The 40,590-nt window shown below is 72.2% G+C and carries 28 protein-coding genes and 1 pseudogene (1 of these 29 running past the window's edge); 17 read left to right on the forward strand and 12 right to left on the reverse strand.

Annotated elements, in window-relative coordinates; all coding sequences use genetic code 11:
- Window positions 1-428: the beginning of an MFS transporter gene (locus tag ADK64_RS40295; protein WP_078993134.1), read on the reverse strand. It extends 1,216 nt beyond the left edge of the window; the window shows 428 of its 1,644 coding nt (coding positions 1-428); its start codon is at window positions 426-428; its stop codon lies beyond the left edge, outside the window.
- A gap of 186 nt (window positions 429-614) precedes the next feature.
- On the opposite strand from ADK64_RS40295, the gene ADK64_RS40300 reads away from it, so the two are divergent.
- The 12 genes from ADK64_RS40300 to ADK64_RS40355 are packed head-to-tail and all read left to right on the forward strand — an operon-like array spanning window position 615 to window position 26,951.
- Window positions 615-8,141, forward strand: a complete 7,527-nt coding sequence (locus ADK64_RS40300; RefSeq protein WP_053667081.1) for a non-ribosomal peptide synthetase — start codon at window positions 615-617, stop codon at window positions 8,139-8,141.
- Window positions 8,138-9,229: a saccharopine dehydrogenase NADP-binding domain-containing protein gene (locus ADK64_RS40305; RefSeq protein WP_063790030.1), complete on the forward strand. Its 1,092-nt coding sequence runs from the start codon at window positions 8,138-8,140 to the stop codon at window positions 9,227-9,229. Before ADK64_RS40300 ends, ADK64_RS40305 begins: the two co-directional genes overlap by 4 nt.
- The gene (locus ADK64_RS40310) at window positions 9,226-11,430 is read left to right on the forward strand and encodes a bifunctional Gfo/Idh/MocA family oxidoreductase/class I SAM-dependent methyltransferase (protein WP_053667083.1); all 2,205 of its coding nucleotides are present in this window, start codon (window positions 9,226-9,228) and stop codon (window positions 11,428-11,430) included. The genes ADK64_RS40305 and ADK64_RS40310 overlap by 4 nt, the downstream gene beginning before the upstream one ends.
- Window positions 11,431-11,442: 12 nt before the next feature.
- The gene (locus ADK64_RS40315) at window positions 11,443-12,165 is read left to right on the forward strand and encodes a VOC family protein (RefSeq protein WP_234384915.1); all 723 of its coding nucleotides are present in this window, start codon (window positions 11,443-11,445) and stop codon (window positions 12,163-12,165) included.
- A gap of 3 nt (window positions 12,166-12,168) precedes the next feature.
- Window positions 12,169-13,536: an FAD-binding oxidoreductase gene (locus ADK64_RS40320; RefSeq protein ID WP_053667085.1), complete on the forward strand. Its 1,368-nt coding sequence runs from the start codon at window positions 12,169-12,171 to the stop codon at window positions 13,534-13,536.
- Window positions 13,533-18,914, forward strand: a complete 5,382-nt coding sequence (locus ADK64_RS40325; RefSeq protein WP_053667087.1) for a non-ribosomal peptide synthetase — start codon at window positions 13,533-13,535, stop codon at window positions 18,912-18,914. Before ADK64_RS40320 ends, ADK64_RS40325 begins: the two co-directional genes overlap by 4 nt.
- 13 nt (window positions 18,915-18,927) lie before the next feature.
- The gene (locus ADK64_RS40330; RefSeq protein WP_053667219.1) at window positions 18,928-20,211 is read left to right on the forward strand and encodes a salicylate synthase; all 1,284 of its coding nucleotides are present in this window, start codon (window positions 18,928-18,930) and stop codon (window positions 20,209-20,211) included.
- Window positions 20,212-20,214: 3 nt separating this feature from the next.
- Window positions 20,215-21,810 (forward strand): (2,3-dihydroxybenzoyl)adenylate synthase, encoded by a 1,596-nt coding sequence (locus tag ADK64_RS40335; protein ID WP_053667089.1) that lies wholly within the window; start codon window positions 20,215-20,217, stop codon window positions 21,808-21,810.
- A complete protein-coding gene (locus tag ADK64_RS40340) occupies window positions 21,807-23,591 on the forward strand; it encodes an ABC transporter ATP-binding protein (protein WP_053667092.1) in 1,785 nt (594 codons plus the stop codon). The genes ADK64_RS40335 and ADK64_RS40340 overlap by 4 nt, the downstream gene beginning before the upstream one ends.
- A complete protein-coding gene (locus ADK64_RS40345) occupies window positions 23,588-25,372 on the forward strand; it encodes an ABC transporter ATP-binding protein (protein ID WP_053667093.1) in 1,785 nt (594 codons plus the stop codon). The genes ADK64_RS40340 and ADK64_RS40345 overlap by 4 nt, the downstream gene beginning before the upstream one ends.
- A complete protein-coding gene (locus tag ADK64_RS40350; RefSeq protein WP_053667095.1) occupies window positions 25,369-25,749 on the forward strand; it encodes a hypothetical protein in 381 nt (126 codons plus the stop codon). Before ADK64_RS40345 ends, ADK64_RS40350 begins: the two co-directional genes overlap by 4 nt.
- A gap of 11 nt (window positions 25,750-25,760) precedes the next feature.
- Window positions 25,761-26,951, forward strand: a complete 1,191-nt coding sequence (locus ADK64_RS40355) for a GTP-binding protein (protein WP_078993136.1) — start codon at window positions 25,761-25,763, stop codon at window positions 26,949-26,951.
- 244 nt (window positions 26,952-27,195) lie between these two features.
- Here ADK64_RS40355 and ADK64_RS48575 read toward each other — a convergent pair whose 3' ends face one another.
- From ADK64_RS48575 to ADK64_RS40370, 3 genes are read right to left on the reverse strand one after another with little or no spacing between them, the layout of a single operon-like run.
- On the reverse strand, window positions 27,196-27,606 hold the full coding sequence (locus ADK64_RS48575) for an integrase core domain-containing protein (RefSeq protein WP_267888604.1): 411 nt from the start codon (window positions 27,604-27,606) through the stop codon (window positions 27,196-27,198).
- Window positions 27,506-28,117, reverse strand: coding sequence for an IS3 family transposase (locus ADK64_RS46870; RefSeq protein WP_234384916.1), 612 nt, complete (start codon window positions 28,115-28,117; stop codon window positions 27,506-27,508). The genes ADK64_RS48575 and ADK64_RS46870 overlap by 101 nt, the downstream gene beginning before the upstream one ends.
- Window positions 28,105-28,392 (reverse strand): transposase, encoded by a 288-nt coding sequence (locus ADK64_RS40370; RefSeq protein WP_053667100.1) that lies wholly within the window; start codon window positions 28,390-28,392, stop codon window positions 28,105-28,107. The genes ADK64_RS46870 and ADK64_RS40370 overlap by 13 nt, the downstream gene beginning before the upstream one ends.
- A 557-nt stretch (window positions 28,393-28,949) precedes the next feature.
- On the opposite strand from ADK64_RS40370, the gene ADK64_RS40375 reads away from it, so the two are divergent.
- Window positions 28,950-29,624 carry an ankyrin repeat domain-containing protein gene (locus ADK64_RS40375; protein WP_053667102.1) on the forward strand — a complete coding sequence of 225 codons (675 nt, stop codon included), beginning with the start codon at window positions 28,950-28,952 and terminating at the stop codon, window positions 29,622-29,624.
- A gap of 12 nt (window positions 29,625-29,636) precedes the next feature.
- Here ADK64_RS40375 and ADK64_RS40380 read toward each other — a convergent pair whose 3' ends face one another.
- The gene (locus ADK64_RS40380; protein ID WP_053667104.1) at window positions 29,637-30,710 is read right to left on the reverse strand and encodes an NAD(+)/NADH kinase; all 1,074 of its coding nucleotides are present in this window, start codon (window positions 30,708-30,710) and stop codon (window positions 29,637-29,639) included.
- 113 nt (window positions 30,711-30,823) lie between these two features.
- On the reverse strand, window positions 30,824-31,576 hold the full coding sequence (locus ADK64_RS40385) for an AraC family transcriptional regulator (RefSeq protein WP_053667106.1): 753 nt from the start codon (window positions 31,574-31,576) through the stop codon (window positions 30,824-30,826).
- A gap of 54 nt (window positions 31,577-31,630) precedes the next feature.
- Between ADK64_RS40385 and ADK64_RS40390 the strand changes: the two genes are divergently transcribed.
- Window positions 31,631-32,869 (forward strand): MFS transporter, encoded by a 1,239-nt coding sequence (locus ADK64_RS40390; RefSeq protein ID WP_078993137.1) that lies wholly within the window; start codon window positions 31,631-31,633, stop codon window positions 32,867-32,869.
- Between the two features lie 66 nt (window positions 32,870-32,935).
- Window positions 32,936-34,438 carry a purine-cytosine permease family protein gene (locus tag ADK64_RS40395; RefSeq protein WP_053667108.1) on the forward strand — a complete coding sequence of 501 codons (1,503 nt, stop codon included), beginning with the start codon at window positions 32,936-32,938 and terminating at the stop codon, window positions 34,436-34,438.
- Between the two features lie 55 nt (window positions 34,439-34,493).
- Here the strand turns inward: ADK64_RS40395 and ADK64_RS40400 are convergent.
- Window positions 34,494-34,733, reverse strand: a pseudogene (locus ADK64_RS40400) (alpha-L-fucosidase); the annotation flags it as partial.
- A gap of 174 nt (window positions 34,734-34,907) precedes the next feature.
- On the opposite strand from ADK64_RS40400, the gene ADK64_RS40405 reads away from it, so the two are divergent.
- Together ADK64_RS40405 and pqqB are read left to right on the forward strand one after the other, a co-directional pair.
- Entirely contained in the window at window positions 34,908-35,306 is a 399-nt protein-coding gene (locus ADK64_RS40405) for an SseB family protein (protein WP_053667111.1), read from the forward strand.
- 203 nt (window positions 35,307-35,509) lie between these two features.
- The gene (pqqB, locus tag ADK64_RS40410) at window positions 35,510-36,406 is read left to right on the forward strand and encodes a pyrroloquinoline quinone biosynthesis protein PqqB (protein ID WP_234384917.1); all 897 of its coding nucleotides are present in this window, start codon (window positions 35,510-35,512) and stop codon (window positions 36,404-36,406) included.
- 31 nt (window positions 36,407-36,437) lie between these two features.
- Here pqqB and ADK64_RS40415 read toward each other — a convergent pair whose 3' ends face one another.
- From ADK64_RS40415 to ADK64_RS40435, 5 genes are all read right to left on the reverse strand, one after another.
- Window positions 36,438-36,836, reverse strand: coding sequence for a MarR family winged helix-turn-helix transcriptional regulator (locus tag ADK64_RS40415; protein WP_053667113.1), 399 nt, complete (start codon window positions 36,834-36,836; stop codon window positions 36,438-36,440).
- A gap of 72 nt (window positions 36,837-36,908) precedes the next feature.
- The gene (locus ADK64_RS40420) at window positions 36,909-37,259 is read right to left on the reverse strand and encodes a VOC family protein (RefSeq protein WP_053667114.1); all 351 of its coding nucleotides are present in this window, start codon (window positions 37,257-37,259) and stop codon (window positions 36,909-36,911) included.
- Window positions 37,260-37,675: 416 nt separating this feature from the next.
- Window positions 37,676-38,707, reverse strand: coding sequence for a LacI family DNA-binding transcriptional regulator (locus ADK64_RS40425; protein WP_053667116.1), 1,032 nt, complete (start codon window positions 38,705-38,707; stop codon window positions 37,676-37,678).
- Window positions 38,704-39,609, reverse strand: a complete 906-nt coding sequence (locus ADK64_RS40430) for a carbohydrate ABC transporter permease (protein ID WP_053667119.1) — start codon at window positions 39,607-39,609, stop codon at window positions 38,704-38,706. Before ADK64_RS40430 ends, ADK64_RS40425 begins: the two co-directional genes overlap by 4 nt.
- Window positions 39,606-40,580 carry a carbohydrate ABC transporter permease gene (locus ADK64_RS40435; protein WP_053667121.1) on the reverse strand — a complete coding sequence of 325 codons (975 nt, stop codon included), beginning with the start codon at window positions 40,578-40,580 and terminating at the stop codon, window positions 39,606-39,608. Before ADK64_RS40435 ends, ADK64_RS40430 begins: the two co-directional genes overlap by 4 nt.
- Window positions 40,581-40,590: the final 10 nt, after the last annotated feature.

Consider the following 40,590-nt stretch of genomic DNA (forward strand, 5'->3'; position numbering starts at 1 on the left):
GAGGTGCCGAGCACCATGGCCCCGCCCGCTCCTTGCACGGCGCGGGCCGCGATCAGGGCACCCGCGTCGGGGGACAGCGCGCAGGCGGCCGAGGCGAGGGTGAACACCGCCACGCCGGTCAGGAATATCCTGCGGCGGCCGATCAGGTCCGACACCGATCCCGCGGTCAGCAGCAGGGCGGCGAAGCTCAGCGTGTAGGCGTTGACGATCCACTGCAGGCCGTCCAGGGAGGCTCCCAGGTCGGCGCCGATCTCCGGCATCGCCACGTTGACGACGGTGATGTCGAGGGTCATCAGCGCCGCCGCGAGCGCCGTGACGACGGTTGTCCAGCGCCGTGCGCTCCGTACTTCCGGGGGCACCTCCCTTGGTGGCTCGGTCCCCAACTCCTCGGCGCTGCCGCCGTGTTGGGTGATCTCTGTTTCCGTCATGGACCTTCCTCTCCGGTCGTTCGTGCGGGCGACGCTAGCGGGAAACTCAAGACTTGTAAATGAAAATCGTTTCCATTAGTTTGGGCTCGTGGCCGGAACGGGCCGGGTCCTCGGCCGTGTCTTCACCGGTCTTGACCGGTCTCTCCACCGGTCTTCGACGGTGTCTTCCAAGGGGGATGAATCCAGGTGACGCAGGAACGCGCCGACGCGGCGCTCGATCTGCCCGGAATCGTTGGCGAACTGCTCGGGCTCCCCGTGACGGACATCGACGAGGACGCGCATCTCATCCAGCTCGGGCTGGACTCGCTGTCGATGATGAGGATCGCCGGGCGATGTCGCCGCGCGGGCCTCGACATCGCCTTCGCCGACCTCATGACCGAGCCGACGCTCGCGGCCTGGCAGCGGCTGGTCGAGGAGCGGGGTGCGGTCGGTGAGGCGGCCGTGACCCTGCACGTGGACGAGACCGAGCCCTTCGAGCTCGCCCTCATGCAACACGCCTACTGGGTGGGTCGCACCGAAGGGCAGCAACTCGGCGGCGTGGCCGCGCACTTCTACAACGAGTTCGACGGGTGGGACGTGGACCCGGCCCGCCTCGAAGCAGCCGTACGGGCCGTCATCGCGCGGCACGGCATGCTGCGCGTGAGCATCCTCGACGACGGCCGCCAGCGCATCCTCTCCGAGAGCCCCTGGCCCGGACTGCGCGTGCACGACCTGCGCGACCTGGACGCGGCTGGCGCGGAACACCGGCTGGACGAGCTGCGCCGGACCCTCTCGCACCGCCGTATGGACATCGCCACCGCCGAGGTCTTCGACGTCCAGCTGTCGCTGCTCGCGGACCGCCGCACGCGCCTGCACGTCAACCTCGACATGGTCGCCGCGGACGCGCTCAGCCTGCGCGTGCTGCTGGCCGACCTGGCCCGCGCCTACTCCGGCGTATCGCTGCCCGCCCTGGACTACAGCTACCCGCGCTACCTCGCCGAGCGCCGAGCCGCCGCCGAGACGCCTATCCACAAGGCCGTGCTGGAGGCCGATCGCGCGTACTGGCACGAGCGGCTGCCCGAGCTGCCTGCCGCGCCCCGACTTCCCGCGTCCACCGGTGAGACGGAAGCCGTCACCGTCGTACGGCGCCATCTGCACCTCGACGCCGAGCAGACCCGGCGCTTCGACGAAGCCGCCCGCCGCCACGGGCTCACGCCCGCCATGGCGCTCGCCGCCGTGTTCGCCGAGTCACTGCAAGCCTTCAGTGCCGAACCGGACTTCCTGCTGAACCTGCCACTGTTCGACCGCGAGCCGCTGCACGACGACGTGGCCTCGCTCGTGGGCGACTTCACCTCGTCGGTGCTGCTCGCCTGGCACGGAGCGGCACCCGGCACCTTCGCCGAACGTGCAGCCCGCCTGCAGAAGCGATTCCACGAGGACGCCGCGCACGCCGGCTACTCGGGTGTCGAGGTGCTGCGCGACGCCTCCCGGCTGCACGGCGACCGCGTCCTCGCCCCCGTCGTCTACACCAGCGCCCTCGGCCTGGGCGAACTGTTCGCCGACGCCGTGCGGGAGAGTTTCGGCGAGGCGTCCTGGATCATCTCCCAGGGCCCGCAGGTCTGGCTCGACGCACAGGTCACCGAGGTCGGCGGCGGGCTGCTGGTCAACTGGGACGCGCGTGAGGACGCGTTCGCGCCCGGTGTCCTCGACACGATGTTCGCCGCCTACCAGGCTCTTCTGGAGCGGCTGCCGGACGATCCGGCGGCTTGGACCGCTCCCGTGCCGTCGATGCTGCCCGAAACCCAGCGGGCGGCGCGGACCGCCGTCAACGCCACCGACTGGAACGCCGGCACGGCACGCCTGCACGACGGCTTCTTCGAGCAGGCCGCCGCCCACCCCGACGCACCCGCCCTGCTCTGGGGAGGGGACTGCTCACTGTCGTACGGCGAACTTGCGCAGCAAGCACTGAGGCTGGCCGGGAGCCTGCACGCACGTGGCGTCCGGCCGGGGGATCTGGTCGCCGTCACACTGCCCAAGGGGCCTGACCAGATCACCGCTGTGCTGGCCGTCCTGGCCGCCGGTGCCGCCTACCTGCCCTTGGGGATCGACCAGCCCGCGGTCCGCCGCGAGCGCATCAACGCATCGGCCGGGATACGTCTGGTCCTGGACGACATCGCTGTGCCGGAGGGGACCGAGCCCCTGACCGCGCCTGTGCCCGGGACCGCGGCCGACCTCGCATACGTCATCTACACCTCGGGCTCCACAGGAGAACCCAAGGGCGTCGAGGTCCCCCACGCGGCCGCCGTCAACACGATCGCAGACCTCAACCACCGCTTCGGCACGGGTGGTTCGGACCGCACCCTGGCCGTCTCCGCGCTCGACTTCGACCTGTCGGTGTACGACGTCTTCGGCACACTCGCCGTCGGCGGCGCCGTCGTGTGTGTCGAGGAGCCTGCTCGCAGGGACGCCACCGCCTGGGCCGAATTGGTGCGTGCGCACGGGGTGACCGTCGTCAACTGTGTGCCCGCCCTGCTGGACATGCTCGTCACCGCCGCCGGAGCCGACGGGCTGCCGTCCCTGCGGCTGGCGCTGCTGGGCGGCGACTGGGTTCCCCTGGACCTTCCAGGGCGGGTGCGCGCGGTGGCGCCCGACTGCCGGTTCGTGGCGCTGGGCGGTACGACCGAGACCGCGATCCACTCCACGGTGTGCGAGGTCGGCGAGGTCCCGGCCGACTGGGTGTCGGTGCCGTACGGGACGCCGCTGCGGGGCGTCAGGTGCCGGGTCGTCGACGCGCTCGGCCGGGACTGCCCGGACCGGGTGCCCGGCGAGCTGTGGATCGGCGGGACCGGGGTGGCGCGCGGCTACCGTGGGGATGCGACGCGGACCGCCGACCGGTTCCTGGAGGCCGACGGGCTGCGCTGGTACCGCACCGGCGACCGCGCCCGGTACTGGCCCGACGGCACCCTGGAGTTCCTCGGCCGCACCGACCACCAGGTCAAGATACGCGGCCACCGGATCGAACTCGGCGAGATCCAGGCCGCATTGACCGCCGTGCCCGGTGTGGAGCGGGCACTGGCCATAGTCGGCGAGGACCGGCGGCTCGCCGCCGCCGTGACCGGCGTCGCCGAACCCGCACAGCTGCGTGCCTTCGCCGCAGAGCGGCTGCCGTCCGCGATGGTGCCCGAACGCGTGATCGTCCTCGACGAGTTGCCGCTCACTCCGAACGGGAAGATCGACCGCAAGGCCGTCGCCCGCCGCGTCGCGCAGTGCGCCGAGGCCGCCGCCAGGCCCGTCACCCCACCGCGCGGCGCACGCGAACAGGACGTGGCACGGGCCTTTGCGGACCTGCTCGGCGCCGGCGAGGTCGGACGGGAGGACGACTTCTTCGCCCTCGGCGGCGACTCCCTGCTCGGCACCCGCCTGATCGCCCGACTCCGCGCCGAGGGCTACGGCGAAGTGCGACTGACCGACCTGTTCACCCACCCCGTGCTGGCCGACTTCGCGGCTCGCCTTCACCCCGACGGCACGCGACGCACCGCTCCGACGGTGACTGCCGATGCCGAACACCGCCACGAACCGTTCCCCCTCACCGACGTGCAGCGCGCCTACTGGCTCGGCCGCGGCGAGGACTTCACGCTCGGCGGCATCGGCTGTCACTTCTACCGCGAATACGACGTCGAGGACCTGGACGTGGCCCGGTTGGAGTCGGCGCTCAACCGGCTGATCCAGCGACACGAGATGCTGCGCGCGGTCGTCGACGGCAGCGGCGAACAGCGCATCCTGCCCGAGGTGCCGCGCCTCACCGTGGAGGTCACCGACGCGGGACCCCATCCGGACACCGCCCTCGCGCGGCTGCGCAAGACCGCATCGCACCAGGTGTTCGACCCGGCCCAGTGGCCGCTGTTCGCCGTACGCGGGGTTCGCGCCGGCCGCCGTACGCGGCTCGCCATCGGCATCGACAACATCGCGCTCGACGCGCTGAGCATCCTTATCTTCTACGCGGAGCTCGCCGCCCTGTACGCCGACCCGGACGCCGAACTCCCGCCCGTCGACGTGTCGTTCCGCGACTACATGTGCTCCACCGCCCCGGATCCCGAGGCGGTCTCCGTCGCCCGTGCCTACTGGACCGACCTGCTGCCGCAGCTTCCGTCGGCGCCCGCGCTGCCTCTCGCAAAGGATCCGGCCGCCGTCCAGCGTCCCCGCTTCACGCGTCGCGAGGCCCGTGTCGCCCCCGAGCGGTGGCAGGTGCTGACCGAGCGGGCCCGAGTACACGGCCTCACCCCCTCCGGCGTTCTGCTGACCGCCTTCGCCGAGGTGCTCGGCCGGTGGAGCACCCGACCCGACCTCACGCTGAACCTCACCCTGTTCGACCGCCGTGACGTCCACCCGCACATCGGCAACACCCTCGGAGACTTCACCTCACTGATGCTCGTCTCCTCGCGCCCGCAGGCCGGGGAGAGCTGGGCGGCGCGTGCCAGGCGAGTCCAGGAGGAGCTGTGGCGCTCCCTGGACCATCGGGAGGTCTCCGCCGTGTGGGTGCTGCGGGAACTCGCCCGCCGGAGCGGTGAGGCGGAGACCACCATGCCCGTGGTCTTCACCAGCGCGCTCGGTGTCGGGGGCCGGGTCCCGCAAGCCCCGTTCGACCGGCAGGTCTGGGGGGTCTCGCAGACCCCGCAGGTGTGGCTCGACCACCAGGTCACCGAGGACGGTGACGGCATCCGCCTCAACTGGGACGTCGTCGAGGAACTCTTCCCCGACGGCCTCGTCGACGCGATGTTCGAGGCGTACGTGAGGCTGGTCGACTGGCTGGCCACCGGGGACTGGAACACTCCGGCGCCCGACGTGCTGCCCGCTGCCCAGAGCGCGACGCGCGCCGCCGTCAACGCCACCGGCCCCGATGTCCCCGGACTGCTGCACGCCGGCTTCTTCCGCCGCGCCGCCGACCAGCCTCAGCGCGTCGCGTTGCTGTGGGGCGACGGCGACCGCCTGACCTACGGCGAGCTTGCCGACCGTGCCCTTCGCCTGGCCACCGTCCTTGTGGAGCATGGCGTCCGGCGGGGCGAGACCGTCGCCGTCACCCTGCCCAAGGGGCCCGACCAGATCGTGGCCGTGCTCGGCGTGCTCGCCGCCGGGGCGGCGTACGTTCCCGTCGGCGTCGACCAGCCCAGCGCCCGCCGCGAGCGCATCCACCGCCTCGCGGGCGTCCGCCTCGCCGTCACCGAGCCCGGTGCCCAGTCGGTGGGTGGGGTCACGGCCGTACCCGTCGACGCGGCGCCCTCGATGGACGTGGCCGCCGCTCCCGTCGACGTGCCGACCGACGCGCTCGCCTACGTCATCTTCACCTCCGGCTCCACCGGCGACCCCAAGGGCGTCGAGATCACCCACCAGGCGGTCGCCAACACCGTCACGGACATCAACGAGCGCTACCAGGTCACTGACTCCGACCGGGGCCTGGCGGTGTCCGCGCTGGACTTCGACCTCTCCGTGTACGACGTCTTCGGGCCGCTGTCGGCGGGCGGCGCGGTCGTCCTGATCGGCGAGGACGAACGGCGCGACGCCCGCCGCTGGCTCGACCTCGTCCGCCGCCGGCGGGTCACCGTCTGGAACACCGTGCCGGCCCTGCTGGACATGCTGCTCGTCACGGCCGAAAGCGGCGCCCAGCCGCTCGACACGCTGCGGCTCGCGCTGGTCTCCGGTGACTGGGTGGGCCTCGACCTGCCGGGGCGGCTGGCCGAGCAGAGCCCGTGGTGCCGGTTCGTCGCCCTGGGCGGGGCGACCGAGGCCGCCATCTGGTCCAACGCCCACGAGGTCGACGAGGTCGACCCGGCCTGGACGTCGATCCCGTACGGGCGGCCACTGCGCGGACAGCGCTTCCGTGTCGTGGACGCGCACGGCCGGGACTGCCCCGACTGGGTACCGGGCGAGCTGTGGATCGGCGGGGCCGGGGTCGCCCTCGGCTACCGCGGCGCACCGGAACTGACGCGACGCCAGTTCGTGACCGAGAGCGGGGAGCGCTGGTACCGGACCGGTGACCTGGGCCGGTACTGGCCCGACGGGACCCTGGAGTTCCTCGGGCGCTCCGACCACCAGGTGAAGATACGCGGCCACCGCATCGAACTCGGTGAGATCGAGGCGGCGCTACGAGAGGCACCCGGGGTGGGCCGGGCCCTGGTCACCGTGGCGGGCGAGGGCGCGGCGCGGAGCTTGGCCGCCGCCGTCGTTCCGGCGTCCGATGCGGGATCGGTCGACCTTCGTGGCTCTCAACCGACCACGACGGCACGCGAGTTCCGTGAACGGGCCCGGCACGTGGAGAGCGCGGTGGCGGATTCCTTCCTGGCCCAGTTGCTCGGCCTGCGCGACGTGACCTCCGGGCTCACCGCAGAGGGTTGGGCGGCCCGTCTGGGGGCGACCGAGGCACACCTGCCGGTCCTCCGGCTCTGGCTGCGGTGGCTCACGGAACGCAAGGTGCTCGTAGAGGACGCGGGGGCGTACGCCCCCGGACCCGAGAGCCCCGCAGCGGCACCGTTGGCGGGCGCCCACGACGCCTACACCTCCTTGATCGGCCGAGCGCACCAGCGGCTCACCGAGCGGATCGGCGACTACCAGGCCATTCTCGCCGGACAACTGGATGCCTCCGTCCTGCTCGACGACGACATCCTCGCCCCCGCACGTCTCGCAGCGGCCGACCCGGGCAGTGAGGCTGCCGTGGCGGAAGTGGCCCGGCGCATAGCGCAGTTGGCGCTATCGCTGGGGCGCCCGGTGGAAGTCGCGGAACTCGGCGGCGGGGACGGTACGTTTGCCGCTCGGCTGCTGGGCCGACTGGCTCCCGAGCAGGTGCGGTACACGCTGCTGGACGGCGACCCGATCCTCGTGGAGGCCGCACAGCAGCGGTTGGCCGGGCTTCCGCACGAGTCCGCCTGCCACCGCCTGCACGGCCTGCTCGTCCCCGACGAGCTGCGGCACCGGTTCGACATGGTCCTGGCCGACCAGGTGCTGCACCGCCACGCGGACCCCTCCCACGGCCCCGCCCTCGCTGCCCTGCTGACGCGGCGCGGCGGGGTGCTGCTGGCCGTGGAACGGGCCGAGCTCACGCCGGTCGCCCTGCTGACCGCTGCCCTGCTGGACAGCGGGTACGCAGGCTTCGACAGGGAACGGCGGATCGCGGGCACGCCGATGCTGCCCGCCGAGCGGTGGGCGGAACTGCTGGGCACCGCAGGCTTCCACGACGTCACACACGACTCGCTGGGCGACTCCTTCACCGAAATGCTGCAGGCCCACCGGCCCGACGACGCCGTCGACCTCGACCCTGCCGCGCTGCGCACCCACGCGGCACAGCGCCTGCCCGCGCACATGGTCCCCGAGCGGATCACCGTCCTGCCGTGGCTGCCGCTCGGCGCCAACGGCAAGGTCGACCGCGCCATGATCACCGCTCTCGTCACGACCGCCCAGGAGGGCGAGGACCCCGACGAGCCGCCGCAGGGGGAACTGGAACAGGCCCTGGCCTTGATGTGGACCGAACTGCTCGGCGTACCGGCGGTGGGGCGCCGGCAGAGCTTCTTCACCCTGGGCGGCGACAGCCTTCTCGCGACCCGCTTCCTCGCACACGTCGCCCAGCGCTACGGCGTACAGCTGCCGCTGCGGCGCCTGTTCGCCGGCCCGACGCTGGAACGGGTCGCGGAATCCCTCGCGGCAGGGCTGGCGCAGTCCGGCGAGTCCGAGGAGGGCGCGCTGTGATCGGCGTTCTCGGCGGATACGGCGCCGTCGGCGGCCATGCGGCCCGCCTGCTCGCCCGGTGGGGAGCGGGACCGTTGCGCATCGGCGGGCGTGACGACGTACGGGCGAAGCAGCTCGCCGCACAGCTCCCGCACGCGGAGCCGGTCGTGGTCGACACCGGTGACCCGGCCTCGCTCGCCGCCTTCGTACGGGGCTGTGACCTGGTGGTGAACTGCGCGGGCCCGTCGCACCGCACCTCGCAGCAGGTCACGTTCGCCGCGCTGATGGCGGGCGCCCATCTCGTCGACGCAGGAGGCGGTGGGCGGCTGGACCACGTCCGCACGGCCGTCGGCGAGCGCACCGCCCTGTACGACGCCGGCGCGCTGCCGGGCCTGTCGGGACTGCTGCCCCGCCATCTGGCGGCGGAGCACTTCGACTCCGTGCACGGACTGACCGCGTACGCCGGTGTGCTGGACCGCTTCACCCCGACCGGGGCCGACGACTACCTGGACGGTGTCCTCGACGGCGCCAACGAGCCGCTGGCCGCCTGGCGCGACGGCGCCCGCCGCTCGGGCACACTCCACCGCCTGACCGATCACCGGCTGCCGTACTTCGTCCGCGAGGTGACGGCCTTCCCCTACCTGGACGCGGAGGCCGAGCGGCTCGCCCACGACCTGTCGCTCACGTACGGCGACTGGTACACGGCGGTGGACGGCGGACACCTGGCCGCTGCGCTCGCCGAAGCCCGTACGGCGGACCGCGCCGAGGCAGTTGCGGCCCTGTGCCGGGCCACCGCCCTCGACACCGCGGGCCGCACCCCGTACGTGACGCTCCTCGTCCAGCTCGACGGCGTCCGCGCCGGACGGCCCACGACCCGTACGGCGGTCCTGCGCGCGCCGGGCATCGCCCGGCTCACCGGCGCCGTCACCGCCGTCGCGGCCCTGGCGGTCCTGCGTGGCGAGGTGCCGCACGGACCGCACTGGGCGGACACGGCACTCGATCCGGCCAGCGCCCTCGCGCGCCTGACGGACGAGCCGGGCCTGTGCGACCTCCATGTGCACGAGTCGGCGATCCATGAACTCACCACGGTTGAGGAAGGTGCCCTGTGAAGCGGCTTCGGACGGTCGTGTGCGGCACGACCTTCGGCCAGTTCTACCTCGCCGCCCTGGCGATGCTGCCCGACGAGTTCGAAGTCGTCGGCGTGCTCGCGGCCGGAAGCGAACGGTCCGTCGCATGTGCCGCCCGGCACGGCGTACCGCTGTACACGGACGTGGACCACCTGCCCGCCGAGGTGGACCTCGCCTGCGTCGTCGTCCGCTCCGGTGTGCTCGGCGGCACCGGCACCGACCTGGCGCTGCGGTTGCTGCGCCGCGGCATCCATGTGGTCCAGGAACAGCCCGTGCACCACGACGACCTGGCCGCCTGCCTGCGCGAGGCGCGCAAGCACCGGGTGCGCTACCGGCTCGGCGACCTGTACGTGCGGCTGCCGGAGGTGCGGCGCTTCGTCCAGGCCGCCCGCACGGCGCGCGAACGGCAGCCCGTCGCCTACGTCGACGCCGCCTGCGCCTCGCAGGTCGCCTTCCCGCTGCTGCACCTCCTGGGCGAGGTGCTCGGCACGCTACGGCCCTGGCGGGTGACCGCTGCCGACGCGGACCCCGACGCGCCGCTCACCGTCCTGACCGGCACGATCGGCGGGGCACCCCTGACCCTGCGCGTGCACAACCAGGTCGACCCCGACGACCCCGACAACCACCTGCACCTGCTGCACCGCGTCACCCTCGGCACCGCGGGCGGCAGCCTCACCCTCACCGACCCGCACGGCCCGGTGCTGTGGAGCCCGCGGCTGCACATCCCCGAAGCGGTCAAGCACCGCTTCGACTTCGACGCCCCCGGCACCGGACACCTCACCGAACCCAGCACCTCCGTACTGAGCAGCGGAGCCCCGGCCGCCTACCGACACCTGCTGAGGCAGCAGTGGCCGGCCGCCATCGGCGAGGACCTGCGAGCCGCACGGGCGGCGATCCTCGGCGAGGCGCAGGCCGAACGGCCGGACCAGTACCACTTGACCGTGTGCCGGATGTGGCAGGACCTCACCAAGGAGCTGGGCTACCCGACTCTGCGACCCGGTCAGGCCCACCAGCCACTCTCAGCAGGTGAGTTGACTGGTGAAGTCGGCGTAGCCGACCTGATCCGGCACGCCACCGCCCAGGCGGATCTCCACGTCGGCACCGTGGACCGCCGTCTGGTGGACGACTTCGTACGACAGCTCGACGACGCGGTTCTCCTGGCGATGCTGGCCGCACTCCAGGAGGCCGGAGCCCTGCTCGACCCCCAGTCGACCTACTCGGCCGAGGAGATCCTGGCCGACGCGCGAGTGGCGCCCCGCCACGACACGCTGATCCGGCGCTGGCTGCGGGTCCTCGCCGACCGCGAGGCGATCGCGCGGGACGGGGAGCGGTTCCGGGGCACGGCGCGGGTGGACTCCAAGGCGGTGGACCAGGCGTGGGGTCTGGCTGCCCTCACCTGGCAACAGGCCCTGGGTACCCGCGAGTTCGTCGCATACCTGCGGCGCAACGCCGAATGCCTGCTCCAGCTGATGAGAGACGAACAGCAGGCAGCCCTGCTGCTCTTTCCGGAAGGCCGGACCGACGTCGCGGACGCGGTGTACCGCGAGACCATCACCGCCCGCTACCTCAACACCGCCATCGCCGCCGCCGTACGCTCCCTGGCCGCCGTACGCAACGCCACGCACCCGCTGCGGATCATCGAGGTCGGGGCGGGCACCGGCGCGACGACGGAAGCGATCACCACGGCCCTGACCGCGGACGGGCGCAAGAGGCCACCTGTGGACTACCTGTTCACCGACGTCTCCCACTTCTTCGTCACCGTCGCCAAGGAACGCCACGCCGACCGTCCCTGGATCCGGCACGGCCTGTACGACGTCGACCAGGATCCGGCCGGTCAGGGACTGGAGCCCGGCACCGCAGACGTCGTCGTCGCCGCCGGCGTCCTGAACAACGCCCGCGACACCGACGCGACGATGCGCCACCTGGCCGGGTTGCTGGCCCCGGGAGGCCGGCTGCTGGTCACCGAACCGACCCGCGAACACCTGGAGATCCTCGCCTCGCAGGCGTTCATGATGACCGCCGCCGAGGACGCGCGGCGGGCCGACGACACCACGTTCCTCACCCGCGGGCAGTGGCTGGCGGCTCTGGAAGGAGCCGGGTTCCGGCAGATCGTCACCGCGCCGGACGAGGACCACCCGCTGGCGCCGCTGGGACAGCGGCTGTTCGCGGCCCGGATCAACTGAGTGCACCGTCCCATGGGGGAGTTGAAGATCGTGCTGCGTTGCAGCCATGTCCTGTGCAAGGTCGACGATGTCCGGTCGGTCGTACGGGACTACGAAGAGCTGGGTTTCACCGTCGAGTACGGCAGCGCTCCCGAGCGCGCCCACAACGCCCTGCTCTGGTTCGAGGAAGGACCGTTCATCGAGTTCTTTCAACTGCCGCCCGCCTTCCGCCTCGTGAAGTGGCCCATGGCGGCTGTGAACGGCAGGGCGGCAGGGGACCGGCTGGCCCGCTGGGCCCGTCCGGGCGAGGGCTGGCGGGACCTTGCCCTGGAGACCGACGACGTCGAACTGGTTCGTGTCCATGCGGCGCTGAGCGCCGGGGGAGTGCGGGTGTCACGCGTGATGAAGGGCCGCCGTACCCGCCCGGACGGCGACCTGGTGCGCTACCAGTTCCTCGCCACGCACCCGGTCCGGCTTCCGTTCGTGGTCTCCGCCTACGACCCGCCCCAACGCCCCGCCTCCGTGCACCACCCCAATGGGGCAAGGCGCATCAGCCGGGTCCGGGTCGGCGTTGCGGAGCGCGACCGCGCCGCCTTCGACACCCTCGCCGCCCACGTCGAACCGGACGGCCCGCTCGCCGTCGAGATCGCCCCGGACACCGGTGTAGTCGCCGTCGAACTCGAAGGTCTCACCGGCCCGTTGGATCCGGCCAGGCTGCACGGCGCGGTCCTGACCACGCCGGCCCGGACGGAGTAGCCCGTGAACACCCTTCCTGGATTCCGCGGCCGGCTCCTCACTCCGGGCTCCCCCGGCTACGACAGGGCCCGCCGCGTCCGCAACGCCCGCGCCGACCGGCGCCCCGCCCTGATCGCCCGCTGCACCGACGCCGACGACGTGATCGCCGTCCTCGCCCACGCCCGCAGCCACTGCCTGCCCGTCGCCGTCCGGGGCGGCGGGGCCCACGTGGCGGGCTGGGGCACCTGCGACGACGGCGTGGTCGTCGACCTCGGCGGCATGAAGCGGATCGACATCGACCCCCTCGCCCGTACCGCCGTCGCCGAGCCCGGACTGACCTGGGGCGAGTTCGACGCCGCCACACAGGAGCACGGCCTCGCCGTGCCCGGTCCCCGCAACACCGACGTCGGCATCGCCGGCCACACCCTCGGCGGCGGCGTCGGCGACCTGTCCCGCCAGTACGGGCTCACCAGCGACAACGTCACCTTCTTCGACCTGGTCACCGCCGACGGGCGGCACGTGCGGGCGGATGCCGAGACCCACTCGGACCTGTTCTGGGCACTGCGCGGAGGCGGCGGCAACTTCGGCGTCGTCACCCGCCTCGGTTTCCGCCTGCACCGGGTGAACGGTGTCGTCGCAGGGGCTCTGGTCCACCCGGCGTCCCAGGCGCGCACCGCCCTGCGCACGGCCCGCGACTGGCTGGCCACGGCACCCGACGCGGCATCGCTGATCGCCATCGTCTGGACCGCGCCGCCGCTGCCGCTCATACCCGAGCACCTGCACTTCGAGCGGTGCGCGGTACTGATCCCCAGCTGGTTCGGGCCGCCCGACCAGGCGGACGAGGTGCTCGCCCCCCTGCGGCACGGCGCGGTCGCCGACGGCATCACTCACCTGCCGTACACCGCATACCAGCGCCTGCTGCCCTCCCCGCCCGACGTCACCCGCCAGCACGTGTACAACCGCGGCGAATTCCTCACCGACCTCACCGACGCCACCCTCGACCGCCTGCTCGGCCACTGGGAGACGGCGGGCCCGAACTTCTCCGTCGTCCTCGGCGCCCTCGGCGGCGCCATCAGCCGCGCACCGGCCGGGCCCACCGCCTTCACGCACCGTGGCGCACGCTGGTTCGTGGAGCTGTGCGCCCAGTGGTACGGCGATGCCGACAGCCCCGAACACCTTCAACCGGCCCGCAGCGCCTGGCAGTCGCTCCAGGACGTCACTGAAGGCCCCTACGTCAACCTCCTGCCCGACCCGGAGCCCCACTGGGTGCGCGCCGCCTACCCGGACGCCGCGTACGCGCGTCTGGGCCGCGTGAAGAACACCTGGGACCCGGACAACCTCTTCCGCTTCAACGCCAACATCCCGCCCCTCACGGCCAAGGAGAACGCATGACCACCGCACCCACCCCGGCCGACCTGATAGCGGACCTGCGCCAGGCGGGCGTCCAGCTGTGGGAGGAGAACGGGACCCTTCGCTACCGCGCGCCCAAGGGCACTCTGAGCGCCGGGCGGCTCCAGTCGCTGAAGGACAGCAAGGCAGCCGTACTGGAGTGTCTGCGCGCCGAGGCCCGGCCCACCACGCTCACCCCCGACCCGCCGGCCCGGCACGAGCCGTTCCCGCTGACCGACGTGCAGGCCGCCTACCTGCTGGGCCGCAACGAGGTCTTCGGGTACGGCGGCGTCGCCTGTCACGTCTACCTCGAGGTGAACTACTCCGGCCTGGACCCGGCCCGCACCGAGGACGCCTGGAACCGGCTCGTCGCCCGCCACGACATGCTGCGGGCCGTCATCGACCCGGCGGGCCACCAGCACGTCCTGCCGACCGCGCCCCGGCTGACCGTCCCCGTGGGCGAGACAGAAGAAGACCTCCTGCGGTCCCGCGAGGAGATGGGCCACCGTGTGTACGACACCACGCGCTGGCCCCTGTTCGACGTCCGCCTCACCCGTACGGCGGACCGTGCGGTGCTGCATCTCTCGATGGACTTCCTGATCGCGGACTGGGCGAGCATCTGGCTCCTGCTCGGCGAGTTCGAGACCCTGCACGCCGATCCGGACGCCGAACTCCCGTCGCTCGACGTCCAGTTCCGTGACTACCTGCTGGCCGAGCGCTCCCTGAGTGACTCTCCGGCCCATCAGCGTGACAAGGACTACTGGTGGTCCCGGCTGGACACCCTGCCGCCCGCCCCGGATCTTCCACTCACCGAGACGAACCAGGAGCCTCGTTTCCGCCGCCGTTTCCTGAAGCTGGACACAGCCGCCTGGGAGCGCCTGAAGGACCGCGCCCAGCGTCGCGGTCTGACCCCATCCTCGGTCGTGCTCGCCGCCTACGCCGCCGTGATCGGCCGCTGGAGCCGCAGCCCGCGCTTCTGCCTCAACCTCACCGTCCTCAACCGCTTGCCGCTGCACGAGCAGATCGACCGCGTCGTGGGTGACTTCACCACCGTGAACCTGCTCGCCGTCGAACCGACGCCCGGAAGCTCCTTCGCGGAGCGAGCCGGCGTGCTGTCCGGACAGCTCTTCGACGACCTCGACCACCGGCTGTACTCCGGCGTGGAGGTGCTGCGCGAACTCGCCCGCCGCCGGGGCCGCGAAGCCGCCCTGATGCCGGTGGTGTTCACCAGCGCCATCGGTCTCGGCGACGACCGCACCGGCCGCCGTGCCGAGGGCCGCCTGGACGGCTTCGGCATCACCCAGACCCCGCAGGTCTTCATCGACTGCCAGGCCATGGACGACGCCGAAGGGCTGCAGGTCAACTGGGACGTCCGTGACGGGGTGTTCCCCAAGGGCCTCGCGGACGACATGTTCGACGCCTTCGACACACTCATACGGGCCCTCGCCGACGGCGAAGACCTCTGGGACGCGCACGACGTGGTGCCCCTGCCGGCCTGGCAGACCGAGGAGCGCCGCCGCGCCAACGACACGGCGGCCGAACTCCCCGACACCCTCCTGCACCATGCCGTCCTCGACCAGGCAGCCCGCATCCCCGACCGGCCCGCCGTCATCGCTCCGCACACGACCCTCAGCTACGGCGACCTCGCGGCCCGCGCCACCGCCGTCGCCGAGCAGCTGCGGGCCGCCGGCTGCACCGCAGGCGAACGCGTCGCCGTCGTCATGGACAAGGGCCCCGAGCAGATCGTCGCCGTCCTCGGCGCCCTCCTCGCGGATGCCGTGTACCTCCCCGTCGACACCACGCAGCCGCCCCTGCGCCGTGCCGCCATGCTCGCCGACGCCGGCGTACGGCATGTCCTGACGCAGTCCTGGGTGGACACCGACGGCCCGGCGATCGCCGTCGACACGCTCACGCCCGCCTCCCGCATGGCCCAGCCTGCGCAGGACGGCGACCCGGACGCCCCCGCCTACGTCATCTACACCTCCGGCTCGACGGGTCGCCCCAAGGGCGTCGTCATCAGCCACCGGGCCGCCCTCAACACCATCGAGGACGTGAACCGCCGCTTCGGCGTCACCGCCGACGACCGCGTGCTGGGCCTGGCCGGCCTCGGCTTCGACCTTTCGGTGTACGACATCTTCGGCCCCCTGTCGGTCGGTGGCGCCCTCGTCCTGCCCGACCCCGAGCGCCGCACCGACCCCTCCCACTGGACCGAGTTGATCGCCGAGCACGGCGTGACCGTCTGGAACTCGGTACCGGCGCTGATGCAGATGCTCGCGACCTACCTGGAGACCGAGACGGGCCGTGGGCTCCCCGCTCTCCGCCTCGCTCTCCTGTCCGGCGACTGGATTCCCGTCCCCCTGCCCGGCACCCTTGCCGCCAGGCTGCCCGGCCTGGAGCTGATCGCGCTGGGCGGTGCGACCGAGGCGGCCATCTGGTCCAACTACCACCGGTGCGGGGGAGGTTACGACAGCCACCGCAGCATCCCGTACGGCCTGCCGCTCGCCAACCAGGGCTTCCGGGTGCTGGACGCCGACCTGCGCGACTGCCCGGTGTGGGTCGCGGGGGAGCTGTACATCAGCGGCCACGGTCTCGCCCAGGGATACCTGGGCGACCCGGAGACCACGAACCGCCGCTTCGTCACGCGCGACGGACAGCGCCTCTACCGCACCGGCGACCTTGGCCGCTACCTGCCCGGCGGCGAGATCGAGTTCCTCGGCCGCGAGGACACCCAGGTGAAGGTGCGCGGGCACCGCATCGAGCTGGGTGAGATCGAGGCGGCGCTGCTGGAGCACCCGGCTGTGGCCTCAGCGGCAGTCGTCGTGGACGGTACGGGCGAGGATCGCGCGCTCCTCGGCGCGGTCGTCCCGGCGCCCACGGATCCGGCGGTCCCCGGTGCCGTATCCCTGAAGCCCGCGGTGAGTGAGGCTGCCGACGCCGCGGTCCCCGGCCTGGACGGCGACCGGGTTGCCGCGCACGTCGACTCTTTCGACGCCGCCGTCCTGTCCTCGATGGCCTGCGCGCTCGGTGAGCTGGGCCTGTTCCCCGCGGAGGACGGCAAGCCGTCGCAGCAGGCCCTCACGGAGGCCGGCATCGCCCCGCGCCACCACTGGCTGGTACGCCGCTGGCTCGCAGTGCTCGACGACCACGGCATCAGCGAGGCCGACGCACCGACCACCGCCCGCCTGTGGCAGCGGGCCCAGCAGACCTGGAGCGAGGCGGTCGCCTCCCGCGACTTCCTGACGTACGTCAGGAACCACGCCGACCGCCTGCCCGACCTGATGACCGGCCGCCAGGACCCCGTCGAACTCCTCTTCCCCGACGGGGACTTCACCACCGCGCACGCCCTCTACCGCCGGAACGCCACAGCCCGCTACCTCAACCGTGCCGTCGCATCGGTTCTGGAGGAGGTGACCGCCGCCCACCCGCTGCGAGTCCTCGAAGTGGGCGCAGGCACCGGCGGCACCACCGAGGACGCCCTGGCCGCCCTGGCAGACCGGGACGGCACGTACCTCTTCACGGACGTGGCGGGCTTCTTCCTGCCCGAGGCCCGCCGCCGCTTCGGCGACCGCGAGCGCCCGCGGCTGCGCTTCGGCGTCTTCGACGTGGATGCCGACCACCGCGCCCAGGGCCTGGCCCCGAACGCGTACGACGTCGTACTGGCCGCCGGCGTGCTGGAGAACGCCCGCGACATTTGCGCCTCCCTGACCCGCCTCACCGAACTCGTCGCGCCGGGCGGCTGGTTGATCCTCACCGAACCCACGCGCGAGCACCCGTGGATCCTGGCCTCGCAGGCGTTCATGATGACCGAGCCCGCGGACGACCGTGCCCTCGGTGGCAGCTCCTACCTCGACCGCGACCAGTGGCTCGCGCTGCTGCGCGAGGCGGGCGCCGAGCAGGTGCTGTGCCTGCCGGACGACGGGCACGCACTGGCCCCGCAGCACGTCCACCTCTTCGCGGCTCGCTTCAAGACGGACCGGGCGCAGGTCACCGAGGACGACCTCACGGCGTTCCTGCGCGACCGGCTGCCCGCCCACATGATCCCCTCGCACCTCCAGGTCGTCGACGCGCTCCCGCTGACCGGCAACGGCAAGGTCGACCGCCGCGCGCTCGCCGACTGGCGGCCCACAGCCACCGACACCGCACCCCGGCACGCCGACGAGACACCGGCGGACGCGCTGGAGTCCCATCTCACGACCCTGTGGTCCGAGGCACTGCCCAGCGGACGCGTGGGCCGCACCGACAGCTTCTACGACCACGGCGCCGACTCTCTGATCATGGCGCGGATGGCCGGACGACTGCGCGAGGAGGTCCCCGAGGCGTCCGGTATCCCCTTCGACACGCTGTTGCGGCAGCTCCTCAACCACCCGAACATCGCTGAACTGGCTGCCTTCCTGCGCGACCGCGCGGACTCACCGGCCGAGACCACCATGCGCCGCGCCGCGACCGGCGGCAACGCCGCCCTGATGTCCTTCAGCAGCTCCGGCGACGGCCCGCTGCGGGTGATGTTCCACGCCGGGCTCGGCACCATGGACTGCTACCGACCGCTCGCCGCCCGCCTGGTCGAGCAGGACCTCGGCCCGGTCCTCGGCGTCGTCATCGACGACACCGAGCGCTACCTCGCCCAGGACCCGGCCACCGTCATCGAGCGCGCCGCCGACGACTACGCCGAGCGCCTGCTCACCGAGGGCCACAACAGGCTCCAGCTCATCGGCTACTGCCTGGGTGGCCTGTACGCCACCGAGGTCGCCCGCCGTCTTGAGGAGCGCGGGGTGACGGTGGAGGACCTGGTGCTCATCAGCAGCCACCCGGTCGTCGTGGACGTCGAGGACGACCTGATGATCGAGATCCTCTTCGTGCCCAACCTGCACATCTCCCTCGCCCAGACCGGGTTCGGCGACATCGACGCGGACACCGTCGTCCGCGGGTTCATGCAGGTCATCGAACGCAACGGCGGCAAGGTCCCGCTCGGCTCACTGGCCGAGGTCGACGGCCCCGCCGGGGAGTTCTTCCGGCGTCTGTCCTCGTGCACGAGGGAGGAGAGGTTCGCCGAGTACGCCCGTGCCGCCACGGAGGCCGGCGGGGAGACGATACCGCCGGAGATGGTCGCCGGGATGTTCCGCGTCTTCCGGCAGAGCTTCCTGTCCGCCCGCTTCACCCCCGAGCCGTACGCCGGCGACATGCGCTTCCTGCTGCCGCGGGGCGCCTCCGGCTTCGCACCCGGCATGGACGACACCACCCTCGCCTTCTGGCGGGACGTATGCCTCGGCGACCTGCCCGTCACCGGGATCGAGGGCAACCACTTCAGCTGCATCGAAGAGCCGAACGTCGCCCATGTCGCCGACCTCGTCGCCGCCCCGCTGCGCGCGCCGCACCGCCGCTGACCAGGAGACCAGCATGCATCAGCACTATCAGCACACCCGTATCGAGGGCGCGTTCGCACCGTTGGCCGTCGTGGCTCAGCTCGCCGACTCCGGCCTGCTCACCGACCACGTCGTCTACGAGCAGGACCACCGGTGGTACATCGCCGGTAACCCGATCCACGAAGTACGCCTCGACGCAGGGAACATACGCATCGGCCAGAGGACCTCCCCCTGGTCGGGAACGCCCTGGGAACCCCTGCACTCCGCCCTGCACGAGGCACCGGTGGCCGACTGGCACGCCTACGGCTGGCTGTCCTTCGAGCTGGCGAGCGGCGGCCGTACGGACCTGCCCCTGGCCCACCTCATGGTCCCCGGCACCGAGGTGACGGTGACCGAGGCGGAGCTGAGCGTCCGTACCCTCGACCCGGACTTCCCGGACCGCCTCCGTACGGTGCTGGCCCGGGCCCCGAGGCCCGCATGCGCCCCGAAGGGGGTCGACGTCCACAACCTCCGGCGCACCTACCAGGGCCATGTCGCCCACGCCGTCACCGAGATCGGCCGCGGCAGGCTCGACAAGGTCATCCTCTCGCGCACCGTCCCCGTACCCTTCCCCGTCGACATGACGGCCACGTACGTCGCGGGCCGCACGGCCAACGACCCCGCCCGCTCCTTCCTCCTCGACCTCGGCGGCATCCAGGCCGCCGGCTTCAGCCCGGAGACGGTGATCGAGGCACCGGGCGACGGCACCGCCACCACCCAGCCGCTGGCCGGAACCCGCGCGCTGACCGGTGACCCGGACACGGACGCCGCCCTGCGCACGGACCTGCACCGCGACCCGAAGGAGGTGTACGAGCACGCCACTTCCGTGAAGTTGGCGGTGGAGGAGTTGTCGTCGGTGGGCGTGCCGGGTGCCACCCACGTGACGGATTTCCTCAGCGTCAAGCCGCGCGGCAGCGTCCAGCACCTCGCCTCCCGCGTCACCACCGACCTGGCCGAGGGCCGCACCGCCTGGGACGCGCTCGGCGCGGTCTTCCCGCCGGTCACCGCCTCCGGCATCCCCAAGCCGGCCGCCTACCGTCTGATCCGCGAACTGGAGGACGAACCGCGCGGCCTGTACGCGGGCGCGGTCCTGCGGGCCGGAGCCGACGGTTCGCTGGACGCGGCACTCGTGCTGCGTGCCGTCTACCAGCAGGGCGGCCGGGCCTGGCTGCGCGCCGGCGCGGGCGTCGTCGGGGCGTCCCGACCGGCCCGCGAGTACGAGGAGACCTGCGAGAAGCTCCGCAGCGTCGCCCCCTACGTGGTCCCGAAGGAGGGCTGAGCCGTGCTGGAGGGATTCACGCCCTGGCCGAAGGAGTTCGCCGACCGCTACCGGGAACGCGGCTACTGGCAGGGCCGCACCCTGGGCTCCCTGCTCCGGGACCGGGCCGAGGCCACACCGGACGCGGTCGCCGTCGTGGACGGGCAGCGCCGCTGGACGTACCGCGAACTCGACCTGCGTGCCGACCGGTTGGCAGCCGGGCTGCACGGGCTCGGGCTCATGCCGGGCGACCGAGTCCTCGTCCACCTGCCGAACACCGCCGAGTTCCTGGAGCTGTCCTTCGCTCTGTTCCGGCTCGGCGCGGTTCCCGTCATGGCGCTGCCCGCCCATCGCGAGGCCGAGATCGCCCACCTGCTCGCCCTCTCGGAGGCGGTGGCGTACGTCATCCCCGACACCCACCTCGGCTTCGACCATCGCCGGCTCGCCCGCGCTGTAAGGGAGAAGGCGCCAAGCCTGCGGCACATCCTGGTCGCCGGGGACGCGGAGGAGTTCACCAGCCTGGCGTCCATACCCGCCACGCCCCGACCGCTACCGGAACCCGACCCCTCCGACGTAGCCGTGCTGCTCCTGTCCGGCGGCACCACAGGCGCACCCAAGCTGATCCCCCGCACCCACGACGACTACCTCTACAACGCCTCCGCCAGCGCCGAAGCGACCGGTCTGACCGCAGACTCCCGCTACCTCGCCGCGCTCCCCGTGGCCCACAACTTCCCGCTCGCCTGCCCGGGAATCCTGGGCACCCTCCACGCGGGCGGCACGGTGGTGATGTGCCCCACCCCGAGCCCGGACACCGCCTTCCCGCTGATCGCCCGCGAACGCGTCACCGTCACCGCGCTCGTCCCCTCGCTCGCCCTGCTGTGGCTGGAGGTGGCCGCGTGGGCGGAGGACGATCTGAGCAGCCTGGAACTCCTCCAGGTCGGCGGCTCCCGCCTCAAGGCAGAGACCGCCCGGCGTGTCGCCCCCGAACTGGGCTGCCGCCTCCAGCAGGTGTTCGGAATGGCCGAGGGGCTGCTCTGCCACACCCGCCTCGACGACCCGGAGGACCTGGTCATCGACTCTCAGGGCCGACCACTGTGCACGGACGACGAGATACGCATCGTGGACCCCGGCGACCGTGACGTACCGCATGGCGAGGTCGGCGAGCTGCTGGTCCGCGGCCCGTACACCCTGCGCGGCTACTACCGGGCCGACGACCACAACGCCCGGGCGTTCACGGCGGACGGCTTCTACCGCAGCGGCGACCTGGTACGGCGCCTTCCCACCGGACACCTCGTCGTGGAAGGCCGCATCAAGGACGTCATCAACCGCGGCGGAGAGAAGGTCCCCGTCGAGGAGGTCGAGAATCACCTGCTCGCCCACCCGGCCGTCCACGACGCGGCCCTGATCGGCCTGCCCGACGAGCATCTGGGGGAGCGCTCCTGCGCCTGCCTGATCTCCCGCGGCACCCCGCCCACACGCACCGACGTCACCGCTCACCTCACGGCACGCGGCCTGGCCGCCTACAAACTCCCGGACGAGGTAAGGGTGTTGAAGTCCTTTCCCCGCACAGCACTGGGCAAGGTCGACAAGGCGGCACTGGCCCGGCAGGTGAGCGCATGAGCGGCCTCAGCACAGTCATGAGCCTGACCACGGCCTCCGCGCGGGTACGGCGGCGCCTGCAACAGGCGGCGGCACTCGGCCTGGTGAGCGGAGTCCTCAACGTCGTGGGCCTCGTCTGCGTGGCCTACGCCGTCGGGGAACTCCTCACCGACCACCCCTCCGGTGCCGTCGTCACCCGCTGGACCCTCGGGGCGCTCGCCGGCCTTGTGGGCGGCTTCGGCGCCCGCTGGCTCGCCGAACACCTCGCGCACGAGGCCAGCTACGAACTCGAGGTCGTACTGCGCCGCCGCCTCGCCGACAGCCTGGCGCGCATGCCGCTGGGCGAGGTGCAGCGGCTCGGCGCCGGACGCATCAAGAAGATCGTCCAGGACGACGTCAAGTCCCTGCACAACGTGGTCGCCGACGCACTGCCGTTCCTCGGCTCGGGCGTCGCCCAGCCGATCGCGGCCCTGCTGGCTCTGGGCGTCGTCCAGTGGCGGTTGCTGCTCGCCGTCCTGCTGATCGTTCCCGTCGCGTTCGTCTGCTTGTCGCTGCTGGCCCGCGACTACGGCACTCAGCGCGAGCGCTACAACAGCGCCAACGAGAACGTGAACGCCGCTGTCGTCGAGTTCGTCCAGGGCATGCCGGTCGTGCGCACCTTCGACGACGGGCGCGCGTCCTTCGGCCGGTTCGCCACCGCCGTGGAGGAGTTCACGGACGCGGTCGCCGCCTGGATGGCCACCACTCGCTCCTCCGGACTGCTGCACCGGCTGTTCATCGTGCCGCTGCCCACCCTGCTCATCGTCGCCGCCACCGGCGTCCCGATGCTCGAAGCCGGATGGATCTCCCTCACCGACCTCCTGCTCGCCCTGCTCATAGGGACCCTGCCCATCGAGGCCGTCTCACCCCTGATGCACCTGACGAACCACATCAACGACGCCAAGGCAGGCGCCGTCCGCGTACAGGATCTCCTGGACGCACCGCCCCTCCCCGAGCCCGACGAACCGCGTGAACCGGAAGGCGCGTCGATCGTCTTCGAGAACGTCACCTTCCACTACCCGGGCCGCTCGAGCAGCCCCGCCCTGGACGGCATCGACCTGACGGTCCCCGAGGGCACGGTGTGCGCCCTGGTCGGCGCCTCGGGCTCCGGCAAGTCCACGCTGGCACGCCTGATCCCACGCTTCCACGACGTCGCCTCGGGCGCGGTGCGCGTCGGTGGCGTGGACGTCCGCGACATCGCGAGCAACGTCCTGCTGCGGCAGGTCGCACTCGTCTTCCAGGAGCCGTTCCTCGTCACCGGCACCGTCGCCGAGAACATCCGGCTCGCCCGCCCGGACGCCACGGACGCCGAGGTCCGGGAAGCGGCCGAGGCCGCCGCCGCACACGACTTCATCGTCCGCGACCTGCCCGACGGCTACGACACCCAGGTCGGCGAACGCGGCACCCGCCTCTCCGGCGGACAGCGCCAACGCATCACCATCGCCCGCGCCATCATCTCCGACGCCCCTATCGTCATCCTCGACGAAGCCACCGCCTTCACCGACCCCGAGACCGAGGGCGTCATCCAGCAGGCAATCGCCCGCCTCACCCGGGGCCGCACCGTCCTCGTCATCGCCCACCGTCTGTCCACCATCACCGACGCGGACCAGATCGCCGTCCTCGACCACGGTCGCATCGCCGAACGCGGCGGCCACGCCGACCTCGTAGCCGCCGGCGGCCGCTACGCCCGCCTCTGGGCAAGCCACCAGCAGGCCGCCACCTGGGGCCTGACCGGCCACCGCACCCAGGAGGTCACCTCGTGAAGCGCATCCTGCGCCTGATGCTCACCGCCGCCGGCCCGTACGCCCCGCAGTTCCGCGCCACACTCCGCGTCTCCCTCGCGGCGACCGTCCTCCAGGCCGCCGCCTACGCCTGCTTCGTCCCGCTGCTCGCGGAGCTGACCCGCGACGACGTACGCACCGGCCGCGCCTGGGGCTGGGTGGCTCTGCTGGCCGCACTCGTGGCCACGGAAGGCGCCCTACGGATGCGCGAGATGACGTTCACGTACGACTACTGGCACCTGGTCACGGGCTCCACGCGCCTCCGCCTGGGCGCCGCCCTGCGCGCCATGCCCCAGCAGGAGCTGAACCGCCGCGCGGCCGGGGACCTGACCCAGGTCGTCGGCGGCAACGCCGCCACCGCCGCCACTGCCGTCTCCTCCCTGGCCGCCCTCTTCGTGCAACTGGTCACCGTGCCCGCCGTACTCGGCCTCGTCGTCCTGGTGCTGGACTGGCACCTCGGCCTGGTCCTCCTCGCCGGCACATGCGTGGCGCTGCCGCTCGTACGGCAGATCCAGCGCCGCTCCGGCTCCGGGTTCCGCGAGGTCGACGAGGCGGAAGGGGAGACGGCGGCGAGGATCGTGGAGTACGTCCAGGGGCTGCCTGTCCTCAAGGCCACCGGCCAGGCGGGCGCCGACTCACCACGCCTGCTGCACGTCCTGACCCGCCAGCGGCACACCCAGGCCGCCACCAACCGCTCCGCCGCCCTGCCCGTGGCCGGTGCCCAGCTCATCGTGCAACTCGCACTCGTGGCCCTGGTATCACTCGGCGCTGCCCTGGTCCTCGACGCCCGGCTCACTTCCGCCACGCTCCTCGCCATCACGGTGGCCGCCGCCCGCTTCGCCGAACCCCTGAGCCTGGCCGCCGTCATGACCAAGCTCTTCGAACTGTCCGAGGCGGCCCTGGCCCGCATCGACGACGTCCTCTCGGTACGACCGCTGCCGGTCCCCGCGGGCGGACAACCGCCGACCTCCTACGACATCCGCTTCGAACACGTCAGCTTCACGTACGACGGCCAGAACGAACCCACCCTGAGCGACGTCGACTTCACCGTCCCCGAACGCAGCCTGACGGCGCTGGTCGGCCCCTCCGGCTCGGGCAAGACGACGGTGACCCGGCTCATCGGCCGCTACGCCGACCCGCAGCGCGGCAGGGTCCGCATCGGCGGCGTCGACCTGAGCCGTCTCGACCCCGACGAGGTCCTCACACACATCGCGGTCGTCTTCCAGGACGTGTACCTCTTCGACGACACGATCCGCGCCAACATCGCCCTCGCCCGCCCGGACGCCACCGACGCGGAGATCCAGGAGGCGGCACGCGCCGCCGGCATCCACGACTTCGTCGCGACACTGCCTGACGGCTACGCCACCCGCGTCGGCGAGATCGGCTCAGCCCTCTCCGGCGGCGAACGCCAGCGCATCTCCATCGCCCGGGCCTTCCTCAAGGACGCCCCGATCGTGCTGCTCGACGAGCCGACCGCCGCCCTCGACAGCACCTCGGAGACGGTGGTCCAGGAGGCCATCGACCGGCTGGTGGACGGCAAGACGGTGATCGTCGTGGCCCACCGCCTGTCCACCGTCGTCGGCGCCGACCAGATCCTCGTCGTCGAGGACGGCCGCATCACCCAGCGCGGCACCCACACCGACCTGCTCGCAGCCTCAGGCGGGCGCTACGCCCGCATGTGGGCGGCGCAGGCCGCGGCGCGCCACTGGCAGCTCCCGGTGACCGCGGCGCGTACGGGAGGAACGGAAGGAACGCACGCATGAGCCCCACCGCACGTGACCCCAGGAGGACTCCCTTCACCCTGGTCGTCTGCACCTCCTGCCAGGACAGCGCCGACGAACACGTGATGGATGTGTTGCGCCGGGCCGTCCGCGCCTGCCCGCACGGCGTCATGGTCTCCACCGGATGCCTGGACCGGTTCCTGCAGTGCCGCGTCGGCCGCGGACTGTACGCGGCCGTACAGCCGTGCGCAGCGGACCGGCGGCCCACCGGTGCGGTGGTACGGCTCGGCCCGATCGCCTCCCGGGCGGACGCGGAGACGGTCGCCGTGTGGCTGCGAGCGGGAATGCCGGCAGACGGCAGCCTTCCCGAGCCTTTGCGTGCAGCTCCGGCGCCGCGGCAGACCGCCCACCTCAATTGACGGAAGTTCGCATGTACAAAGGTCTGTTGAGCGTGGTCACCGGCAACACCCCCGGCATCCGCGGTGCCGTGGTCGACCAGGTGCTGCGTCTCTCCCCGGAGGCCACGGTGCTCGCGGTGTCGGTGGAGGGCCGGGAGGACGGGGGATACCCGGTCGTCCAGCGCTTCCTGTCCGGCACGGGCACGAGCGCGCGGGAATCCAGTCCGCAAGGTGTGACGGGGGACCCGGTGGTGGTCCTGCGCCAGGACCTCCTGGCGCTGCGGCGGGCGCCGGGCCCGGGGCGGACACATGTCGTACTGGCCCTCCCCGCCACCGTCGAAGTCGTCCCCTTCCTGGCGGAGTTGTGGCGCGCGCGGGTCGCGAGCGGCCCTCTGACGGACTTCTACGACCCGGCTCCCGTCGTGGTCGGCGTAGACCCGGCCACGTTCATGGCCGACCTCGGCTGCGTTCACCGGTCCGTACGCCTGTGGAACGGGCGCGACCTCGGCGAGCCGCTGACGACCGCCGAGGCCGCGGCCCGCCAGGTGGAATCGGCGGACGCGGTGGTGGTGCGGGCCATGCCGGCCGGAGACGACCGCAAGGCGTCCGGCGCCGCCGCCCTCATCGGCCACCTGAACGGGGAGGCATTGGTTGTCACGTCACCCGGCGGAGACGCGCCGGCGCCGGCATCGCTCGCCGAGGCCCTGCCGTCCGGCACGGCCCACGCCTGGCAGGCGCGGCTGGAGCCGGTCCTCGCGCCGCGGTCACCGCGGGTGAGCAGGCATGGCGTGGAGTCGGTGCTCTGGCGGGCCCGCCGTCCTCTGCATCCCGGGCGGCTGGCCGACGCGCTCGACGCCGTGATGCACGGCGTGGTGCGCGGCCGCGGTCACCTGTGGCTGTGCAGCAGCCCCGACGCGGTCGTGACCTGGCACTCGGCCGGCGCGTACCTGGAGCTGAGGGAGGCGGACCGCTGGCTCGAGGCGCACGACACGACTGCCTGGGAGGCCGCCTCGCCCCAGCGGCGGACGCTCGCCTCCTGGTTCTGGCACGACTACTACGGCGAGCGTCGCAATGAACTCCTCCTGACCGGCACAGACCTGGATGAGCGACGGATCCGCTCCGCGCTGGACGCGGCCTTGCTCACCGATGCCGAACTGGCGCTCGGCCGGGACGGCTGGAGGACGGTCCCGGACCCACTCCTCGGTGGCGTCGATCCGCGCTGACGCGCGGCGGTCACCGCCCGCCGGGGCCTACGGCTGCCCGCGGCGCTGCGACCCGGGGACCGACGTCGTCGGCTACCTCACCGATGGCCTCGCGCCGGTCGTCCAGGTCCAGAAGTACGCGCCAGAGCGCAGCGTGTCCTCACAGCCGGTAAGGCGCCCCCGCAGGCGACGGGCGTACTGGCCCCCCTTTCGCTGCAACCGGACGGCACGGGTCTGTCAATCCCCTCCGAACGTGGAGACCTTCCTATGCAGCCAGTTCCTCGGTGAGGGTGGCTCGGTGGTCGTGTTCGTAGTCGATCGGGCTCCTGAAGCCGCAGACGCTGTGTAGCCGCCGCGCGTTGTAGAAGTCGGTGATCCAGGTGGCGATCCTGATCCGGGCTTCGGCGCGGGTGGCGAACGTGTGCCGGTGGACGTATTCGACCTTGAGAATGCTGTTGAACGCTTCGCTGACGGCGTTGTCGAAGCACGATCCGACGCGGCCCATGGACGGGAAGACGCCCAGCCTGCGGCAGACTCGCCGGAACCTTCGAGAGCCGTACTCGCTCCCGCGATCACTATGAAAGATGACGCCCCGCACCTTCGCCGCCACGGGTGGCCGCGGCCATATTGAGTGCGGCCACGACCAGGCCGGCGTCGTGCTGGGCGCCCATCGCATAGCCGAGCAGGCGGCGGGAGAAGAGGTCGATGACCGTGGCCAGATACAGCTTGCCCTCCCCGGTCTCGATCTCCGTCATGTCCCCGCACCAGACAAGATCGGGCCCATCGGCGGTGAAGTCCCGCTTCACGAAGTCCGGTGCGGCGGGCCGTTTGCCCGCTCGGGTCAGCCCCCTGCGTCTGCGGACCCTCCGGGCGACCAGGCCGAGTTCGGCCATGAGCTTGACGATGGTGTTCACCGACACCCGCCAGCCCCGGCGCATCAGCGTGATCCAGATCTTCGGGGAGCCGTACGTGTCGCCGGACTTGGTGAAGATCTCCTTCACCGCCTCGGCCAGCTGCTGCCGGCGGACCTCACGGCCGGTGGGCCGGCGGTTGCGATGCTTGTAGAACCACGACTCGCTCACGCCCAGAGCGCGGCAGGAGACGCGGTGCGGGATGCCGTGCAGGGTCCTTTGGTCACCGATCGCCCCGACGACGGACGCCGGGTCCGCCACGGCTACTTCACCCACAGGACCATGCAGCGTTTGAGGACATCACGCTCCATCGCGAGTTCCTTGTTGCCCCGTTTGAGCTGGGCGTTCTCCCGCCGCAGTCGCTCCAGCTCGTCATCCCCGCCGCCCGGCGCGGTGCCCGCGCGGCGGGCCCGCGACACCCAGCTGGCCAGCGTGGTCTCGTTGATCCCCACATCCTTTGCGACCTCGGCGATGGTCCTGCCGGTCTCGGTGACGATCCGTACGGCACCCTCACGGAACTCCGCATCGAACTTCCGTCGCTTCTCTGCCATGACTCCCAACTTCCCCTGCAGTCACGGTCTCCACGCTACGAGGGGAGGGACATCGACTTCCGGTGCTGGTTCTGTGCTGACTTCCGTGGCCAGAATTGCAGAAAGCCGCAGGTCCTAGCCCCGATCGAATGAGTTGTCGTACCACTCGACGGTCGTGCCGATGAGGCTGGCGGCGACGATACGCGGGAGGTTGGCGGGGGTCGGGGGAGCGGATGGTGCTGGGGATGCCATGTGTGCTGGGGATGCCATGTGCGCCACTTCCTCGTGTGCGGTGGGGACGGGTGGGTGTCGGCACACCGTAGGAAGGGGCAGGTCAGGGGCACATATGGCGGGACTACATAGTTCTGGGTCGGACTATGCGCGCAACCACCATGCTGTGAGGCCGGCGATCACCACGCCGACTGCGCGCCGCCGTGATCGGTGCCGGGCGCGTCGACGGCAGCACCCTGGCCACGGCGACCGGGACGTTCCGCGACGACGACGCGTCGTCACGGGCGGGTTCGCCCGGTGCTCAGGCAAGTGGCGCAGGACAGCCGGGGGTTCCTACACTCACCCACGTGGATCACGAGAACGTCGCGCACTGGGACGGCGTCACCCGCCGGTCCAGCTTCAAGGACACGTACGCGGCCCAGCGCGACCGGCTGGCCGACGCCGCACGGGACGGTCACTGGCACACCGTGTTCGAGATCCTCGAGAAGGATCGCAAAGCGGTCAACACCGCACGGCTGGAAGGCCGTAGCGGCTACACGCTCCTGCACCAGGCCGCCTGGCACGGCGCCTCCGCCGAGACAGTCGGGCGTCTGCTGGAGGCCGGCGCCTGGCGCACCCTGCGGGCCGGCGACGGAGCCCGCGCAGTGGACATCGCGGCCCGGCGCGGCCACCATCACATCACCGCCGCGCTGTGCCCGGAGATCCGGCACCCCCTGCCGGCCGACGTGACCGGCCGCCTCCAGTACCACCTGCACCGGCTGATCCGGCACCGGGCGGGCCTGGAAGACGGCTCCGACCTCGCCACCCAGCAGGGGATGCGGCTGCCCGAGGTGGAGGTGCTGACCGAACTGTCCCACCCGGTGTGCTGGTTCCCCGTGCCCGGCATGTACGGCGGTTTCAAGATCCGCCTCAGCGACTCCGAGCTGACCGTGGACAGCTGGATCCGTATCGTCGGCGGCTCGGAGCGCACGGACGTGGTCAGGGTCGACGGGGTGAACGTCCAGGAGGGCGGGCAGCTGTGACGGGGCCCGCGCTCAGGGCATCCGTGGCCCGTCGGCGGGGACCGGGGGCAGCGCGAGATGGGCCAGATCGCCCGGCGGGGGAGTGGTCACCGGCCACAGCGGGGCGGCGTGCCCGTCGGCCAGCGCGGCCGGGGCGTCGGTGAGGTTCATGCGCTCGCGCAGCCGGCCGTAGAAGTCCGTCGGGCCCAGCCGTACGGCCTTGAGCCGGCGGGGCGCGGCGTACACGCCGATCCAGTCCCCGGGGCTCAGCACTCCGCGCAGCTGGCCGTCGATGCTCACGGCCGCCTGGCCCGACCGCTCCAGCACACGCAGCGCGATGGGCTCGTCGGGAGCGGCCACGACCGAGCGGTTGAACACCATGTGCGGGGCGACCGGCGTGAAGACCAGCCCCTCCGCGCGCGGTGAGACGACCGGGCCGCCCGCCGCGAAGCTGTACGCGGTGGAGCCCGTGGGCGTGGCCACCAGCAGCGCGTCGGCGGAGTAGGAGGCCAGCAGCCGGCCCGCGAGATAGACGCCGACCGACACCTGCCGGTCCCGGGCCAGCTTCTCCAGGACGACGTCGTTGAGCGCGGTGACGTTCAGCGCGACGCCCCAGTCGCTGCCCGTCTCGCAGTCGCCGCGCACCCGGGGCGGCGGCAGCATCGGCCCGCGCCCGTACCGCACCAGCGCCTCCATCTGCGCCGGGACCTCCAGCCGGCACGACGCGCGCATGGTCAGCAGCATCCGGCTCTCGACCGTGATCCGCCCGTCCCGTACGGCGTCCAGCGCCACACGCACCGCCGAGGCCGGGACCTCCGTCAGAAAGCCGACGCGGCCGAGGTCGACGCCGAGCACCAGGGCGTCGTGCTCGGCCGCCAGCCGGGCGCCACGCAGAAAAGTGCCGTCGCCGCCGAGCGTGACGATCAGATCCGGATCGCCGGCGGCCTCGACCTCCTCCAGCGCGCTGTGCCGCGCGCCCTCCTGCCACACGTCGATGTCGGCACAGCCCACGGCGTGCTCGGCGCACCACTCGCGCACGGCCCGCGCGGCAACCACGGCCTCGGTCCGTCCGCCGTGCACCACCAGGCCGACACGGTTCACCGTCATACCCGCCTCCGCCTCCCAGCCGGCTGCTCCCGGGCGCCATCCTCGCCGCGCACCCGGTCGGCGCGGCGCGCGCCACGCCGCCGGGTGCCGCGACCGGACGCGTCCCGCCGCCGTCAGCCGAAGGTGCCCACCGGGCGGGTGCCCGGGGTGTGGCCGAAGGTGCGCCGGAAGACGTCGATGAACGCGCTGGCCGAGGACCAGCCGCAGCGGTGCGCCACCGTGGTCACCGGCGTCCGTTCGGCCAGCAGCACCAGCGCGCGGTGCAGCCGTGCCTGGGTGCGCCACTGCGGAAAGGTCATGCCGAGCTCGCGGCGGAACAGCCGCGACAGCGTACGGTCGCTCGCCCCGACCTCCCGCCCCAGCTCGGCGAGGGTACGGCCGTCGGCCGGATCGGCGAGCAGGAGATCGCACAGCCCGCGCAGCAGGGGCGACGACGGCGCCGGTAGGTGCAGCGGCTGCTGGGGCGAGGCGCGCAACTGGTCGAGCAGCACCGCGCGCAGCCGCGCACGTTCGGGACTGCCGTCGTCCGGGGTGCCGGTGTGGGCGATGATCAGCTCCCGCAGCAGCGGGGACACGGCGAGCACGGTGGGCGTGTCGAGGGCCAGCGGGTTGTCGCCCGCCGGCAGCCCCACCAGGTGCAATTCCAGCTCGCCGTGCGCCTCGTGGGCGTGGACCGTACCGGCGGGCACCCACAGGGCACGGGTGGCCGGGGCGACCCAGGAACCGGCGTCGGTGGTGACGGCCACGACGCCCCGGCCCGCGTAGACGATCTGGTGGTCGTCGTGCCGGTGGGCGTCGATCGCCGAGCGGGACGCCAGCAACCGGGTGCGTGTCGGAGCGATCGGCTGATGGCGGATTTCTGTCATGACCTGGCAGTTTATCGAAAGCGCGTCAGACCGGCCCGGCCGGAGCATGACGGGGTGCGAAAGAATGCCTCGATCACCCTGCTGTCCGTGGGACATGCCTGCGTCGACGTCTACCAGGGCGCGACAGCGGCCCTGATCCCCTACTTCGTCGCCGAGCGCGGCTACGGCTACGCCGCCGCCTCCGGTGTCGTCCTGGCCGCCTCCCTGCTGTCGTCGGTGGCGCAACCGCTGTTCGGCGCCCTCACCGACCGCCGGGCCGTCCCCTGGCTGCTCCCCGTGAGCACGCTCCTGGCAGGCCTCGGCACAGCCCTGTGCGGGCTGGGCGGCGGCTACGGCCTCACCCTGCTGTGCGTGGCGGTCACCGGGCTCGGCGTGGCTGCCTACCACCCCGAGTCCGCCCGCGTCGCCCGGCTCGCCAGTGGGGGTACGCACCGCGGTATGGGCTGGTTCTCGCTGGGCGGCAACCTGGGTTTCGCCCTCGCCCCGCTGCTGGTCGCCGCGGTCGTGGGCACGGGCGGGCTGCGCCGGACCCCGTTGCTGGCGCTGCCGGCGCTCGCCGGGACCGCGCTCTGCCTGGCCGCACTGCGCACAGCCGGGCGCCGCCCCGAGGCCCGCACCGCCGCTGCGGCCACACAGACCCGGGGCGACGACACGGCGTCGTTCGTGCGGCTGTCGCTGGCCGTGGTGTGCCGCTCGATCGTGTTCATCGGCCTGAGCAGCTTCCTGTCCCTGTACGCGGAACAGCGCCTGGGCGGCGGCGCGGGCGCCGGCACCACCGCGCTGTTCGTGCTCTACGCCGGCGGCGCGGTCGGCTCCGTGCTGGGCGCCGCCCTGGCCGACCGGTGGGACCGGGTGACGGTGTGCCGCTGGTCGTACCTGGTCTCGGTCGTGGCGGTCGCCGGTGTCGTGTGGGTCCCCGGACCCGCCCTGTACCCCTGTGCGGCGCTGGCCTCCGCCGGCCTGTACGTGCCGTTCTCCCTCCAGGTCACGCTCGGCCAGGACTACCTGCCCTCGCGGGTCGGCACGGCCGGCGGCATCACCCTCGGGCTGGCCGTCAGCGTCGGCGGGCTGGCGAGCCCGCTCATCGGCCGGCTCGCCGACGCCACGTCCCTGCGCACCGCCCTCGCCCCGCTCGTCCTGATGCCCGTACTGAGCTGGCTCCTCCTGCGCACCCTGCCCGAGCCCGCCGCACCGCTCCGGCGGACGGGCGAAGACGCCCCGCTCGCGCCGGTGACCAGCGGACATCAACTCGACGAACGCGTCGTCCGGTTCGCGCCGGCCGACCGCGATTGACGCTCCCCGGGCACCGGCCTAGCGTGAATCGGACACGTCCGGACAGGCAGGACAGGTGGCTCGGTGATGGCGCGCCCGCAGGACCTTCTCGACGACAGATACCCCGGGCGCCCGATCCAGGTGGAGAAGCACGGGCTCGACGTGATCGGGGACGCGGAGCGCACGGGCGGCCCGCGCATGCTGTTCTGGCCCTGGTTCGGGGCGAACGTCTCCGTCCTCGGACTGAGCTACGGCGCCTTCGCGCTCGGGTTCGGCATCTCCTTCTGGCAGGCCCTGGCCGCCGGCGTGCTGGGCATCGTCGGCTCGTTCCTGCTCTGCGGATGCGTCGCGGTCGCGGGCAAGCGCGGTTCCGCGCCGACGATGGTGCTCAGCCGGGCCGCGTACGGGGTGCGCGGCAACCGGCTGCCGTCCGTGATCTCCTGGATGCTCACCGTCGGCTGGGAGACGGTCCTCACCGCGCTCGCCACGCTGGCCACCGCGACCGTCTTCGGCCGGCTCGGCTGGGGCGGTGGCACGGAGACCGAGGTGGTCGCCCTCATGGTGGTGGCCGCGCTGACCGTCGTCGGCGGGGTCATGGGCTTCGGCCTGATCATGCGGCTGCAGACCGCGATCACCGTGATCACGGGCGTCCTCACCGTCGTCTACGTCGTCCTCGTCGCCGACCGGATCCACTGGTCCACCGTCAGCGCGATCCCGGCCGGTTCCCCGCAGCGGTTCATCGGCGCGCTGGTGTTCATGATCACCGGCTTCGGCCTCGGCTGGGTCAACGCCGCCGCCGACTACTCCCGCTATCTGCCCCGGAGTTCGTCCGGCCGGGGCGTGGTCGGCTGGACCGCCCTTGGTGCCTCCCTGGCCCCGCTGCTGCTGCTCGTCCTCGGCCTGCTGCTGGCCGGTTCCTCGCAGGCGCTGAGCACGGCCGTCGCGGCCGACCCGATCGGCGCGCTGACGACGCTGCTGCCCACCTGGTTCCTGGTGCCGTTCGCCGTCGTCGCCGTCCTCGGCCTGGTCGGCGGCGCCGTCCTCGACATCTACTCCTCCGGCCTGGCCCTGCTCTCCGCCGGCCTGCCGGTGCCCCGCTCGCTGGCCGCGTTCTTCGACGGCGTCCTGATGATCGCCGGCTCGGTGTACATCGTGTTCTTCGCCGGTGACTTCCTCGGCCCGTTCACCGGCTTCCTCAGCACGCTCGGCGTACCCATCGCCGCCTGGTGCGGCATCATGCTCGCCGACCTCGCCCTGCGCCGCAGCGACTACGACGACGGTGACCTCTACCGCCCGCACGGCCGCTACGGCGACGTCCCCCTGCCACCCCTGCTGCTCACCCTCGCCGCCACCGCCGTCGGCTGGGGCCTGGTCACCAACACCTCGTCCGGCTGGCTCAGTTGGCAGGGCTACCTCCTCACGCCGCTCGGCCTCGGCGGCAGGACCGGCCCCTGGGCATACGCCGGCCTCGGGGTCCTGGCCGCCCTGGCGCTCACCTTCCTCGGCACCCTGCTGACGGGCCGTGGCCGGATCCGCGCCCAGGAGGCCAAGGCACCGAGCCCGGCGCCGGACGAGGTGCTCCCCACCTGACGGCCGCGCAGGTAGCCGTCTTCGACACGCGGCGCGTCTTCGGGCGGCAGCCGGGTCAGGAACGCCCCGTGCCCCGGTACAGATCCGGCTCACCGTCGAGTTCCACGGCGAGCACGGTGGCGTACTCGCCTGCGTCCGCGTCCCCGGCCGCCGGTGCGCCCAGCCAGGCCACGCCCGGCACCTCGTGCGGCCCGCCGGTGACCCTGTGGCCCAGCTCGGCGCCCGTGCCCAGGACGCTCACCCGGCGCTCCCGGTTGCGCAGCCCGCGTACGGACACCGTCTCGCGCGGATCATCCTCCTCGTCGATGTTCACCGCGTGTCACCACCGCGGACGCCCGCCCGCCACCGGACCTCCCGCCGATCCTCACGCATGTCCCGCACCCCACCGGGTACCCGAACCGTGGTACGCCCGGGCGCTCGATCCGCGCCCCGGGTGGCCCGTATCACCGCCGCTACCTGGGGATTTGCCATGGAGACACCCGCACACCACCACTCGCCGACCCCCGCCCGGCAGGCGCTGGACGCGCTGGCCGTGAACACCGAGGACCAGAGCGCGCTGGACACCCTCGCCCACAGTGACGTGCTCGTCCCGGTGCCGGACGACTCGGCCGACGGGGAGGGCGCCGACACCGCGACCCTGGCGCTGCCGGTCCTCGAAGCGCCGGGAGGCGACCCGGTCGTCCCCGTGTTCACCACGGAGGACGAGCTGGCCCGGCTGCTGCCGTTCGTCGACCGCTACCGCCTGGTCCCGCTCGGCGCACTCGCCGCCCAGTGGCCCGACGAGGACCTCTGCCTCGCGATCGACGGCAACTCGGCACACGGCCTGACGCTCACTTCGCAAGGGGTACGCACCCTGCTGGCGCGCTGATCGGGCGGCCCCGAAAAGGGGCGCGGGCAACCGCGCGGAGCACCCGAGCGCACTCGCACCCGCGCACGAGAGCGACCACCTCACCCCCTTCGGCCCCCGAACGGCCGGAACTGCCCCCTGAACCGGGGTGGGCACCTGCCTCCGGGAGGGAAGATCCCACCGGGAGACGGGAGAGACAGGTCCGGGCGAACGCGAAGGAGCCGATGGTCGTGAGGGTCGTCCTGCTGGGCACCGCCGCCGGGGGCGGCTTCCCGCAGTGGAACTGTGCCTGCGAACTGTGCACGGCAGCCCGGGACGGCAGGCTGCCCTCCCGGACCCAGGAGTGCGCCGCCGTCACCGGCAACGGCCGCGACTGGTGGCTGCTGAACGCCTCGCCCGATCTGCGTACCCAGCTCACCACCACACCCGCGCTACGGCCGGGCCCCGGGCCCCGGGACACCCCGCTGCGCGGTGTCCTGCTCACCGACGCCGAGGCCGACCACGTCATGGGCCTGACCGAACTGCGCGGAGCGGCGGGCCTGAAGGTCTACGCCGCCCCGCCGGTCCGCGCGGTCCTGGCGCCCGTCCGCGCCGCCCTGGACCGCTACGCCCCGTGGGAGTGGGCGGACAGCCTGGCAGCCGGCGGGTTCGTGCTGGCCGGCGGACTGGTGGTGACGGCCCACCCGGTGGGCGCGAAGATCCCGAAGTACGTACCGGCACAGGCGCCGGGGCCGGCCGGCCCGTGGGTGACGGCGTACCGGATCGAGGACCTGGCCAGCGGGGGCGTGCTGGTGTACGCGCCCTGCGTGGGCGCGTGGAGCGCCGAGCTGGACGAGCTGTGCGCCGAGGCCGACTGCGTGCTGCTGGACGGCACCTTCTTCGCGGCGGACGAGATGGGCACGACGGTACGATCCGGCGCCGGGCAGGCGGCCATGGGACACCTGCCGGTCACGGGCCCGGAAGGCACCATCGCCGCACTCGCCCGCCATCTGGGTGCGCGCCGGGTCTACACCCACCTCAACAACACCAACCCGCTGCTCGACCCGGCGTCACCGGCGCGCGCGCGTGCCGCCGAGGAGGGGATCGAGGTGCTGCCCGACGGCGCCGAGCTGGTGCTCTAGGGCGCTTCCCGGTTCGCCGCGCGGGCGGCTGCTAGCGGTACTGCTCGGCCAGCATGCGCTCCAGCACCGCCCGCTGGAGCGGCAGCACCTCCGTGTGGAGTGCCCGGCCCCTGGCGGTGAGTGCCACCCACACCCCGCGCCGGTCCTCCGCGCACACCGAGCGCTCGACGAGCCCGTCCTTCTCCAGCCGGCCGATCAGCCGGGACAGCGCGCTCTGGCTGAGATGCACCCGTCCGACCAGGTTCTGCACCCGGCAGTGGTCGCCCTCGGCGGGCGACTCGGCCGCCAGGATGTCCAGCACCTCGAAGTCGCTGGCGCCCAGCCCGTGCGGGTGCAGGGCCCGGTCGATCTCGCACAGCGTGCGCGCGTGCACCGCGAGGATGTCCCGCCACCGTTCCTCGAGCCGTGCGTCGGCCGTCGTGACTGCCATACCCGCACGGTAGCACCGATCCGGCCAGTCGTTGAGTGTGCAACTAGTGCGGGTGCGGGCGGCGTCCGGGGCTCAGGCGGCCGGGTCCTGGAGCAGGCCGATCAGGTTGCCGTCGGGGTCCTTCACGGAGGCGACCAGCCGGCCGTTGCCGACGTCCCGCACGTCCTGGAGCACCTCCGCGCCCGCCTCCACCAGGGCCGCGAGCCGCTCCCGAAGGTCCGTGACGTGCCAGAACGGCACCGGCCCGGTCAGGCCCTGCGCGTGCCCGTTCGGGTCGAGCCCGACGTCCTGCCCGGCGGCCTTGAACCCGATGTAGTACGGCTCGTCGGCGTACGGCTCGACGCCCAGCAGAGCGGTGAACAGCGCCTTGGCCGCCTTCGGGTCCTTGACGGGGTAGATGATCGTCTGCACGCCTGCGCTCATGAATCTCACTCCTCGTGGTGCGTGGTCCGACGGGCTTCCCCGTCGGTCCTCCCACGCTAGGTCCGCGGAGCCCGCCCCGGCTTCTTCGATCCTGACCGGTTGCGGGCACCGGCGGCCTACCCGTCGTGGAGCACCTCCGCGACGGTCGGCCGGGCCGCGCGCCGGGCGGGGATCAGGGCGCCCAGGACGTCGATCAGGACACCCGCGAAGGCCAGGAGCGCCAGGAGCGGCGTAGGCCGGACGTGGCCTGCGCGACCGGGCCCAGGCGGTGGTGCCGGCGTACGAGACGGGTCTGGTCGCGCCCCGCAGCCGCAGGGGGGGCGCGTGGCCGGGTGAGACATGCGGCTCCGTGGGCGCGATCACCCCCGGCGGAGCCGCAGACGCCTGACGGCCCTCCTGGCACCCCGGCGGCCGTATCAGGCCGACTCGCGCCGCACCAGCTCCGTAGGCAGAATCACCGCCGCCGGATCCTCGCCCCCCATCTGCGCCAGCAGCACCCGCACCATCTCGTTGCTGATCCGGTCCCACGGCTGCCGGATCGTGGTCAGCTCCGGGGTCGCGGCCGTCGCCGCCGGGGAGTCGTCGAAGCCGCCGACAGCGATGTCGTCCGGCACGCGCTTCCCGGCCCGGTGCAGCGCCGCCAGCACGCCCTGAGCCATCAGGTCGGAGGCCACGAACACCGCGTCCGTGTCCGGGGCCTGCGCCAGCAGCCGCTCCGCGCCCGCCTCACCGCTCGCCCGGCTGTAGTCACCGGAGACGATCAGGCTCTCGTCGGCGCCGATGCCCGCCTCGGCCAGCACCTCCTTGTAGCCCGCGAGCCGCTCCACACCACCCGGGGTGTCCAGCGGGCCGGTGACCACACCGATCCGGCGCCGGCCCAGCGACAGCAGATGCCGGACCATGTCCCGCGCGCCGTCCCGGTCGTCGGCGGCCACGTAACTCACCTTCGAGCCGAGCCCGATCGGCTTGCCGCAGGCGACGAGCGGTACGCCCGCCTCCCGCAGCTCCTCCGCGACCGGATCACCGCAGTGGCTGGAGACCAGCAGCACCCCGTCGACATGTCCGGCGGTGATGTACCGCGTGATACGCCGCCGTTCGTCCTCGGTGCCCGCCAGCATGAGCAGCAGCGGCAGGTCGTGCGCGGCCAGCGCCTGGGTGCACCCGCGCAGCAGGACATTGAAGTTGGGATCCTCGAAGAACCGCTCCTGCGGCTCGGTCAGCAGAAAGCCGACCGAGTCGGAGCGGCCGGTGATCAGCGAGCGGGCGTGCCGGTTCACCACGTACCCGGTCCTGCGGATGGCGGCGTCGACCGCCTCCTGCGCGGCGGGAGAGACGTAGTGCCCGCCGTTGAGCACGCGTGAGACGGTGCCGCGCGAGACGCCTGCCTCGCGCGCCACGTCGTGGATCGTCGGCGGTTTGCGCCGGCCCCCCGGATTGCTCATGGTCATGACTTTACGGCCCCAGACAGCAGGTCGAGGCTCCAGAACCGTTGAATGACCAGGAACAGCGCGATCAGTGGAAGGACCGCGAGGAACGCGCCCGTGATCACCAGGGTGTACAGCGCCGGGGTGTTGGCGCCCTGCTCCAGCAGCGTGTACAGGCCCAGCGTGAGCGGGAACCGCTCGTCGTCGCTGAGCATGATGTACGGCAGCAGGAAGTTGTTCCACACGGCCACGAACTGGAACAGGAACACCGTGACCATGCCGGGGATCATCATGGGCAGCGCGATCCGGGTGAAGATCCGCCACTCGCTCGCCCCGTCCATCCGCCCGGCCTCCACCACGTCGGCGGGGACGGCGGCGGCCGCGTAGATCCGGGACAGATAGACGCCGTACGGCGAGAGGATCTGCGGCAGCAGCACGGACAGGTAGGAGTCCGTGAGGTTCGCCTTCGCCAGCAGCAGGTACTGCGGGACGGCGAGGATCACCGGAGGCATCAGCACGCCCGCGAGCAGGACGTTGAACATCGTCTCGCGGCCCCTGAAGCGGTAGGTCGCGAGCGCGTAGCCGCTGAACGCCGACACGGCCGTCGACAGCAGGGCGCCGAGACCGGCGTACAGCGCGGAATTGCCCATCCACTGCCAGTAGATGCCGTCCCGGTAGGCGTTCAGGTCCTTGATGTTCTGCGTGAACCCGGAGCCCGGCAGGAAGGTGAAGGTGGAGAACAGCTCGTGGCCGGACTTGGTGGACGCGATCACCACCCAGGCGACCGGCAGCAGCGTGTAGACCGCGCCGAGCAGCAGGGTGATCGTCGGCACCAGGGCGATCCGGCGGCGCAGCGGCGGACGCCTCGCCGTACCGGGGGTGGTGCCGGCGGCCGGGGCGGCCTGGTGGACGGCGAGGGTGCTCATCGCGCCTCCTGCTTGTTGCGGCGGTTCGCGGCCCGCAGGAACCCGAACGACAGCAGCAGCGTGACCAGCGCGATCAGGGTCGCCTCTGCCGCCGCCGAGTAGATGTCGTTCCGGCCGAAGGCGTCCTGGTACACCTTCATCAGCGGACTCCAGGTCGTGTTGACGGAGTTGGTGAGCGGCTTGAGGGTCGTCGGCTCGTTGAACACCTGGAGCGTCGCGATGATCGAGAAGAAGAAGGTCAGCACCAGCGAGGGCGCCACCATCGGGATCTTGATCCGCAGGGCGGTCTGCAGGGGGGTGGCGCCGTCCAGCTTCGCCGCCTCGTACACCTCGGCCGGAATCGACTTCAGCGAGGTGTAGATGACGATCATGTTGAAGCCGGTGCCGCCCCAGACCGCGATGTTCGACAGGGCGAGATAGAGCGGACCGCCGTCCAGCAGGTTCGGCTGCGGCAGGTGGAGCTTTCCGAGCACGTAGAAGAAGGGGCTCACGTCCGGCAGGTACAGGAAGCCCCACAGCAGCGCCGCCACCACACCGGGGATGGCGTACGGCAGGAAGATCGCGAGCCGGGTGAACGGGGCCAGCCGCACCTTCTCGGAGTCCAGCATCAGCGCGAACAGCAGGGCGAGGCCGAGCATCACGGGTACGACGATGCAGCCGTATCCGGCCACCCGCAGCGCGCCGTCCAGCAGCTCGCTGTCCTTGAAGGCGTCGGTGTAGTTCTCGAAACCGGCCCAGACCTCCTTGCGCGCGCCCGATCCCAGGCCGAGCCCGGAGACATGGACCTTGCGGAAACTGAGCCACAGTGCGTACCCGACGGGCAGCGCGAAGAAGAGGGCGAACAGGATCGTGGCCGGGAGGAGGAAGGCGTACGGGGCCCCCTGAAGCCGTAAGGATTCAACATGGTGTTTCGCTGTCTTCTGTGACGGATGCGAGTACCTCGGCGGTCGTAGCGAAGCGCCGTTCGGCAAGTGTCGGAAC

This window comes from Streptomyces sp. MMG1121 (assembly GCF_001280015.1).
In the GTDB taxonomy this organism is placed as follows: Bacteria; Actinomycetota; Actinomycetes; order Streptomycetales; family Streptomycetaceae; genus Streptomyces.

Bases quoted from the DNA above. Each gene is read 5' to 3' on its own strand.
- ADK64_RS40315 (WP_234384915.1), top strand. From the start codon at position 11,443: ATGGGGGAGTTGAAGATCGTGCTGCGTTGCAGCCATGTCCTGTGCAAG.
- ADK64_RS40325 (WP_053667087.1), top strand. From the start codon at position 13,533: ATGACCACCGCACCCACCCCGGCCGACCTGATAGCGGACCTGCGCCAG.
- ADK64_RS40330 (WP_053667219.1), top strand. From the start codon at position 18,928: ATGCATCAGCACTATCAGCACACCCGTATCGAGGGCGCGTTCGCACCG.
- ADK64_RS40340 (WP_053667092.1), top strand. From the start codon at position 21,807: ATGAGCGGCCTCAGCACAGTCATGAGCCTGACCACGGCCTCCGCGCGG.
- ADK64_RS40350 (WP_053667095.1), top strand. From the start codon at position 25,369: ATGAGCCCCACCGCACGTGACCCCAGGAGGACTCCCTTCACCCTGGTC.
- ADK64_RS40355 (WP_078993136.1), top strand. From the start codon at position 25,761: ATGTACAAAGGTCTGTTGAGCGTGGTCACCGGCAACACCCCCGGCATC.
- ADK64_RS48575 (WP_267888604.1), bottom strand. From the start codon at position 27,606: ATGCGATGGGCGCCCAGCACGACGCCGGCCTGGTCGTGGCCGCACTCA.
- ADK64_RS40370 (WP_053667100.1), bottom strand. From the start codon at position 28,392: ATGGCAGAGAAGCGACGGAAGTTCGATGCGGAGTTCCGTGAGGGTGCC.
- ADK64_RS40380 (WP_053667104.1), bottom strand. From the start codon at position 30,710: ATGACGGTGAACCGTGTCGGCCTGGTGGTGCACGGCGGACGGACCGAG.
- ADK64_RS40385 (WP_053667106.1), bottom strand. From the start codon at position 31,576: ATGACAGAAATCCGCCATCAGCCGATCGCTCCGACACGCACCCGGTTG.
- ADK64_RS40395 (WP_053667108.1), top strand. From the start codon at position 32,936: ATGGCGCGCCCGCAGGACCTTCTCGACGACAGATACCCCGGGCGCCCG.
- ADK64_RS40405 (WP_053667111.1), top strand. From the start codon at position 34,908: ATGGAGACACCCGCACACCACCACTCGCCGACCCCCGCCCGGCAGGCG.
- pqqB (WP_234384917.1), top strand. From the start codon at position 35,510: ATGGTCGTGAGGGTCGTCCTGCTGGGCACCGCCGCCGGGGGCGGCTTC.
- ADK64_RS40415 (WP_053667113.1), bottom strand. From the start codon at position 36,836: ATGGCAGTCACGACGGCCGACGCACGGCTCGAGGAACGGTGGCGGGAC.
- ADK64_RS40420 (WP_053667114.1), bottom strand. From the start codon at position 37,259: ATGAGCGCAGGCGTGCAGACGATCATCTACCCCGTCAAGGACCCGAAG.
- ADK64_RS40425 (WP_053667116.1), bottom strand. From the start codon at position 38,707: ATGACCATGAGCAATCCGGGGGGCCGGCGCAAACCGCCGACGATCCAC.
- ADK64_RS40430 (WP_053667119.1), bottom strand. From the start codon at position 39,609: ATGAGCACCCTCGCCGTCCACCAGGCCGCCCCGGCCGCCGGCACCACC.